62 protein-coding genes and 1 pseudogene (2 of these 63 running past the window's edge) are annotated in these 54,234 nt (G+C 72.5%); 33 read left to right on the top strand and 30 right to left on the bottom strand.

Annotated features, from left to right (window positions below; translation table 11 throughout):
- The 5 genes from ACFY1H_RS32700 to ACFY1H_RS32680 all read left to right on the top strand — a co-directional run.
- Positions 1-570 carry the 3' portion of a TetR family transcriptional regulator gene (locus ACFY1H_RS32700; protein ID WP_366582789.1) on the top strand. 18 nt of this gene lie to the left of the window's left edge, so only the last 570 of its 588 coding nucleotides appear in the window; the start codon falls outside the window, past its left edge; its stop codon occupies positions 568-570.
- A 160-nt stretch (positions 571-730) separates the two neighbouring features.
- A complete protein-coding gene (locus tag ACFY1H_RS32695) occupies positions 731-1,498 on the top strand; it encodes an SDR family oxidoreductase (protein WP_386952865.1) in 768 nt (255 codons plus the stop codon).
- Between the two features lie 84 nt (positions 1,499-1,582).
- Complete coding sequence (gene sigJ, locus ACFY1H_RS32690) at positions 1,583-2,473, top strand: RNA polymerase sigma factor SigJ (protein WP_386952862.1); 891 nt, start codon at positions 1,583-1,585, stop codon at positions 2,471-2,473.
- A 97-nt stretch (positions 2,474-2,570) separates the two neighbouring features.
- The gene (locus ACFY1H_RS32685; RefSeq protein WP_366582786.1) at positions 2,571-3,029 is read left to right on the top strand and encodes a carboxymuconolactone decarboxylase family protein; all 459 of its coding nucleotides are present in this window, start codon (positions 2,571-2,573) and stop codon (positions 3,027-3,029) included.
- A gap of 93 nt (positions 3,030-3,122) precedes the next feature.
- Entirely contained in the window at positions 3,123-3,737 is a 615-nt protein-coding gene (locus ACFY1H_RS32680) for an FMN-dependent NADH-azoreductase (RefSeq protein WP_386952858.1), read from the top strand.
- Positions 3,738-3,756: 19 nt separating this feature from the next.
- Here ACFY1H_RS32680 and ACFY1H_RS32675 read toward each other — a convergent pair whose 3' ends face one another.
- Both ACFY1H_RS32675 and ACFY1H_RS32670 read right to left on the bottom strand, forming a co-directional pair.
- Positions 3,757-4,380, bottom strand: coding sequence for a dihydrofolate reductase family protein (locus tag ACFY1H_RS32675; RefSeq protein WP_366582784.1), 624 nt, complete (start codon positions 4,378-4,380; stop codon positions 3,757-3,759).
- Positions 4,381-4,445: 65 nt separating this feature from the next.
- Positions 4,446-5,288, bottom strand: coding sequence for a helix-turn-helix domain-containing protein (locus ACFY1H_RS32670; RefSeq protein ID WP_386952855.1), 843 nt, complete (start codon positions 5,286-5,288; stop codon positions 4,446-4,448).
- Positions 5,289-5,565: 277 nt separating this feature from the next.
- Here ACFY1H_RS32670 and efeU point away from each other — a divergent pair, with 277 nt between their 5' ends.
- From efeU to ACFY1H_RS32640, 6 genes are all read left to right on the top strand, one after another.
- Positions 5,566-6,426: an iron uptake transporter permease EfeU gene (efeU, locus tag ACFY1H_RS32665; RefSeq protein WP_386952852.1), complete on the top strand. Its 861-nt coding sequence runs from the start codon at positions 5,566-5,568 to the stop codon at positions 6,424-6,426.
- A gap of 2 nt (positions 6,427-6,428) precedes the next feature.
- Positions 6,429-7,574 (top strand): iron uptake system protein EfeO, encoded by a 1,146-nt coding sequence (efeO, locus tag ACFY1H_RS32660; protein ID WP_386952849.1) that lies wholly within the window; start codon positions 6,429-6,431, stop codon positions 7,572-7,574.
- Positions 7,575-7,725: 151 nt separating this feature from the next.
- The gene (locus ACFY1H_RS32655) at positions 7,726-8,586 is read left to right on the top strand and encodes an isocitrate lyase/PEP mutase family protein (protein WP_366582780.1); all 861 of its coding nucleotides are present in this window, start codon (positions 7,726-7,728) and stop codon (positions 8,584-8,586) included.
- A 93-nt stretch (positions 8,587-8,679) separates the two neighbouring features.
- Positions 8,680-8,904 (top strand): helix-turn-helix domain-containing protein, encoded by a 225-nt coding sequence (locus tag ACFY1H_RS32650; RefSeq protein WP_364179631.1) that lies wholly within the window; start codon positions 8,680-8,682, stop codon positions 8,902-8,904.
- Positions 8,901-9,458, top strand: a complete 558-nt coding sequence (locus tag ACFY1H_RS32645; protein ID WP_386952844.1) for a Clp protease N-terminal domain-containing protein — start codon at positions 8,901-8,903, stop codon at positions 9,456-9,458. The genes ACFY1H_RS32650 and ACFY1H_RS32645 overlap by 4 nt, the downstream gene beginning before the upstream one ends.
- Before the next feature lie 274 nt (positions 9,459-9,732).
- The gene (locus ACFY1H_RS32640) at positions 9,733-10,011 is read left to right on the top strand and encodes a hypothetical protein (protein ID WP_366582778.1); all 279 of its coding nucleotides are present in this window, start codon (positions 9,733-9,735) and stop codon (positions 10,009-10,011) included.
- Between the two features lie 10 nt (positions 10,012-10,021).
- Here ACFY1H_RS32640 and ACFY1H_RS32635 read toward each other — a convergent pair whose 3' ends face one another.
- The 3 genes from ACFY1H_RS32635 to ACFY1H_RS32625 form a co-directional block, all read right to left on the bottom strand.
- Positions 10,022-10,450 carry a DUF1707 domain-containing protein gene (locus tag ACFY1H_RS32635; RefSeq protein WP_366582777.1) on the bottom strand — a complete coding sequence of 143 codons (429 nt, stop codon included), beginning with the start codon at positions 10,448-10,450 and terminating at the stop codon, positions 10,022-10,024.
- 67 nt (positions 10,451-10,517) lie between these two features.
- Positions 10,518-11,798, bottom strand: coding sequence for a sensor histidine kinase (locus ACFY1H_RS32630; RefSeq protein ID WP_386952840.1), 1,281 nt, complete (start codon positions 11,796-11,798; stop codon positions 10,518-10,520).
- A 4-nt stretch (positions 11,799-11,802) separates the two neighbouring features.
- Positions 11,803-12,495, bottom strand: a complete 693-nt coding sequence (locus tag ACFY1H_RS32625) for a response regulator transcription factor (protein ID WP_386952837.1) — start codon at positions 12,493-12,495, stop codon at positions 11,803-11,805.
- 191 nt (positions 12,496-12,686) lie between these two features.
- On the opposite strand from ACFY1H_RS32625, the gene ACFY1H_RS32620 reads away from it, so the two are divergent.
- Genes ACFY1H_RS32620 through ACFY1H_RS32610 form a run of 3 tightly spaced genes read left to right on the top strand, consistent with a single transcriptional unit; the run spans position 12,687 to position 15,273 of the window.
- Positions 12,687-13,874, top strand: coding sequence for a hypothetical protein (locus ACFY1H_RS32620; protein ID WP_386952834.1), 1,188 nt, complete (start codon positions 12,687-12,689; stop codon positions 13,872-13,874).
- Positions 13,875-13,901: 27 nt separating this feature from the next.
- Positions 13,902-14,261, top strand: coding sequence for a BlaI/MecI/CopY family transcriptional regulator (locus tag ACFY1H_RS32615; protein ID WP_366582773.1), 360 nt, complete (start codon positions 13,902-13,904; stop codon positions 14,259-14,261).
- A 4-nt stretch (positions 14,262-14,265) separates the two neighbouring features.
- A complete protein-coding gene (locus ACFY1H_RS32610; protein WP_386952831.1) occupies positions 14,266-15,273 on the top strand; it encodes a M56 family metallopeptidase in 1,008 nt (335 codons plus the stop codon).
- A 159-nt stretch (positions 15,274-15,432) separates the two neighbouring features.
- Here the strand turns inward: ACFY1H_RS32610 and ACFY1H_RS32605 are convergent.
- From ACFY1H_RS32605 to ACFY1H_RS32585, 5 genes and pseudogenes are all read right to left on the bottom strand, one after another.
- A pseudogene (locus ACFY1H_RS32605) lies at positions 15,433-15,876 on the bottom strand (polysaccharide deacetylase family protein); the annotation flags it as partial.
- Positions 15,876-16,031, bottom strand: coding sequence for a hypothetical protein (locus ACFY1H_RS32600; RefSeq protein ID WP_386952828.1), 156 nt, complete (start codon positions 16,029-16,031; stop codon positions 15,876-15,878). The gene ACFY1H_RS32600 and the pseudogene ACFY1H_RS32605, both read right to left, overlap by 1 nt.
- On the bottom strand, positions 16,028-16,180 hold the full coding sequence (locus tag ACFY1H_RS32595) for a hypothetical protein (protein WP_386952825.1): 153 nt from the start codon (positions 16,178-16,180) through the stop codon (positions 16,028-16,030). The genes ACFY1H_RS32600 and ACFY1H_RS32595 overlap by 4 nt, the downstream gene beginning before the upstream one ends.
- Entirely contained in the window at positions 16,180-17,229 is a 1,050-nt protein-coding gene (locus ACFY1H_RS32590) for a hypothetical protein (RefSeq protein WP_386952822.1), read from the bottom strand. The genes ACFY1H_RS32595 and ACFY1H_RS32590 overlap by 1 nt, the downstream gene beginning before the upstream one ends.
- A gap of 104 nt (positions 17,230-17,333) precedes the next feature.
- On the bottom strand, positions 17,334-18,986 hold the full coding sequence (locus ACFY1H_RS32585) for an alkaline phosphatase family protein (RefSeq protein ID WP_386953053.1): 1,653 nt from the start codon (positions 18,984-18,986) through the stop codon (positions 17,334-17,336).
- 256 nt (positions 18,987-19,242) lie between these two features.
- Between ACFY1H_RS32585 and ACFY1H_RS32580 the strand changes: the two genes are divergently transcribed.
- The 5 genes from ACFY1H_RS32580 to ACFY1H_RS32560 all read left to right on the top strand — a co-directional run bounded on the left by ACFY1H_RS32580 (position 19,243) and on the right by ACFY1H_RS32560 (position 23,875).
- Positions 19,243-20,028: a hypothetical protein gene (locus ACFY1H_RS32580; protein WP_386952819.1), complete on the top strand. Its 786-nt coding sequence runs from the start codon at positions 19,243-19,245 to the stop codon at positions 20,026-20,028.
- 4 nt (positions 20,029-20,032) lie between these two features.
- Entirely contained in the window at positions 20,033-21,154 is a 1,122-nt protein-coding gene (locus ACFY1H_RS32575) for a glycosyltransferase family 4 protein (RefSeq protein ID WP_386952816.1), read from the top strand.
- A 254-nt stretch (positions 21,155-21,408) separates the two neighbouring features.
- Complete coding sequence (locus ACFY1H_RS32570) at positions 21,409-22,689, top strand: MurT ligase domain-containing protein (protein ID WP_366582765.1); 1,281 nt, start codon at positions 21,409-21,411, stop codon at positions 22,687-22,689.
- Positions 22,682-23,425 carry a type 1 glutamine amidotransferase gene (locus ACFY1H_RS32565; RefSeq protein ID WP_386952812.1) on the top strand — a complete coding sequence of 248 codons (744 nt, stop codon included), beginning with the start codon at positions 22,682-22,684 and terminating at the stop codon, positions 23,423-23,425. Before ACFY1H_RS32570 ends, ACFY1H_RS32565 begins: the two co-directional genes overlap by 8 nt.
- An 84-nt stretch (positions 23,426-23,509) precedes the next feature.
- Positions 23,510-23,875, top strand: a complete 366-nt coding sequence (locus ACFY1H_RS32560; RefSeq protein ID WP_386952809.1) for a hypothetical protein — start codon at positions 23,510-23,512, stop codon at positions 23,873-23,875.
- Here ACFY1H_RS32560 and ACFY1H_RS32555 read toward each other — a convergent pair.
- The 8 genes from ACFY1H_RS32555 to ACFY1H_RS32520 all read right to left on the bottom strand — a co-directional run bounded on the left by ACFY1H_RS32555 (position 23,812) and on the right by ACFY1H_RS32520 (position 31,115).
- Positions 23,812-24,648, bottom strand: coding sequence for an undecaprenyl-diphosphate phosphatase (locus tag ACFY1H_RS32555; protein ID WP_386952806.1), 837 nt, complete (start codon positions 24,646-24,648; stop codon positions 23,812-23,814). The two genes, ACFY1H_RS32560 and ACFY1H_RS32555, sit on opposite strands and share 64 nt — an antisense overlap.
- A 70-nt stretch (positions 24,649-24,718) precedes the next feature.
- Entirely contained in the window at positions 24,719-25,345 is a 627-nt protein-coding gene (locus tag ACFY1H_RS32550; RefSeq protein WP_366582761.1) for a DedA family protein, read from the bottom strand.
- An 80-nt stretch (positions 25,346-25,425) separates the two neighbouring features.
- Entirely contained in the window at positions 25,426-26,043 is a 618-nt protein-coding gene (locus tag ACFY1H_RS32545) for a hypothetical protein (RefSeq protein ID WP_386952803.1), read from the bottom strand.
- Positions 26,044-26,166: 123 nt separating this feature from the next.
- Positions 26,167-28,185, bottom strand: a complete 2,019-nt coding sequence (locus tag ACFY1H_RS32540; RefSeq protein ID WP_386952800.1) for a glycosyltransferase — start codon at positions 28,183-28,185, stop codon at positions 26,167-26,169.
- Positions 28,182-28,340, bottom strand: a complete 159-nt coding sequence (locus ACFY1H_RS32535) for a hypothetical protein (RefSeq protein WP_386952797.1) — start codon at positions 28,338-28,340, stop codon at positions 28,182-28,184. Before ACFY1H_RS32535 ends, ACFY1H_RS32540 begins: the two co-directional genes overlap by 4 nt.
- A complete protein-coding gene (locus ACFY1H_RS32530; RefSeq protein ID WP_366582757.1) occupies positions 28,337-28,966 on the bottom strand; it encodes a DUF998 domain-containing protein in 630 nt (209 codons plus the stop codon). Before ACFY1H_RS32530 ends, ACFY1H_RS32535 begins: the two co-directional genes overlap by 4 nt.
- A 56-nt stretch (positions 28,967-29,022) precedes the next feature.
- On the bottom strand, positions 29,023-30,426 hold the full coding sequence (locus ACFY1H_RS32525; protein WP_386952794.1) for an ATP-binding protein: 1,404 nt from the start codon (positions 30,424-30,426) through the stop codon (positions 29,023-29,025).
- Positions 30,423-31,115 carry a response regulator transcription factor gene (locus ACFY1H_RS32520; RefSeq protein WP_366582755.1) on the bottom strand — a complete coding sequence of 231 codons (693 nt, stop codon included), beginning with the start codon at positions 31,113-31,115 and terminating at the stop codon, positions 30,423-30,425. The genes ACFY1H_RS32525 and ACFY1H_RS32520 overlap by 4 nt, the downstream gene beginning before the upstream one ends.
- A gap of 147 nt (positions 31,116-31,262) precedes the next feature.
- Here ACFY1H_RS32520 and ACFY1H_RS32515 point away from each other — a divergent pair, with 147 nt between their 5' ends.
- Both ACFY1H_RS32515 and ACFY1H_RS32510 read left to right on the top strand, forming a co-directional pair.
- Entirely contained in the window at positions 31,263-31,964 is a 702-nt protein-coding gene (locus ACFY1H_RS32515) for a phosphatase PAP2 family protein (RefSeq protein WP_386952791.1), read from the top strand.
- A 9-nt stretch (positions 31,965-31,973) separates the two neighbouring features.
- Positions 31,974-32,540 (top strand): Chromate resistance protein ChrB, encoded by a 567-nt coding sequence (locus ACFY1H_RS32510; RefSeq protein WP_366582753.1) that lies wholly within the window; start codon positions 31,974-31,976, stop codon positions 32,538-32,540.
- A 22-nt stretch (positions 32,541-32,562) separates the two neighbouring features.
- Here ACFY1H_RS32510 and ACFY1H_RS32505 read toward each other — a convergent pair whose 3' ends face one another.
- The 7 genes from ACFY1H_RS32505 to ACFY1H_RS32475 all read right to left on the bottom strand — a co-directional run bounded on the left by ACFY1H_RS32505 (position 32,563) and on the right by ACFY1H_RS32475 (position 38,851).
- Positions 32,563-32,775 (bottom strand): hypothetical protein, encoded by a 213-nt coding sequence (locus ACFY1H_RS32505; RefSeq protein WP_386952788.1) that lies wholly within the window; start codon positions 32,773-32,775, stop codon positions 32,563-32,565.
- Positions 32,772-33,527 (bottom strand): COG4280 domain-containing protein, encoded by a 756-nt coding sequence (locus tag ACFY1H_RS32500; RefSeq protein ID WP_386952785.1) that lies wholly within the window; start codon positions 33,525-33,527, stop codon positions 32,772-32,774. Before ACFY1H_RS32500 ends, ACFY1H_RS32505 begins: the two co-directional genes overlap by 4 nt.
- A 57-nt stretch (positions 33,528-33,584) precedes the next feature.
- Entirely contained in the window at positions 33,585-34,679 is a 1,095-nt protein-coding gene (locus ACFY1H_RS32495) for an ABC transporter ATP-binding protein (RefSeq protein ID WP_386952783.1), read from the bottom strand.
- Positions 34,676-36,013, bottom strand: a complete 1,338-nt coding sequence (locus ACFY1H_RS32490; RefSeq protein ID WP_386952780.1) for an ABC transporter permease — start codon at positions 36,011-36,013, stop codon at positions 34,676-34,678. Before ACFY1H_RS32490 ends, ACFY1H_RS32495 begins: the two co-directional genes overlap by 4 nt.
- Positions 35,962-36,489, bottom strand: a complete 528-nt coding sequence (locus ACFY1H_RS32485) for a hypothetical protein (protein WP_386952777.1) — start codon at positions 36,487-36,489, stop codon at positions 35,962-35,964. The genes ACFY1H_RS32490 and ACFY1H_RS32485 overlap by 52 nt, the downstream gene beginning before the upstream one ends.
- Before the next feature lie 11 nt (positions 36,490-36,500).
- Entirely contained in the window at positions 36,501-37,121 is a 621-nt protein-coding gene (locus ACFY1H_RS32480; protein ID WP_386952774.1) for an ABC transporter substrate-binding protein, read from the bottom strand.
- A gap of 665 nt (positions 37,122-37,786) precedes the next feature.
- Entirely contained in the window at positions 37,787-38,851 is a 1,065-nt protein-coding gene (locus ACFY1H_RS32475) for a putative sulfate exporter family transporter (protein WP_366582745.1), read from the bottom strand.
- A 140-nt stretch (positions 38,852-38,991) separates the two neighbouring features.
- Between ACFY1H_RS32475 and ACFY1H_RS32470 the strand changes: the two genes are divergently transcribed.
- The gene (locus ACFY1H_RS32470; RefSeq protein ID WP_366582744.1) at positions 38,992-39,747 is read left to right on the top strand and encodes a GntR family transcriptional regulator; all 756 of its coding nucleotides are present in this window, start codon (positions 38,992-38,994) and stop codon (positions 39,745-39,747) included.
- 253 nt (positions 39,748-40,000) lie between these two features.
- Entirely contained in the window at positions 40,001-40,825 is an 825-nt protein-coding gene (locus ACFY1H_RS32465) for an alpha/beta hydrolase (protein WP_366582743.1), read from the top strand.
- A gap of 10 nt (positions 40,826-40,835) precedes the next feature.
- On the opposite strand, the gene ACFY1H_RS32460 is transcribed toward ACFY1H_RS32465, so the two are convergent.
- A complete protein-coding gene (locus tag ACFY1H_RS32460) occupies positions 40,836-43,940 on the bottom strand; it encodes a discoidin domain-containing protein (protein WP_386952769.1) in 3,105 nt (1,034 codons plus the stop codon).
- A 120-nt stretch (positions 43,941-44,060) separates the two neighbouring features.
- Positions 44,061-44,627 (bottom strand): hypothetical protein, encoded by a 567-nt coding sequence (locus ACFY1H_RS32455; RefSeq protein WP_386952766.1) that lies wholly within the window; start codon positions 44,625-44,627, stop codon positions 44,061-44,063.
- 151 nt (positions 44,628-44,778) lie between these two features.
- Here ACFY1H_RS32455 and ACFY1H_RS32450 point away from each other — a divergent pair, with 151 nt between their 5' ends.
- The 7 genes from ACFY1H_RS32450 to ACFY1H_RS32420 all read left to right on the top strand — a co-directional run bounded on the left by ACFY1H_RS32450 (position 44,779) and on the right by ACFY1H_RS32420 (position 50,181).
- Positions 44,779-45,378 carry a TetR/AcrR family transcriptional regulator gene (locus ACFY1H_RS32450; RefSeq protein WP_366582740.1) on the top strand — a complete coding sequence of 200 codons (600 nt, stop codon included), beginning with the start codon at positions 44,779-44,781 and terminating at the stop codon, positions 45,376-45,378.
- 107 nt (positions 45,379-45,485) lie between these two features.
- Positions 45,486-46,412 (top strand): oxidoreductase, encoded by a 927-nt coding sequence (locus ACFY1H_RS32445; RefSeq protein ID WP_386952763.1) that lies wholly within the window; start codon positions 45,486-45,488, stop codon positions 46,410-46,412.
- Positions 46,413-46,511: 99 nt separating this feature from the next.
- Positions 46,512-47,822, top strand: a complete 1,311-nt coding sequence (locus ACFY1H_RS32440; RefSeq protein ID WP_386952762.1) for an alpha/beta hydrolase fold domain-containing protein — start codon at positions 46,512-46,514, stop codon at positions 47,820-47,822.
- A 4-nt stretch (positions 47,823-47,826) separates the two neighbouring features.
- Positions 47,827-48,387, top strand: coding sequence for a TetR family transcriptional regulator (locus tag ACFY1H_RS32435; RefSeq protein ID WP_386952759.1), 561 nt, complete (start codon positions 47,827-47,829; stop codon positions 48,385-48,387).
- Positions 48,388-48,544: 157 nt separating this feature from the next.
- Positions 48,545-48,991 (top strand): DUF6069 family protein, encoded by a 447-nt coding sequence (locus ACFY1H_RS32430; RefSeq protein ID WP_386952756.1) that lies wholly within the window; start codon positions 48,545-48,547, stop codon positions 48,989-48,991.
- 161 nt (positions 48,992-49,152) lie between these two features.
- Positions 49,153-49,578, top strand: a complete 426-nt coding sequence (locus ACFY1H_RS32425) for an SHOCT domain-containing protein (RefSeq protein ID WP_366582735.1) — start codon at positions 49,153-49,155, stop codon at positions 49,576-49,578.
- Between the two features lie 102 nt (positions 49,579-49,680).
- Positions 49,681-50,181: a hypothetical protein gene (locus tag ACFY1H_RS32420; protein ID WP_366582734.1), complete on the top strand. Its 501-nt coding sequence runs from the start codon at positions 49,681-49,683 to the stop codon at positions 50,179-50,181.
- Between the two features lie 57 nt (positions 50,182-50,238).
- On the opposite strand, the gene ACFY1H_RS32415 is transcribed toward ACFY1H_RS32420, so the two are convergent.
- Positions 50,239-50,856, bottom strand: coding sequence for a TetR/AcrR family transcriptional regulator (locus tag ACFY1H_RS32415; protein ID WP_386952752.1), 618 nt, complete (start codon positions 50,854-50,856; stop codon positions 50,239-50,241).
- Positions 50,857-50,974: 118 nt separating this feature from the next.
- Here ACFY1H_RS32415 and ACFY1H_RS32410 point away from each other — a divergent pair, with 118 nt between their 5' ends.
- Genes ACFY1H_RS32410 through ACFY1H_RS32400 form a run of 3 tightly spaced genes read left to right on the top strand, consistent with a single transcriptional unit; the run spans position 50,975 to position 53,169 of the window.
- On the top strand, positions 50,975-51,685 hold the full coding sequence (locus tag ACFY1H_RS32410; RefSeq protein WP_366582732.1) for an SDR family oxidoreductase: 711 nt from the start codon (positions 50,975-50,977) through the stop codon (positions 51,683-51,685).
- Positions 51,686-51,708: 23 nt separating this feature from the next.
- Positions 51,709-52,452, top strand: coding sequence for a hypothetical protein (locus ACFY1H_RS32405; RefSeq protein ID WP_366582731.1), 744 nt, complete (start codon positions 51,709-51,711; stop codon positions 52,450-52,452).
- Positions 52,453-53,169, top strand: a complete 717-nt coding sequence (locus ACFY1H_RS32400; RefSeq protein WP_386952749.1) for a hypothetical protein — start codon at positions 52,453-52,455, stop codon at positions 53,167-53,169.
- 16 nt (positions 53,170-53,185) lie between these two features.
- Here the strand turns inward: ACFY1H_RS32400 and ACFY1H_RS32395 are convergent, their stop codons facing one another.
- Both ACFY1H_RS32395 and ACFY1H_RS32390 read right to left on the bottom strand, forming a co-directional pair.
- Positions 53,186-53,848: a 3,4-dihydroxy-2-butanone-4-phosphate synthase gene (locus ACFY1H_RS32395; RefSeq protein WP_386952746.1), complete on the bottom strand. Its 663-nt coding sequence runs from the start codon at positions 53,846-53,848 to the stop codon at positions 53,186-53,188.
- Positions 53,849-53,889: 41 nt separating this feature from the next.
- On the bottom strand, positions 53,890-54,234 hold the 3' portion of the coding sequence (locus ACFY1H_RS32390) for a flavin reductase family protein (protein ID WP_386952744.1). Its footprint extends 177 nt past the window's final position; the window shows 345 of its 522 coding nt (coding positions 178-522); the start codon falls outside the window, past its right edge; the stop codon is at positions 53,890-53,892.

The following is a 54,234-nucleotide window of genomic DNA, read 5'->3' as shown; positions in this document are numbered from 1 at the left end:
ACCAAGCAGCGCATGGTCGGGGCCGCCCGCCAGCTCATCCGCGAACACGGCTACAGCGCCATGGCGCTGTCCGACGTGGTCGAGCGCAGCGCCTCCCCGCGCGGGTCGATCTACCACCACTTTCCCGAGGGCAAGGTGCAGATGGCCGCCGAAGCGGCCGAGGAGCACACCCGCGAGCAGGTCGACATGATCAACCGGCTCGCCGGGGAGGCCGCCACGGCCGAGGATCTGGTGCGGGCCTACGTCGACCTGGCCCGTGAGGGCATGCAGACCAGCGGTTATGGGCGTGGGTGCACCATCGCCCCGCTGGTGATCGAGATCGGCGATTCCTCCGAGGAACTGGGTGCCGCCAGCCGGCGCGCGTTCTTCCTCATGGTCGAGACCCTGGCGCTCCAGCTCGTCGTGCTCGGTGCCGACGCGGCCGGCGCCCGCGAGCTGGCCCACGCGACAGTGGCCGGTGTCGAGGGCGCGATGGTGACCTCCCGCGCGCTGCGCAGCACCGAACCGTTCGACGCGGTCCGCGACGTCGTGGCGAGCCGCGCGCAGGCGGTCACCAAGCCCCGCGACTGACCCGGCGGGTCGGCTGGATCACTCTGCCGGGTGGCTCAAATTATGTCGTCCGACATACATACGTGGTAGCGTCGCCGACGAGACCGACGCTGGGGTCGCGGCGAGGTGTCGTCCGCCGCCGTGACTCTCCCCAACCACTCTGCGAACTGGAGATCCAGACATGTCGTCCATCCTCATCACCGGCGCCTCCCAGGGAATCGGCCGCGCCATGGCGTTGGAGCTCGCCGGCCGTGGCCACCGCGTCATCGGCACCGCCCGCAACCCCGAGAACCTGGCCGATCTGCCCCTCGCGGAGCGGCTCCGGCTCGACGTCACCGACCAGGCCAGCGTCGACGCGGCGATCAAGGCCGCGGGCCGGATCGACGTCGTGGTCAACAACGCCGGCGAGACCATGCGCGCGCCGCTGGAGACCGTCCCGGTGTCCGAGGTCGCGCGGCTGTTCGACCTGAACGCACTCGGCGCGCTGCGCGTCGTCCAGGCCGCTCTGCCTGGTATGCGCGAACGCGGCTCCGGCCACCTGGTGTTCCTCTCCAGCATCCAGGGCCGGATGGTGCTGCCGATCATCGGCCCGTACGGGATGAGCAAGTGGGCGGTGGAAGCCATGGCCGAGGTGCTGGCCATCGAAACCGGCCACTTCGGCGTGAAAGTCAGCCTCGTCCAGCCCGGTGTGGTCGCCACCGACGGCGGCGCGAAAGCCAAGGTCTACCGCACCGACGACGACCCCTACGGTCCCCTGTTCGACGAGCTGCCCAAGACCCGCGGCGACGTCGTGACGCCCGAGGAGGTGGCCAAGGTCGTGGCCGACACCATCGAGCAGGAAAACCCGCCGCTGCGCGTGCCGGCCGGCGCGACCGCGACCACGGTCCTGGCCGCCCGCAAGACCGCGCCGGAAGACGAGGTTTTCTTCCCCTACGACATCAACTGGTGACCACCGGCGGCACGGGCTGTCCGGCGATCATCCGGATTCGGATGGGTACGCTGGCCCCACGTGCCGGAGGAGGTTGCGGTCTGCATGGGTGATGGGCATGCGCCCGGACTGTCCGAGCAGGAGGACAGGCTCGGCGCCGAGTGGGAGACGCATCGGCCTGCGGTCTTCGGCGTGGCCTACCGGCTGCTGGGAAGCGTCGCCGACGCCGAGGACGTGGCCCAGGACGTGTGGCTGAGGGCCGCCGGCTCCGATCTGCGCGAGGTCGAGGACCTGCGGGCCTGGCTGGTCACGGTCGCCGCGCGGCGGTCGTACGACATCCTCAAGAGCGCCCGGTCGCGCCGGGAGGCCTATGTCGGGCCGTGGCTGCCGGAGCCGCTGCTGACGGGACCGGACGCTTCGGAGCCGGTGCTCGTCGACGAGTCCGTCGGCGCGGCGATGATGCTCGTCATGGAGGAGCTGAGCCCGCCGGAGCGGGTGGCCTTCGTCCTGCACGACGTCTTCGCTTTCGAGTTCGGGCGGATCGCAGAGGTGCTGGACGTCTCCGTGCCGGCGGCCCGGCAGCTCGCCTCGCGGGCGCGGCGGCGGGTGGCCAAGGCGAAGCAGTCCCCTTCGCAGGCAACGAAAGCCGAGCGTGAACGGGTGCTGGCGACCTTCCGCGCCGCCTACGAATCCGGCGACCTGGCCGGCCTGGTCCGGCTCCTGCACCCCGACGCCGTCTACGTCACCGACGGCGGCGGCAAGGTCTCGGCCGCACGCAAGCTCATCCACGGCGGCGAGCGCATCGCCGAGGTGATGGTGCGCGTGGGTCACCAGTGGCGTCCGGACCGGATCGATCTCGTCGAGGTGGGCGGCGAGCTCGGTCTCGTGTTCCGCCGCGACGGCAGCGTGTACTCCGTCGACACGGTGCAGATCACGGACGGTCTGATCACGGCGTACCGCAGGGTCCTGAACCCGGACAAACTTTCGCGGGTCTGAGCTGTCACGTCCGGAGGGGCTGCCTCGTCTCCCTGCCGAGAACGCACGACGCGCCCGGAGGGCGCGGCTCGGACCACACGAAGGAATCGAAGCAACTGTGACGAACACCCAGCGCGTCAGCATCGACAAGCAGCACCCGGCCTCCTACAAGGCCCTCATCGCCCTTTCGACGGAGGCGGACGCCGGCGCCGTCGCGGCCGGGCTCGACCCGCTCCTGGTCGAGCTGGTGCGGATCCGCACCTCCCAGATCAACGGCTGCGCGTTCTGCCTGCGCATGCACACCCGTGACTCGCTCAAGAAGGGCGAGAACCCCGACCGGATCGCCGTGCTGCCCGCGTGGGAGGAGACCGGCTACTTCTCGGCGACGGACCGCGCCGCTCTGCGCCTGGCCGAGGCGATCACCCGCGTCGCGGACGGACACGTCAGCGACGAGGACTACGCGGCCGCCGCAGCCGAGCTCACCGAAGACCAGATCTCGGCGGTCTCCTGGCTGGTCACGGTGATGAACGCCTTCAACCGCGTCGCCATCACCAGCCGCTACCACGTCGCAGCCTGAGCTCGCCCCCACCAGCCTGCCGGGCGCCAGGCAGGCTGGTGGCCACGGCGGCTGCCGAAAAAACCGCTCGATCGCACCGAAAGTCACCAGTACATGCCCACGCTCCTGCACCTCGACAGCTCGATCTGGCCCGGCGACGCGTCCACCTCGCGTGCCGTGACGGCCGCCTTTCGCGGCGAGTGGGAGGCCCAGCACCCCGACGGAACGGTGATCCACCGCGACCTGGCCGCCGACCCGCTCCCCCACATCACCGACGACGGGTTCACCGCCGGGAACGAGGACCCGCTGCGGGCCACGCTGGCCCGTGAGCTCGAACAGGCCGACGTCGTCCTGATCGCCGCCCCGATGTACAACCTCACGGTTCCCAGCACGCTCAAGGCCTGGATCGACCAGGTGATGGTCCCCGGTCGCATCATCGGTGAGCGGCCCTCCGCCGCGGGCACGCCGGTGGTGGTCGTCTCCAGCCGCGGCAGCACCTACCGGCCCGGCACCCCTCGTGACGGCGGGGATTTCGTGGTCCCCTACCTGACCACGCTTTTCGCCACCTACTTCGGCATCACCGAGGTCGAGTTCATCATCGCCGAGCTCACCTCCGCCGTGAAACGGGCGTGGGGGCCGGAAGCTGTCCGCCGGTACGAAGCGTCCCTGGCCCGGGCGCACGAGGACGCCGTCACCAAGGCCAAGGAGCTGGCCGCCCGCTTCGCCTGAGCCGCACCGGGCACCGGACCTAGCGGCGCACCTTGTACCGGAGGTGCAGAACCCTGTCGCTGGGGATGACCACGTGGGGGTCGTCCAGGAGGTGCCGGCTGTCGATGCCGCCGAAGAAGCGTTTGCCCGACCCGAAAACCACCGGGACGACGTCCATCGCCACCTCGTCCACGAGGCCGGCCGCGAGAATCTGGCCGCCGACTTCGCCGGCGTTGACCGCGACGGTCCGGTCGCCGGCGAGCTCCTGGGCCTTGTCGATCGCGGCCGGCACGCCGTCGACGAAGTGGTAGGACGCCTCGGGGTGCCAGCCCTCGGGTTTGGGCCGGTGCGACACCACGACCACGTGCTCGCCCGCGGGCGGTTTGCCCTCCCAGCCGTTCACGAGGTCGAACAGGTGGCGGCCCATCACGATCACGCCGATCGTCGCCCACGTCGACCGGACGTAATCGGCCGAAGCGGTTGAAACCTTGAAGGCGTTTCCGGCTCCGGAATGGTCGAAGCCTGCCTCGTCTTCGCCTCCGCCGCGGTCGATGATCGGGTCGTCACCGCTGAAGTACCAGTCGTGGAGCGGACCGACGTCGTCCTTCTCGTCGGCGATGAAGCCGTCCACCGACGCCACGCTGTTCATGATCACCGTGCCCACATTCACTCCTCGGGTCGCCTCGCGCCGATCTTGCCGTCCGCCCGTGGCCGCGGGCTTGTAAAAATTCACTCGGCCGGCATCGGACCGTGGTCGGGCGGGAAGTCCCGCTCGGCGGGGATCCGCCGCCGCAGAGCCAGGTACTCCGTCGGGGTGTGGCCGGTGAAGTCCTTGAACTCCCGGCTGAGGTGCGCCTGGTCGAAATAGCCCGCCGTGTGCGCGAGACCCGGCCAGTCGACCGGCCCCCGCGCGTCGACCGACAGGATCAGCCGCGCGAAGCGGTAGATCCGCGCGACCCGCTTCGGGGTGAGGCCGACGTGCGCCTTGAACTGCGTGGCCAGGTGGTTGACGCTCACCCCGGCCGAACCGCTCAGCGCCCCGACCGGGATCGCCCCGCCGGCGGCCGCCAGGCGCCCGGCGGTGTGCTGAACCAGATCGAGCCCGCGCGGCGGGCCCTCGGCCAGCGCCGAGCGCAGCTCTTCCTCCAGCACGCGGAGCATCTCGGTGTCCGAAGTGAGGTCGCCGAGGTGGTAACGAAGCCGATCCACCGACCGCGGCCACACCGCGTCGGCCGGCACCCACCGGTCCCGCAGCTCGTTCGCCGCCACCCTGGCGAACGGCGAGATCCCCCACGGCTTGAAGTGCACCCCCACCAGCCGCACCAGGCCGGGGTACTCGACGAGGAACCGCCTGGTCCACACCCCCGCGAACAACCCGCCGAGGACCGGCACCACCGGCATCGAGGGGTCGGAATCCCGCAGCAGGAACGGCGCGCCCAGGTTGAGGAACAAGTGCGCCGACGGCATCGGCGGCACGATCATCCGACGGTGGCGCGGCACCCCGGTCAGGCAGTAGACGTCGTCGACGAACCGGTCCAGCGGCGGCGCGGGCACCCGGCGGACGTAGTGCATCGGTCCAGTGTGGCCGACCGAGCACCGCATCGCGAGGACCTGGCCGGGCTCCGGAGTTCGGGAGGCGCGCAGCCGAGGACGCGTCTTTGCCCGGGCTGATGCGCGCCCTTCGTCGCTCCACGATGGATCCTCCTCGGCCGATGGGAGCCTCGTGTTCTCGTCCGATTTGTCCCGATTAAAAAACTGGACAAATCGGCGGCCGCAGCCTGGATTTCAGGTGAGGCTTACCTAAAGACTGGCGGGGTCCGACCGTCGAGTGACCCCGAGGAGCCGCGCAGTGTTGTTCTCCAGCCTCTTGATCGGGATGCGCGAGGGGCTCGAGGCGGCGCTCGTCGTGAGCATCCTGGTGGCGTTCCTGGTCAAGACCGACCGGCGGGCGGCGCTGCGCTGGGTGTGGCCCGGCGTCGTGGCGGCGGTGGTGTTGTCCGTGGCCGTGGGCGCCGTGCTCACCTACACCACGGCGAACCTGACCTTCGAGCACCAGGAACTGGTCGGGGGTGTGCTGTCGATCGTGGCGGTCGCGTTCGTCACGGTGATGATCTTCTGGATGCGCACGGCCGCCCGGCACATCTCGGCCGAGCTGCGCGGGAAGATGGAGAACGCGCTGAAGCTGGGGCCCGCGGCGATCGTGCTCGTGTCGTTCCTGTCGGTGGGGCGGGAGGGCCTGGAGACGTCGGTCTTCTTCTACGCGTCGGTGCAGACCGCGCGCGGCGACACCGCCTTGCCGCTGCTGGGTTTCACGGCCGGGATCGTGATCGCGGTGGCGCTGGCCTGGCTGCTCTACCGCGGCGCGCTGCGGTTCGACCTGGGCAAGTTCTTCAAGGTCACCGGAGTTCTGCTGGTGTTCGTGGCCGCCGGGGTCCTGGGATACGGGCTGCACGACCTGCAGGAGGGCGCTTTCCTTCCCGGGCTGTCCACGCTGGCGTTCGACGCATCGGCCGTGGTGCCCGAGACCTCGTGGTACGGCGCGTTGCTCAAGGGCATCTTCAACTACTCCCAGCAGACCACGGTTCTGCAGGCGATCGCCTGGGTGGCCTACGTCGCGATCGTCCTGCCGCTGTTCCTGCGCCCCGCGCGCGACAAGTCCCGTACGACGGCGACCGCGCAGCCGGCCGCGGCCCGCGACCCGAAGGAGTGACGATGGTCAAGACCGGACGGACCGGCCCGGCAGTGAGCGCGGGCGCGACGCTGGCCGCGCTCGTCTCGGCGTGCGGCGGCGCACCGCCCTCCGCGGCGAACGGCACGCCGGCCGCGCCGATCACGGTCACCGCCTCGGACTCCGCGTGCCAGGTGTCGGCGACGAGCGCGCCGGCGGGGAACCTGACGTTCCAGATCGCCAACCACGGAACGAAAGTCACCGAGTTCTACCTCTACGGTGACGGCGATCGGATCATGGGCGAAGTGGAGAACATCGCGCCCGGGCTGACCCGGCGCCTGATCGTGGAGATCGCCGACGGCGGCACCTACCAGACGGCCTGCAAACCCGGGATGGCCGGCGCCGGCATCCGCGGCCCGTTCACCGTCACCGGCGGAGCGGCCAAGGGCACCGACGCCAACGCCCAGCTCGCCGAGGCCGCGCGCGGCTACGCCCGCTACGTCTCCGTCCAGACCGGCGCGTTCGCCGAAGAAACCCGCAAGTTCGCCACGGCGGTCAAGGCCCACGACGTCGCCGCCGCAAAGGCCCAGTACGCCCGGACCCGCGTCTACTACGAGCGGATCGAACCGGTCGCGGCCAAGTTCGGCGATCTCGACCCGGCCGTCGACGTGCGCGAGGCCGACCTCCAGCCGGGGCAGCGGTTCACGGGCTTCCACCGCCTGGAGAAGGACCTGTGGGTCACCGGGTTGCGGCCGGACTCCGCCGCGATCGCCGACCGGCTCGTCGCCGACGTCACGACCCTCGGCCAGAAAGCGTCCGCGCTGCGGCTGAGCGCGCTGGATCTGGCCAACGGGGCCAAGAGCCTGCTCGACGAAGTCGCGACGGGCAAGATCACCGGCGAGGAAGAAGCGTTCTCCCACACCGACCTGTCGGACTTCCAAGCCAATGTGGACGGTTCCAAGGGTGCGATCCAGGCCCTGCGCCCGGTCTTGACGCAGCGCAACCCCGCGCTGGTGGCAACACTCGACACGCGGTTCGCGGCCGTGCAGACCTTGCTGGACGCCCAGCGCACGGGGGACACGTTCAAGCTGTACACCGAGCTGACGCAGGAGCAGATCAAGAAGTTCGCGGCCGCGGTGGACGCGTTGTCCGAGCCGCTCAGCAAGGTCGCGGAGGTCGTCGCGCGGTAACCGCGGCTCACCCGCTCGGAGGGTACGCCGAACACCACCCGATCGAGGAAACCGTCTTGCCGCAAGCCTTCCGCACGATAGGGAGCCGTTAACCCGGCCCCGGCCACCATCGGTACCAAGATCATCCACATCCCATTCCAAGGAGATCAAGGTGCGTCACGGCGAAAGCCTTCGTTCGGCCATTCGCTCGGACTCGATCACCCCGCTCATCGGCGTCTTCGACATGTTCTCCGCGTCGGTCGCGGCGCAGCACTACGACGGACTGTTCGTCTCGGGATTCGGCTTCGCCGCGTCCCACTACGGGCTGCCCGACATCGGGTTCATCGCGTGGCCCGACATGGTCGCCTTCGTGCAGCGGCTGCGCCTGGCGCTGCCGCGCCACCACCTGCTCGTCGACATCGACGACGGGTACGTCGACCCCGAGGTCGCGGGCCACGTCGTGCAGCAGCTGGAGCAGCTCGGCGCGTCCGGCGTCATCCTCGAGGACCAGAAGCGGCCCCGCCGGTGCGGCCACGTCGACGGCAAGCAGGTCCTGCCTTTGGAGGAGTACCTCGAGAAGCTCGACCTCGTGCTGTCCGCCCGCCGGGATCTCGTTGTCGTCGCCCGCACGGACGCCACCGAGCACGACGAGATCCTCCGCCGCGCCGAAGCCCTGGCCCGGACCGACGCGGACGTGGTCCTCATCGACGGCGTCCGCTCCGCCGGGGCCATCACGGAGATCCGGACGGTGATCGGCGACAAACCGTTGCTGTTCAACCAGATCGCGGGCGGCAAGTCGCCGCGCCTGTCCCTGCCTGAGCTGTCGGCGCTCGGGGTCGACGTCGCGATCTACAGCACGCCTTGCCTGTTCGCCGCGCAGGAGGCCATGGACAACGCCCTCATCCGCCTGCGCCACGACGACGGGCGGCTCCCCGAGCTCGGCGCCGACGGGGTCGGGGTCGCGCAGTCGCTCGGTTTGCTGGAACGCAACATCAGCCGCCACCACGCGGCGCCGGCCCGAAGCGGCGCCTGATCCCGGGGGCCGGCCGTTCGTTCCGGCCGGCCCTTTTCGGGCGATCGTCAGCTTATGTTGACACCTCGGGTGTCGTCAGCTTATGTTGACGATATGAAGACACGAGCAGAGATCGCCGAGAGCGCGGCCAGTTCCGACCCCGACGTCGGGCTGCGGGCGGTGGCGGCGTTGCGGGCGCTGACCGAGGAACTCGAGACGCTGCAGGTGGATCGGGCGCGCTTGTCGGGGTGGTCGTGGCAGGACATCGCGGCCCGGCTCGGCGTGAGCAAGCAGACGGTGCACCGCAAGCACGGCCGCAGAATCCGGGGGCCGAAATGAGGAACCGGCAGTTCGCCGACGACGCCCGCGCCCTGGTCCGGACGGCCCAGGAACGCGCCCGCGCGCTCGGCCATCCCGGGATCGGCTCCGAGCACCTGCTGTTCGCGGTCGCGGACGCCCCGACCCGTGTGGGCGAGGTGGCCCGCGAGTACGGCCTGACCCCCGCCGGAGTGGCCACCCAGACCGACCGCCTCCTGGCCGGGCCGCGCCCCCCGTTCGCCAACGTGGACGCGGCCGCCCTCGCCGCGATCGGCATCGACCTGGACGCGGTCCGCGAAGCCGTCGAGGCCAACTTCGGCCCCTTCCCGGCACCTTCGCCGCGCACCCGACGCCACCCGAAGCTCCCCGGCCACCTCCCGATCACCGGCCGGGCCCGATCCTGCCTCCAGGCCGCCGTCACCGAGGCCGGACGCCGCGGCGTGTCCCCCGCCGGCGCGCACCACCTCGGCGCCGTCGTGGTCGGCACGCCTGAGGGCTTGGTGCCGCCGATCCTGGCAGCGTTGGGCATCTCCGCGCCGACGCTGCGGGCAGCGCTGCTCGAACGCACACCATGACCCGCCAGGGCTTTTCGTCGCGTCTCCCCGCCTGCGCCAACCACCTCGGCGCCGTCGTGGTCGGCACGCCTGGCGGCCTCGTGCCCACCGATCCTGGCGACCGTCGGCATCTCCGCGCCGACACTGCGGGCCGCGCTATTCGAACGCACACCATGAGCCGCCAAGGCTTGCCGCCGGGTCTCCCCGCCGGCGCGAGCCGCACCGGCGTTGCAGTGCTTGGCATGCCCGGCCGCCCCGCGCCCAAGCTGCGGGCAGCGCTGCTCGAACGCACGCCATGACCCGCCGGGGGTTGTGGTGGCTGCTTGCGGTAGCCGGGGCGGCGTGGGTGGGCAGCTGGCGCATCATCTACCTCGAAGTGACCCGCTGGCACCACCTGGACGCGCGTCTGCGGTTCACCCCGCCGCCGGGGCCGGTGGGTGGTCCGGTTGCCCACGCGGGGGTGCCGGTGATCATGGCGCGCGCGGTCGCCGGGGTTGCGCCGTTGGTGTGCGTCGCGGCCGTCGTGGTGCTGGTCGCCCGAGCGTCCACAAAGGACAAACAACCGGACCGCTGACCGGCCACGGTCAGTCGTGGCCGAAGCCGTGGTGGGGGCCGTCGTCGGTGATGCCGTGGGCGGCGAGGAGGAGCAGCGCCACGAAGGTGAGGACGGTGGCCGCGATGAGGAAGGCCCGGCGGCGGGAGCCGGCGGTGGCGCTGCGGCCGGTGAGGGTCGTGAAGTCGGCGGCCAGCTGGTGGGCGGCGAGCGTCAGCACGGGCCGCCAGCCGGAGGCGGGGGCGGGCGCGGCGGAACGTGGCAGGTCGGCGAGGACCGCGTCGAGCTCATGGCGGAAGCGGGCGGCGTAGATCGTCGCGGTGCGGTCCTCGACTTCGGCCAGGGACAGCCGGCCTTCGCCGACGGCCGCGTGCAGCGCCGTGGCGGCGGTTTCGCGCTCGGCGTCGGAACAGCGGATGCCCTCGGGCGCCCGCTCCGCGCGGGACTCGTCTGCGGTCATGGTTCCTCCCGGCCGAGCTGGGGTCCGAAACTCTCGCCGAAATTCTACACGAACGTAGTAGCTTCGGTCAGGGCTCGAGCGGCAGCAGCAGCGTGAAGACGGCGGGCTGCGGGCGAGTCACGCGCAGTCGCCCGCCTTCGGCTTCGGCCAGGCGGCGCGCGAGCGCGAGGCCGATCCCCGTCCCCCGGGCGCCCGGAGAGCGGCGGTGGAACACGTCGGTGCCCGGGGTGATCCCCTCGCCTTCGTCGGCGACGTCGACGGCGAGCACGTCGCCGGCGTCGCGGGCGGTGACCGTGACCGTGCCGGCGCCGTGGCGCAATGCGTTGTCCAGCAGCACAGTCATGATCTGCCGCAGCACCGGGCCGGACAGCTGCGCGCCCGCGACGACGGGCTCGACGGTGAGCACGAGCGCGCGCCCGTGGTCGGCCAGGGCAGGCGCCCACTCCAGCTCGATGGCGGCGAGCTCGTCGGCCGCGGCGGTGGCGGCGCGGACCGGCGGGGTGTCGCGGGCCAGGGCGAGCAGGTCGGTGACGGTCCGGTCGAGCCGCCCGGTGGTCGCGACGCCGGCCTCGACCACGTCACGCAGGTTCGCATGAGGGTTCTCCAGCGCGGCTTCCAGCTGCAGGCGAAGTCCGGCGAGCGGCGTGCGCAGCTGGTGGGAGGCGTCGGCGGAGAAAGCGCGTTCCCGGGCGAGCAGGTCGTCGAGCCGGACGGCGGTGGAGTCGAGGGACTCCCCGACGGAGTCGATCTCGGGAATGCCCGCCCGGTCCGCGCGGATGCTGAAGTCGCCGTCGCCCAGGTCCCGCGCGGTCGCCGACAGCTTCTCGAGCGGACGCGCCAGCCGGCGCGCCTGACGGCGGGCCACCAGGTAGGCCGACAGCAGCGCGACGACGGCCAGGCCCGCCATGCCGAGCCAGGTCAGGCCGGTGTGCCAGTAGACCTCGGTCCGCGCGGTGGCGGCGCGGACGAGCGCGACGACCGTTCCGTCGTCGTCGATGGGCACGACCACCACGAGGTCGTCGGCGGTGTCCGCGGGGACGACGCCGTCGGCGCCCGCCGCTTCCCCGGCCTCGGCGAGCGTGGCCGGGCCGGCGCCGGCGAGCAACGTGCCCTGGGGGCTGTACACCGCGACCGAGGTGGGGTCTTCGGTGCTCGGCGTCCGGTCCGGGGTGCGGTGACGCAGGATGTCGCCCGAGACGTCGAGCGCGTAGGAGTCGGCGGCGCGTTCCAGCTCGGCGCGCTCGGCCGTGACGAAGTACCGCGCCACGGCGACCGCCAGCGGGACCCCGAACAACCCGATCGCGACCAACGCGGCGAGCACCGTCGTCAGGACGATGCGGCGGCGCACGCGCTCACCCTTCCGGTTCCTCGAGCCGGTAGCCGTGCCGGCGCAGGGTGGCGATCTCGGGCATCGGGCCCGGCGCGCCGGCGTCGGCCAGCTTGCGCCGCAGCGTCGCGATGTGGACGTCGAGCGTTTTGGTGGAGCCGAACCAGTGCGCGTCCCAGACGTCGGCCATCAGCGTCTCCCGGCTCACGGCGTTGCCCGGTTCCTGCGCCAGCCGCAGCAGGAGCTCGAACTCCTTGGCGCGCAAGGCCAGCTCGCCACCGTCCACAGTGACCCGCCGCGCCGCCGGATCGATCTTCAGCCGGCCGAGGGTGATCTCGCCCAGGCTCCGGTCGGTCGAATGGCGCCGCAGGTGCGCCCGCAGGCGCGCGTGCAGCTCGCCGAGCGGCACCGGCTTCACGAGGTAGTCGTCCGCGCCCGCTTCGAGGCCCACCACCACGTCCATCTCGTCGGCGCGCGCGGTCAGCATCACGATCACGCACGCGGGCAACGCGCCGCGCAGCTCGCGGCAGACCTCGGTGCCGTCGAGATCGGGCAGGCCGAGGTCGAGCAGGACCAGGTCGCACGGCTGCTTCGCGGCGTCGTGCAGGGCGGTGCGGCCCTGCGTGTGCCACGCGACTTCGTGCCCGTGCTGGGTCAGGCTCGTGTGCAGGACCTCACCGATGGTGCGGTCGTCTTCGACGAGGAGAACTCGGGCCATGCCCCGACAATATCCGCATTCCCGGGTTCCGGTGCGCACCACGATCATTTTGCCTCCCGCTAACCTGGGCCGAATGTTTTGTTGTCGACGACCCCGGTGAAATCGGTTCGCGTTCAGCGGCGAAACCGTTTTTTCCTCTCCCTAACCCGCGGCTTTCCGGGCGTGCACCGGGCCCGGAATAACTTGCGGACATGTCCGCCGATCAGCTCTTTCCGCACCCGGTTCCGCCGCACCCCGGTCCGCCGCAGCAGGCGACCCGGCAGCCACCCGCGCCGCCGCGGCCGAAGCGCCGCCGGCGCCGGATCGTGCTGCTGGTGATCGCTGCCCTGCTGGCCTACCCGGCCGGCACCTACGGCTACGCGCTGACCTACCCCGGCGACGCGAGCGTGTCGGTCCGGACCGTGGATTGGCTGCGGGACATCGGTCTCGGCGGTGTGGTCAACGCCGTCGAGAACTGGTGGTTCACCCGCCACCCGCCCTCGAGCGCGCCGCCGTCGGCCGGGGACCTGCCCTCGCTGGGCGGACTGGCCGTCAACGGACCCGGGCCGCGCCCGCGGAACCTGCCCGTCGGCCCGTCCGCGGCGGCCGGTGCAGGCGAATGGCTCCCGGGCGCGCGCAGCGGCGGCGGCCAGGTCGCCGAATACACGACGTTCATCCAGCCCGATCCGGCCCACGCGAGTGTCGTCGCCGGAGTCGCGTGGCTGAACCAGTCGCTGGTGCGCACGCAATTGTTCTCCGGCACGAAAGACCCGGGCGGGCCGGGCCCGGCCGCGATTCCCGCCGAAATGCGCAGCTCGCTCGTGGCCGCGTTCAACTCCGGGTTCAAGCTGAAGGACTGCAACGGCGGCTACTACCTCGACGGGACCACCGTCGCACCCCTGCACAACGGCATGGCGTCCGTCGTGATCGACGACACCGGGCGCGTCTCCGTGGCCCAGTGGGGCCGCGACGCCACGATGAACCCGCACCTCACCGCCGTACGCCAGAACCTCGACCTCGTGATCGACCACGGCGCCCCGGTCCCCGGCCTCGACCTCAACCCGGCGGGCCACTGGGGCAGCGCGTCGAACCAGTTCCAGTACACCTGGCGCTCGGGCCTCGGCACCGACCGCGCCGGCAACCTCCTCTACGTCGGCGGCACCGGGCTCACCCTCCACACCCTCGCCGACGCCATGGTCCAGGCCGGCGTCCAGCAGGGCATGGAGCTCGACATCCACTCGCCGATGGTCACGTTCAACAGCTACCGGCCCGACGCGCCGGGCATCGGGCCGGACAAGCTCCTGCCCACCATGCCCGGCAACCTCACCCGCTACCTTCAGCCCGACCAGCGTGACTTCTTCGCCACCTCACTCCGGTCCCGGCCGCCGACGGCACCGTGAACTACGACACCAGTGTAGATTTGCCTCATGCGCAGGGGACCTGGTGAGCTCGAGGCCGAGGTGCTGGCCGTGCTCTGGCAGCACGGGGCGGCCTCCGCGGCGGACGTGCGGCAACGGCTCGGCGACGACTCGCTCGCCTACACCACCGTGGTGACGATCCTGTCCCGGCTCTACGAGAAGGACGTCGTCACGCGGGAGAAGCGGGGCCGCATGTTCGTCTACAGCCCGGCGGAAGACGCCCCTGGCCTCGCGGCACGGCGGATGCGCGCGGTGCTCGACGGGGAGGCCAACCGCGAGAGCGTGCTGGCCCGGTTCGTGTCGAACCTGTCGGCCGACGACGAGCAGGCGCTGCTGCAGCTGCTCCAGCACGACCGCGAAGGCGACTGAGACCGTGGGCACCGGCCTGCTCGTTCCGCTCGTCCTGCCGGCCGCGTCGTGGCCGGTGGGGCGCTGGCTCGCGCCGCGCTTGTCTCCCCGCGGTGCGACGCAGCTGCTGACGTTTCTCGCGCTGGTGTTCACCGCGGGCAGCACCGGCGCGTTGGCCGTGGGTGCGCTCGCGGGCCTGTCGCTGCTGCCGGTGGTCGCCGAGCTCGGCGACTTCTCCCCCGCGACGTTCACCGCCACCGTGCCGACACCGGTGGCCATCGCCTGCTGCACCCTGCTGATCGCCGCGGCGGTCTCGGCGGTGCGCGCGATCCACGGCCAGTGGCGGTGGTACCGGCGTGTGCACGCCGAGCTGGACGAGCATTCCCGCGAAGGCGGAGTGGTGGTCCTGCCGGGCGCGGAGCCCGTGGCCTTCGCCATCGCCGGGCGCGGCGGCCGCATCGCCGTGTCCGCCGGGATGCTCGCCGCGCTCGAACCCGGCGAACGGGCGGCTCTCCTGCAGCACGAGCGAGCACACCTTCGGCTGCGCCACCCGGGCTATGCCGCGGTCGGCGTTCTCGCGGCGGCGCTCAACCCCCTCGTGCGCCCGCTGACGACGGCCGTGCGGTTCGCGATGGAGCGCTGGGCCGACGAAGCCGCCGCGTCCGGGGTCGGTGACCGGCGCGTGGTCGCGACGGCGGTGGCCAAGGCCGCGCTGGCCGACCGGAGCCGCGGCTCGTACGCGCTCGCCGCCGGGGGCGGACCGGTGCCGCAGCGGGTGCGCGCGCTGCTCGACACCCCCACGTCACCGCCGCGCCGCCGCGGGGTGCTGACCGCGATCGCGGTCGCCGTGGTGCTCGGCTGCTGCGCCTGGTCCGCCGGGGCCGGGGCGCAGGCCGCGATCGCGTTGCACGCCGACATCGAAGCCGCCCAGCAGGCCTCGTGCGCGGCCCACCCCGTGCTCGTTCAGCGGTCCCACCGTGAGACCGCGTTCCGCACAGCGCGCCAGGATCACCGGGAGTGCGCCGAGCGCTGACCGCCACGAACCGACGGTGGAGGCGGCGACGTCCGAGTCGTGCAACAGGATCGTGCCACCCGGGCGAAGTCCCTTGTGGACTGTCGAGGCCACCGACGCCGGAGTCGCGCGGGCGGCCCAGTCGAACCCCCAAGCGGTCCACAGCACGGGCCGCAGGCCCAGCTTCCGCGCAGCGACCAAGGAGCCGGCCGAGAACACCCCGTAGGGCGCGCGCAGCCACCGCGGCTCGACGCCGGCGACGTCGGTGACCAGCTCGACCGTCCGCGCGAGGTCGTCGTGCAGAGCCGTCGGGAACCGGCGCAGGAAACAGCGGTGGTCCCAGCCGTGCACCGCGAGCTCGTGCCCGGCGGCGACGATCTCGCGCCCGAGCTCCGGGCACCGGGCGAGCTCGCGCCCGAGCACGAAAAACGTCGCCCGCGTGCCGGTTTTCGCCAGCAGGGCCAGGAAATGCGGGGTCGAGCGCGGATGCGGACCGTCGTCGAAGGTGAGCGCGACGTGGCCGGGGTCGCCCACCCCGGCGAACGCGTCGGTGCGCAGGCGCGGCAGGAACAACGCGGCCGGGGCGGCATGCGCCGCGAGCGCACCCGCCACCACCACGCGCATCACCCTGCCACCTCCACCGGCAGGACCGGCACGGCTTCACGGGCCAGTGCGGCACGCAAGGCGGGACCGAACGCGTCGTGACCCATAGACGGCAGCAACAACCCGGCCAGAACGGCATGTTCTGCAAGCGCACCCGCCACCACCACGCGGATCACCCGGCCACCTCCACCGGCAGGTCCGGCGCAGCTTCACAGACCAGCGCGGCACGCAAGGCCGGACCGAACGCGTCGGTGCGCAGGCGCGGCAGGAACAACGCGGCCGGGGCGGCATGCGCCGCGAGCGCACCCGCCACCACCACGCGCATCACCCGGCCACCTCGACCGGCAGGACCGGCACGGCTTCACGGGCCAGTGCGGCACGCAAGGCCGGGCCCAGCGCGTCCGGTGTCCGGACCCACGGCACGGTGCCCTCCTGGTCCAGTACGGCGGCGTTGGCGCGGCCGTGGCCGGGCAGGCAGCGGTAGGTCAGCACCGGCAGCCCGGTCGCGAGGGCTTCGGAAGTCGTGAGCCCGCCCGCGTTCTGGACCACGACGTCGCAGGCGCGCATCAGGTCCGCCATCGTGTCCACCCAGCCGAACACGTGCCGGAGCCCCGCGTTGCGCAGGCGTGCGCGCAACGCGTCGTTGCGGCCGCACACGACCACGGGCTCGGCCGAACCGTCGGCGCGCAGGTCGGCCACCGTCCGTTCGACCTCGCCGACGCCCCAGGACCCCGAGACGACCAGGGCCAGCGCGCGATCCGAGGGCAGGCCGTGCGCGAACCTCAGCCGCGTCCGCTCGGCCGCGCCGGCCACCGGCCGGAACGCGGGCGCGACCAGTGGCGGCGCGACCAGCACGCGCCCCGCGCCCCAGGCTCGGGCCTGCCGTGCCGCGGTCTCGTTGGGCGCCACGGTCAGGTCGGCCTGCGCGCTGACGCACAGGCGGTGCACCGACGGATCCGTCAGGTACGCCACCAGCCCCGGCGCGAGCCGCCCGCGCGCCCGCAGGTGCGCCGCCGCGTGGGTCGCGAGGGGGTAGGTCGACAGGACCAGCCGCGCGTCGTCGCCCACCACCTCGGCCAGCCCGGGGGACGCGAGGGCCGCGAGCCGCCGGGCGACTGCCGCGAGCGCCGGTGAGCCGAGCGCCCCGAGCAGCCAGTCCCAGCTGCGCGGGGCGACCTGCAACTGCCGGTGGTAGGCGCCGCACAGCGTCTGCCCGAGCCGGCCCGGCAGCAGGTCGAGGAAGTCGACGCGGTCGGCGCGCACCCCGCGCTCGGCCAGCCACCGGGCGAGCTCCCGAGCCGCACCGTCGTGCCCGGCGCCGACCCGCGCGGACACCAGCACCACGCGGTCGCCTTCGGAAATTTCTACAGGCATGTAGTAAATCTACATCCATGTAGTCGGTCGAATTCTCCGGGTGCGGCGGCGCCTGTTTCGTCCGGTGTGCGGCGCCCGCACTCGCGGTGCGGGCGCCGGCCCCACTACCGGTCGAGTTCGGGCAGCACGCGGGTGCCTTCCTCGCGCACCGCGGCGAGCGACCGCGGGTCGAGGTGCAGCAGCCGCAGGATCGTCGGGGCGATCTGCGTGGTCTCCACCGCGCCGCCGACGCTCTGCCCGCGCCCGGTGCCGCTGACGACCAGGGGGACGGACCGGTCGTCGGCGGCCGCCCCGCCGTGTTCGGCGATCTTCGACTGCCCGCCGGTGAACACCACTCCGGGCACGGTGATGCCGACGAGGTCGGGCACCCGCGCGTCGCCGGGGCGCACGCCGAAGTAGCGCGCGGCGTCCGCTCCCGCGTGGACGGTCGTCAGTCCGGAGTGGACGAACGGCTTCGGCGCGCCGGTGACCCCGTTGCCGATGCCCGATTGCGCGAGGAGGTAGTTCTTCGCGAACGTCGTGGCCGCGGCCGAGCGGTCGCTGAGCCACAGCAGCATCGCGTCGTCGTCGGTCGACTGGACGACGAGGTCGGCGGCGCCCGGGTGGGCCGCGCGCCAGGCCGCGTTGAGACCGTCGAGCAGGGCGCCGTCGTCGATGCGGGTCAGCGCGTTCGAGTCGATCGGCGACTGGCCGTGCTTGGCGGACAGCACGATGGTGGTGCTCTGGTCGAGGTGGCGGCGCTGGAGCTCCGCGGTGAACGCGCCCAGCTGCCGGTCCACGAAGTCCAGCGCCGAGCGCACGACCGGGCCGGGTGCGCCGCCGGCGGTGTACCCGCCGGCCTGGCCGCCGGAGACGGGCAGCTTCTGCGCGGTCGACACCGACTGGAAGTTCAGCCCGAACACCGCCGGCGTGCCGACCTTCGTGGTGCCGCTGTGGTCGTAGCCGTCGATCTCGTTGAGCACCGCGCGGGCCTTGTACGAGTCGTACTGCTGGGTCGCGGCGTTGTCCGTGGTCCAGTCGCCGCCGGCCGGTCCGCTGGGCACCTGGCTGTTGATCTCCGGGGTGAACAGGTCCTGCACGCCGGTGCCGGACGGGCCGTTCAGCATCTCGTAGGCGGGGTGCTTGTCCGACCACGCGGTGCGCAACCCGGCCTGGCGAGCCACCTCGAAGACCGTGTTCACCTGCAGGTACTGGTGCGGGTAAACGGGTTTGCACGTGCGGGGGTCGACCGGCAGCTTCGCCGGGTCGATGAGCGTGCGCGGGTTCCCGGTCATCTTCAGCACACTGGCGGGCAGCCCGGCGAGCCCCTGCCCGGCGTCGACGGAGTTCTTGTCGAGGTCCAGATCCTCGGTGTAGTCCACGCCGGTGCCCGGCTTCACGCCGGCGCAGTTCGTGGTGCCCGCGGGCAGCAGCGCGTGGTTGTACGTGGCGTCGTAGTACACGCCCGTCGTCGCGGGGTTGCCGCCGGTGACCTGGGCGACGAGGCCGGGGAAAGAATCCGAGGGCACGGGCGTGTTCGCGTGCGTGTACTGCGTGCCGTGCGCCACCAGGCTCGCGAGCGCCGAGTGCGGGTGGGTCGCGGTGTACCAGGCGAGGTCCGACTGGTGCATGCCGTCGACCGAGACGAGCAGCACGTGCCGCTGCTCGGGCTGCGCCGTCGCGGCCGGGGCGACGGTCGCGAACAATCCCGCGGCGGCGAGAAGGGCGAACAAGGGTGTGCGGGTTCTCGACACGGATTTCCTCCTGTTGTCCGGCATCCGCCGGCTGCGGCGCCCGGGGTATTCCAGGCCCCCGAAGAGGACTCCGGGGAACACGTGAAAGAACAACGCGTGAACTGACTTTCCCGTCACAGCAAGGAAAACCGGCGACAAGATACCGCCTCGAAGGTTAGCCGAAGGTTTACCCGCGGCAATTTTTCCGCAAGCGCAAAACCGGCAAAATGAGCATCGAGAACACCGGCGGAACAATCATTCCGACGTCCCGGAGCACGCCGGCACCTGGGAGGATTTCCCCATGACGACAGCGGAACTGAGCGGCGGCGGCCCGCGCACCGGCCGCCGCACCGCGAGCAAGGTCCCGGAGGTCACCGCGCTGTTCTGGGTGATCAAGGTGCTCACGACGGGCGTCGGCGAGACGACGAGCGATTTCTTCGCGCACAACGTGGATCCCGTGATCGCGGTGGGCGTGGCGGGGCTGGTGCTCGCCGGTTCCCTCGTCGCGCAGTTCCTTTCCCGCACCTACCGCCCGTGGCTGTACTGGACGACCGTGGTGCTGGTCAGCGTGTTCGGCACCATGGCCGCCGACGCCGCCCACGTCGGCTTCGGGGTGCCGTACGCGGTGTCGACGGCGGTGTTCGCGATCGTGCTCGCCGCGGTTTTCCTGCTGTGGCACCGGCTCGAGCGCACCTTGTCCATTCACGACATCACCACCCCGCGGCGCGAGGTGTTCTACTGGCTCGCCGTCGGCACGACCTTCGCGCTCGGCACCGCGCTCGGCGACCTCACCGCCACGACGCTGCACCTGGGCTACCTCGGCTCCGGGGTGGTGTTCGCGGTCGTCATCGCCGTCCCGCCGCTGGCCCGGCGCTTCGCCGGTCTCGGCTCCGTCGCGACGTTCTGGGCCGCGTACGTGGTGACCCGGCCGCTGGGGGCCTCGTTCGCCGACTGGCTCGGCGTCGGACCCGACCGCGGCGGCGTGGGGCTGGGCACCGGTCCGGTGAGTGTCACCTTGCTGCTGGTGATCGCGGCACTGGTCGCGTTCCTGGGCGTGACGCAGGCGTCCGGCCGGCGGGCCCGGTAAGGCCATGCGCATCGCGTTCGTCACCGAGACGTGGCTGCCCTCGACCGACGGGATCGTCACCCGGCTCGTCGCCACCGTGCGCGAACTGCACGCGCGCGGCCACGAAGTCCTGGTGATCGCCCCGGAAGCCGGCGGCCCGAGCACGCTGGCGGGCGCGCGGGTGCGCACGGTCCGGGCGGCCGGCGCGAAGTTCCTCTACGGCGGCAAACGCTGGGGGCTGCCGCTCCCCCGGGTCGGCCGGTACCTGCGCGAATTCGACCCCGACGTGGTGCACCTGGTCAACCCGGCGTTCCTGGGCATCGCGGGGCTGCTCGCCGCGCGGAGGCAGAACCGCCGCACCGTGGCGTCGTACCACACCGACATCGCCCGCTACGCACGTCACTACCGCCTCGGCGCCGCCGTGCCGCTGATCTGGACGATCTTGCGCGCCCTGCACCGGCGCGCGCACCTCAACCTCGCGACGTCGAGCGCGTCGGTCGACGAACTGGCGCGCCACGGCATCCACCGCGTCCGCCTGTGGCCGCGCGGCGTGGACCTCGAGCGCTTCCGCCCCGCACCGCGCCGGCGCACCGACGGGCGTCCGGTCGCGCTGTACGTCGGCCGGCTCGCCTCGGAGAAGGGCCTGCACCGGCTCGCTCCCCTGGCCGCGCCGGCCGGTGGCTTCCGCCTCGTGCTGGTCGGCGACGGCCCGGCCCGCGCCCACCTCGAACGCACCCTGCCGCCGGGCACGGTCTTCACCGGCATGCTCCACGGCGAAGCCCTCGCCGAGGCCTACCGCACGGCCGACCTGTTCTCCTTCCCGTCCACAACGGACACCCTCGGGCTCGTGCTGCTGGAAGCGCTCGCCTGCGGCCTGCCCGTCCTCGCCGCGGAAAGCCCGGCGGCGCGCTCGACGCTCGCCGGCACCACGGCCGCCGAGTTCTTCCCCGTCGACCGGCCCGCCGACCTGCCCGCCCACGCCCGCGCCCTGCTGAGCGGCGACCACCGCGCCGAGGCACGCCGCCACGCCGCCGCGTCCGGGTGGGACAGCGCCACGGAACGACTCCTGGCGCTGTACGCCGAAACCCTCGGCTCGGCCGCCCGCTGCCGGGCCGGCGCCGCTCGCCGCGCGCACCGGGCCGGCTGACGGCGCAGCCCACGGTTTCCCGGCCGGCCGCCGGTCCTGAAGCAAACCGTGCGCCAACGAGATCTTGCCCGCCGCTGACCTTGTCCACTGTGGAGCGACGAGACAGCGTTCGGTTTACCCTGCTCGAACCGGCTCCTGAACCGCACTGGCCTAACGTCGGTGACTGCGGGCTTCGCCACGTCCTCAGCGTCCTCACAGGAGGTCCCGACGAGGGTGACCGCGAACCCCGGTAGGCACGCGAAGGAGATCCAGTGGTGAGCCCCAGTCCGCCGACAGTCCTCGACGCGCGAGCCCCGATCGCGCCGGGTCCGCGGCACCTGCCGGCGCGGACCCGGCTGGCCGTCGCGGCGGCCCGGTTCGCCGCGGCGGTTTCCCGCCGGCTGGGGCTGGGCGCCGGTGGCGTGATCGGCGGGCGGATCGCGCTCCGGCTGGACCCCGGTGTGCTGCGGCAGCTGAGCCGCGATCGCACCGTGGTGCTCGTGACGGGCACCAACGGCAAGACCACGACGGCGCTGATGCTCAGCCGGGTCCTGGAGACGCTCGGCGAAGTCGCGGGCAACGGCGACGGCGCGAACATGCCCGACGGAGTCGTCGCGGCCCTGGTCGCGAAACCGGACGCGCCCGTGGCGGTGCTGGAGGTCGACGAGACCTACCTGTCCGGCGTCGCGGCGCAGGTGCGGCCTTCGTGCCTGGTGCTGCTCAACCTCAGCCGCGACCAGCTGGACCGGGTGGGCGAGGTGCGGACGATCGAGCGGGAGTTCCGGGCGATCTCCGCCGCGCTGCCGGACACGACGGTGGTCGCCAACTGCGACGACCCGCTCGTCACCTCCGCCGCCCTCGCCTCGGCGCGGCCGCTGTGGATCAGCGCGGGACAGGGCTGGCACGCCGACGCCGTGGCGTGCGCCCGGTGCGGGCAGGCCATCCACCGCGACGAGGCCGGCTGGCACTGCGTGTGCGGCCTGACCCGCCCGGATCCACTGTGGACCCTGCGGGACGACACGGTGGAAACCGCGGGCGGCACCACGGTCACGCTCGACCTGCGGCTGCCGGGCCGTGCGAACGCCGCCAACGCCGCCGTCGCGGTCGCCGCGGCCGAGCGCCTCGGGGTGTCGCCTCACGTCGCCGTCGCCCAGTTGCGCGCGATCGGCGAGGTCTCGGGACGCTACCGGCGCGCCGTCGTCTCCGGGCGCTCGGTGCGGGTCCTGCTGGCGAAGAACCCCGCCGGCTGGCGGGAAACACTGCCGCTGCTCCCTCCGCGCTCGCCGGTGGTGGTCGCGGTCAACAGCGGAGAGGCCGACGGACGCGACACGTCGTGGCTGTGGGACGTGCCGTTCGAGCAGCTGCGCGGGCGCCACGTGGTCGCCTCCGGTGAGCGCGCGACCGACGTGGCCGTCCGCCTCACCTACGCCGAAGTGCGGCACACGCTGTGCCGGGAGCCGCAGGCGGCCATCACGTCGCTGCCGCCGGGTCCCGTCGAGCTCGTCGCGAACTACACCGCCTTCCGCGACGCACAACAACACCTCGGCCATGCCTGACCCGGCGCGGACGCCGCGCGACTCGGCGCTGCGCATCGGCCTGGTGCTGCCCGACATCCTCGGCACCTACAGCGACGCCGGCAACGCGCAGGTCCTGCGGCGCCGGACCCAGTGGCGCGGTATCGCGGCCACCGTCACGGAGATCCGCCACGGCGAACCCGTGCCGTCGTCGCTCGACCTTTACCTGCTGGGCGGCGGCGAAGACGACGCCCAGGCCCTCGCGGTCAACCACCTCCGCGCCCACCCCGGCCTGCAGCACGCGGTCGCGCGCGGCGCGGTGGTGTTCGGCGTCTGCGCCGGGTTCCAGATCCTCGGCACGGAGTTCACCACCTCCGACGGCGTGACGCACACCGGGTTGGGGCTCCTCGACGCGGGCACGGCCCCGGGCAAGCGGCGCGCGGTGGGTGAGGTCGTCGTCGACGTCGCGGCCGAGCTCGGCACCGAACCGCTCACCGGCTTCGAGAACCACCTCGGCCGCACGCGAATCGGCCCCGGCAGCCGCACCCTGGGATCCGTGCGCGCGGGCACCGGCAACGGCGACGGCACCGAGGGCGCCCTCACGGGCCGGGTGCTGGGGACCTACCTGCACGGCCCGGCCCTGGCCCGCAACCCCGCCCTCGCGGACCTGCTGCTGGGCTGGTCGCTCGGCGCGCCGCCCGCGGCGCTGCCGCTGCCGGAGATCGGGGCCCTGCGCCAGGAACGGCTGCGCGCCGCGAAACGCGGCCCGCGTAGGTAAGCGAACGGCAAAGCGTTTTGCCGGACGTTTGCCGGCTCCGTGGCACACTGCCGCGGTTCCGTCGGCGACACCGGAGAGCTGCCCATGCCCGAACCTCACCTGCTGCACGCCGCCCGGCTCGCGGATCTGGCCGACCGGCTCGCCGCGCAGCTCGGAGCTTCGATGCTGGCGGAGGACGCGCCCGAGCCCGACCCGTTGACGCTGGCCGCGTGGCACGCGATGAACGCCCTGCAGCGCGTGGCCGGGCTGCTGCCCGACGGGGATCTTCGCGACGCGCCGATCCTGCGTGAGCGGAGCCTGCACGATCTGCTCGCCCGGGGCCAGGGCATCGTCGCCGCCGCGACGGAAGCCCTGGCCGCGGAAGGCTTCGCGCGACCCGGTGCCGGTCAGGCGGACAGCAGGCCCGACCCCAGCGCGGCCAGCAACGCCACGCCCACGACGACCCGGTAGATCACGAACGCCGTGAACGTGTGCGCCGCGACGAACTTCAGCAGCCACGCGATCGCGGCGTAGGCCACGACGAACGACACGACCGTCCCGACCACGAGCGGCAGCACGTCGACGCCGCCGCCGAGCGCGTCCTTCAGCTCGTAGAGGCCGGCACCGGTCAGGGCCGGGATCGACAGGAACAACGACAACCGCGTGGCGGCGACCCGGTCGAGGCCCCGCAGGAGGCCGGTCGAGATCGTCGCGCCGGAGCGGGAGAACCCGGGGAACAGCAGGGCGAGGATCTGCGACGAGCCGACCAGCATCGCGTCGGTGAACGTGGTGTCGGCCTCGGCCCGTTTGCCCGTCCCGAACCGGTCCGCGGCCCACATGATCGCGCTGCCGGCGATGAGCGAGATCGCGACGACCCACAACGACGCGAGCGGACCCTTCACCAGCGACTGGAACAGCAGGCCGGCGATGACGATCGGGATCGTGGCGAGGATGACCCACCAGGCGAACTTGTAGTCGTGTTCCTGGCGCGCCCGCGCGTTGACGAGCCCGCGCCCCCACGCCGCGGCGAACCGCACGATGTCGCGGAAGAAGTACACCAGCACCGCGGCGATGGCGCCGACCTGGATCACCGCGGTGAACCCGACCACGGACTGGTCGTCGACCGGGATGCCGAGCAGCCCCTCGGCGATCTTCAGGTGCCCGGTGGAGGACACCGGCAGGAATTCGGTCAGGCCTTCGACGATCCCGAGGATCACGGACTGGCCGAGGTCGATCGCGCTCACCGAGTTTTTCCTTTGCTGACGGTGCTGACGGCGCTGACGGCGCTGCTGAGGGACTTGAGGGGCGGGAACATCAGGAGCCGGCTCCCCGGCGCTGCTTGCGGCTGCGGAGCAGTTCGAGTGCGAGCGGGATCAGCGAGACCACGACCACGAGCGCGATGATGGGGAGCAGGTACTGGTCGATCCCCGGAATGCTCGCCCCGAGAAGATACCCGGCGACCGTGACGCCGACCGACCACAGCAGCCCGCCGAGGACCTGCCACAGGGTGAACGTCCGCGCGGGCACGTCGAGGATGCCCGCGAGCGGGTTCAGCACCGTGCGCACGACCGGGATGAAGCGGGCGAGGACGATCGCCTTCGCGTGGCCGTAGCGGGTGAAGAGCTCTTCGGCTCTGGTCATCCCGCGGTGCAGGTGCGCGTTGTTCGTGCGCGCCAGGAGCGCCCGGCCCCCGCGGCGGCCCAGCACGAACCCGGTCTGCGCGCCGAGCAGTGCACCGGCGACCGCGGCCACCAGCACGAGCGGCAGGGACAGGTGGACGGCGGCCGTGGCGCTGGTGGTGCAGAACAGCCCGGCGGTGAACAGCAGCGAGTCACCGGGCAGGAAAAACCCGATCAGCAGGCCGGTTTCGGCGAACAGGACGAGGAACACCCCCGCCGTGCCGAGGCTCGAGAGCCACGACGTCGCGCTCAACGGGTTCATGCGGGAGACCGCCTTCCGCGGTAGTCCAGATCTTCGACAGGCATGTAGTATTTCTACACCATTGTCGTTTTACGAAGAGATCAGGCGTCCGTCCCGACGCCGGTGAGCCGGCGCCATTCGCGGTCCCAGCCCCGGGCGCGGAGCCGGTCGAGCCACCACCGCGTCGTCACGTACACCAACGCGACCGCCACGACCGCGCAGAACTCGACCGCGACGCCGTACATCAGCGCGACGAACAGCAAGTCGGCGGTGGTCCGCGGCGCCGCTCGCTGCAGGCCCTGGCGGTCGACCCAGATCTTCACCGTCTGAGGTCCGGTGGGGCCGAGCTCGACCGTCAGATCTCCACTGCGAGCCGCCCCGTCCGGTGCGGTCCACATGCCACGGACACGGCGCGTGCCGGGCGAAGCCTCGCTGCCGGCCGTCTGCAGGACGGGTGGGCCTGGGAACACCCTCGCCGTGACCTGGTAACGCACGCCGGCGCGCGCATCCGCCGCCTGATCCGCGGCGAAGACCGACGAAGCGAGCCCGAAGCAGATCGGGACCGACCCGAAGAGCGCCGCGCTCAGCACCAGGATCAGCACGGCCTCGATCCGGTCCCAGATCCGCACCGAGGGCCGCCGCCGCACAGCCGGGCGCACCAGGCGGAGGAAGCGGGCCACCGGGGCGAGGGCCGAACGGGCCGAATCGGGAACTCCCATGATCCGAGAGTGCCCGCGCCCGCACCCGGTGTCCGCCGAATTGGCCGCGATTTTGCTGTGCCCTGGCCGAATCCGGCGATGGGTCTCGGCGAAGTCCCGGCCGGGCCCGTCGCCCCGGCGCGCTCACGCCACGGACGGCTCGCGCCGCTCGGTTTCCGTCGGCTGCGCCGCACCGCAGGCCTGGCGGTACACGGAGACGAAGCTCTCGAGCGTGCCGGCGAGATCGTGGCGCGCCACCAGTGCTCGGCTCGCCGCGCCCATCGACGCGCGGGCGCCGGGATCGCCGGCCAGCTCGTCGAGGCGGATGGCGAGGGCGTCGACGTCGCCCGGTGGGTAGAGGTGGCCGTTGACGCCGGGGCGCACGAGGTGCGGCAGCGCCATCGCGTCGGCCGCGACCACCGGCAAGCCGGCCGCCATCGCTTCCATGGTGGCGATGCTCTGCAGTTCGGCGGTGCCGGGCATGCAGAAGATCTGACAGCAGGCGTAGATGCGGACGAGGTCGGCGTCCGGGACGAAGCCGTGGAAGCAGACGCGGTCGGCCACACCGAGCTCGGCAGCGAGGCTCGTGAGCGCGGCCCGGCACGAGCCGTCGCCGACGATCTCGGCGCGAAGCCGCGGCAGGCGGGCGACGGCGCGGATGAGCTCGTCGACGTTTTTCTCCGCGTCGAGGCGGCCGACGAACAGGACCGCGACGTCACCCGTGGCCGGTGTGGCGCGCTCGGCGTAGTGGGCGAGGTCGATCCCGCACGAGATGACCCCGACGGGACGTTCGAGCCCGTTGCGGGCCAGCAGTTCGGCGGCCCGGGGCGTCGGTGTCGTGACGGTCCCGACGGCGCGGTACACGCGCACCAGGTCGCGCCAGCCGACGCGGATCAGCGCGCGCCGGACCGGCTGCGGCAGCCGGACGTAGCCGAGGAGGTTCTCGGGCATGAAGTGGTTCGTCGCCACCGTCGGGATGCCCCGGCGGTGCGCGGCGGCCAGCAGGGCGCGTCCGACGGAGAAGTGGGACTGGACGTGGACGACGTCGGGCCGCACCCGGTCCAGCACGTCTTCCGCGGCCCGGCGCGCGCCGCCGGGGGTGCTGATCCGGAACGTCGGGTGGAACGGCGTCCCGAAGGCGCGCGCGTCGTGGACGGTGAGGCGGCCGTGGTCCGCGTCGTCACGGCGGGGCCGGGGTCGCAGCACGTGGACGTCGTGTCCCAGGCCGGCCAGGCCGTGGGCGAGCCGGGCGGTGAAGTGGGCGGCGCCGTTGATGTCGGGCGGGAACGTGTCGGCGCCGAGCAGGATCCGGAGTCCGGAGGTGGGCATCGGGGTTTCCTTGTCGTGTTCGGTGGGACTGCTGAGGGAGCCGGCCAGCACGAGCACGCCGAGCACGGCGACCAGCGCCAGGACCAGGCGGGCGGCGGCGAGTGCCGGCACGAGGTGGGGTGCTTCGCCGTAGAGCAGCTGGTCGGCGACGACGGCGGTGAGGGGGTCGAGCACCGTCGTGGCGGCGACCACGACAGCGGTGGGCCCGGCGGCGTGGGCCTGCTGGAGCAGCCAGCCGCCACCGGCGATCAGCGCCCCGCCTGCGAGCGCGAACCCGGCCGCCGCCGGCAGGTGGGGCAGGCTGAGCGCGGCCGCCCGCAGCACCGCGGCACCGAGGCCGAACAACACGGCCGCGGCGGCGGCGCGCCCGAGGCACCGCGCGCGGCCCCGGCAGGCGAGCCCCGCCACGGCCACCGCCGGCCCGGCCAGCACGGCGAGCACCACGGCACTCGTGGTGATGTCCGCGTGCGGGACCGGTGCGGACGCCGAGGTGAGCACGAACCCGGCGACCGCGACGCACACGACCGCCGCGGCGACGCGGATCCGGCGCGCGGTCACCGCGCCTCGCCCGGCGAGCACGGTCAGCACGAGGCTCAGCACGCCGAGCGGCTGCACGACGGCCAGCGGCGCGAGCGACAACGCGGTCAAGTGCAGGGCGGTGCCGGTGACACCGAGGAGGACCCCCGCCCGCCACGTGCGCGACCGCGCCAGCCGCGTGAGCTCGACCCGGCCCGTGACGCTGCTCCGGGTCTGGACGGCCTTGTGTTGCAGGGCAACGGATCCCGCGAAGAAGCACGCGCCGAGCAGAGCGAAGCCGACGGCGAGGAGGGTCATCGTGCCGCCCTCCGCACCACCAGCGCACTGGTCACCAACGCGCCGACTTTCGCGGCGACCGCGGCTCGTTCGAGCAAACCTTGGGGCAACTCGGCGACGAACTGCGCAAGCCCGAACGCCACCGCGGTGGCGAAGCCGACGGCGAGGAGGGTCATCGGGCCACCGCCCGCACCACGAGCGCGATGGTCACCAAGGTGCCGAGCTCCGCGACGAGCGCCGCGCGTTCCAGCAGCCCCTCAGGCAGCTCGGACACGAACTGCGCAAGCCCGAACGCCGCCGCCGTGGTGAAGGCGAGCCGGCCGCACGAGCGGACTCGCCGCGCGTGGCGGGCCCATCGGGGGTCGGCGCGCAGGAGCCGCGCGAGTGCGCGGCAGGCCAGGGGGAGGCACGCGAACAGCACGGCGCCGCCGAAGCGGTGGATTTCGCCGTGCAGCGTGACGACGGTGGTGCTGGGGTTTTCCCGGAACAGCACCACGAGGAACAGCCCGGCCACCCACAGTCCGAAGAGGACGGACACGGCGCTGTTCCGGGGCAGTCCCGCCAGCTGGGCCGCCACGACGAGGGCGAGCCCGCCGGCGAGCACGAGCAGCACGGCGATCGTGAACAGGGCCCGGCCCGAGCGGTGCAGCGCGTAGTCGCTCACCGGGTCGCGGAACGGGTCGACGCGGTGGGCGAACCCGATGGTCAGCCCGCCCACCAGGGCCAGCGCCGCCGTCCACAGCCCGATCGCGGTCCACGCGATCGGGCTGACCCGAGCGGGCCGGGGCGAAGTGGTCGTCACCCCGCCCACGATCGTGAGCCCGGATGAGGAAACGATGAAGATCGAGCCCGGTTTGGTTAAGAACCCCGCACGGGCAGGGCCAGCTCGAAGCGAGCCCCGCCGCGCTCACCGTTCGACGCGCGCACCCGGCCGTGGTGCTGCGCGACGACCTGGTGCACGATCGCCAGCCCGAGCCCCGATCCCGGTTGTGCCCGAGCGGACGCGGCCCGGTAGAAGCGTTCGAACACGTGCGGCAGGTCGGTGTCGGGGATGCCCGGGCCCTCGTCGGTCACCACGAGGTGCGCCTCGCCCGGCCCTGCGGCGAGGGTGACGGTCACGGTGCCGCCGCGCGGGCTCCACTTGGCGGCGTTGCCCAGGATGTTCAGCACCGCGCGTTCGAGCGCGGCCGGCCGGCCCCGGACCACGACGGACTCGGCGGCTTCGGTGGACAGGTCGAACCGGATCCCGGGCGCCCGCGGCCGCGCCCGGTCCACCGCGGTGCGCACGACGTCGGCGAGCTCCACGTCTTCCACGTCTTCGGGTGAGTGGTCCCCCGTCGCCAGCTCGACCAGCTCACCGACCAGGTCGGTGAGCTCGGCGGACTGCGTGTCGAGGTCGGTCAGCAGGCGGGCGTGGTCGTCCGAGGGCAGCCCGGACCGGGTCTGCGCGTGGATGAGCAGCTCGATGTTGTTGCGCAGGCTGGCCAGCGGCGTGCGCAACTCGTGGCCCGCGTCCTCGACCAGGCGGCGCTGTTCGTCGCGCGAGGTGGCCAGCGCGGCGAGCATCTCGTTGAACGACTCGGCCAGCTTCGCCAGCTCGCCCCGGCCCTTCACGGTGATCTCGGCCGCCAGCGCCTGGGTGCGCGCGACCTCGCCGGCTGCCGCGGTCAGCGTGTCGACCGGGCGCAACGCCGTTTTCGCGACCGCGCGGCCGATGAGCGCGGCGACCAGGACCCCGGCGAGACCGACCAGCAGTTCCCACAGCCCGAGGTCGGCCAGGGTGTGCTCGACCCCCTCCGAATCTCGGGCGACCTGCACCGCGCCGCCGGCCGGACGCGCGGCGATCCAGACGCGGTAGCGGTCCGACCCGATCCGGTCGACCTCGGAGCCGACCGAGATCGCCCCGGCCGCGACTTGCCGTGCCTGAGCGCCGACCGGAAAGGCGCTCACTTCGCCGGCGTCCCCGGTGGGCGCGCCGGCGGCGTCGACGAACTGGACGGTGAGGCCGACGCCGTGTCCCGGGTCCGTGCTCCGGCCGTCGCGGTCGGCCGAGCGCAAGGTGGCCAGCGCGTCGGCCGGCGACGCGGATTTAGCGGCCACCTGGGCGTAGGCCTGCAGCTGCGCGTCGAACTGCCGGTAGAGGCTCGCCTGCGTCACCAGCCACGAGGTGAGCGACACGGCGACCACGGCCACGGCGACCGCCGCCACCACGAGCACGGTCAGCCGGGCCCGCAGCGTCAGCTCCGGGAGCCGCCGTTTCACAACGGGTCCTCGCGCAGCACGTAACCGACGCCGCGCACGGTGTGCAGCAGCCGTGGCTCTCCCCCGGCTTCGAGCTTGCGGCGCAGGGAGCCGACGTACACGTCGAGGCCGTTGGACGCCGCGCCGAAGTCGTAGCCCCAGACCTGTTCGAACATCACCGCGCGGGTCAGCACGTGGCGCGGGTTGCGCAGGAAGGTCTCCAGCAACGAGAACTCGGTGCGGGTGAGGCGAAGCGGGCGCGATCCGCGGGTGACCTCCCGTGTCGAAGAGTCGAGCAGCAGGTCGGCGAACGACAGCGGTGGCGGCAGCTCGGTCGTGGCGGAGGCGTAATCCGTGCGGCGCAGCAGGGCGCGAACCCGGGCGAGCAGCTCCTGCAACGCGAACGGCTTGACCAGGTAGTCGTCGGCACCGGCGTCGAGGCCGGCCACACGGTCGTCGATGCCGGTGCGGGCCGTGAGCATCAGGATCGGGACGTGGTTTCCTTCCGCCCGCAGCAGCCGGCAACTGTCTATGCCGCCGAGGACCGGCATGGTCACGTCGAGGATCACGCCGTCGGGCCGCTGCGACCTGACCAGCTCCAGCCCGCGCGCCCCGTCCGAAGCGACCGACACCGTGTACCCCTCGAACCGCAGGGTGCGCGACAGCGAGTCCCGCAGCGCGGCTTCGTCATCGACGATCACGACGTGCACTCGCGCCTCCGGTCTCTTCCACCGCAAGCTACCGGCGCGTGGCTGAGCGGACCGTCAGCGTCCGGTTAGCGGCCGGTTAAATCGGCTTGCGAAGCCGTTGACCTCGCGCGAACCTCCCGTTGGTCGTCGGGGACCTAGAGTCGAGCCGTGCAGCCGACCGCGGAACCGGAGGCCGGCGGCCGGGTGCTGGCCCCGGCCGTCGCCGAGGTCGCGACGCTGGTTTTCCTGCTGCTGACGGTCTCGGCGTTGGGAATCCTGCCGTGGACGAAGGGATTCGACCTCGGCGTGCACTCGTGGGTCGTCGCGCACCGCTCCGCCGCGGTGGTCTCGTTCGCCGCGGCCCTGACGAGCACCGCGTCCTCGGCGTTCGCCGTGCCGGCGGTGTTCGTCGCCGCGCTCGCGCTGACGCGAGGCTCACTCGGTCCGCGGCTGACGCGCGCCGCCCTGGTCACCGGGGTCGTCGGGTTGGGCGTGTTGTGCCGGTTCGGGCTCTCCGCGCTGATCGCGCGGCCGCGCCCGCCCGAGACCGACTGGGCGGTCGCCGCGGCGGGCCAGTCGTTCCCCTCGGGCCACACCTCGGACGCGATCCTGGCCGCGGGCGTGCTCGCGTGGCTCGCGGCGCAACGGCTGCGCGACCGGCCGGTCCTGCGCGCCGCGTTGTGGGTCATCGCGGGCACCTACGTGGTGGCGATCGCGTGGACGCGGGTGTACCTCGGCGTCCACTGGCCCACCGACGTGATCGGCAGCATCGCCTTCGGAACCGCGTGGCTGTGCGGCGCTCTCGTCGCCCGCCGGACCCTGCTGCCCGGCGGCCGTTCCGGCGCGGAGCCGACGTCCGCGCCCGACTAGGCTGAGGTCGTGTCGGACAACCTCGACCCCACCGCCGCTCACGAGAAACCGGGCTGGCTCGTCCTGATCTACCGGGTGCCCTCGGAGCCGACCCGGCTGCGGGCGGCCGTGTGGCGCCGGCTCAAGGGACTCGGGGCGATCTACCTGCAGAACTCGGCCGCGGCGTTGCCCGACAGCCCCGAAAACGGCCGGGCCCTGCGCAAGCTGCGCCACGAGATCCTCGACATGACCGGCACCGCGGTGCTGCTCTCGTGTGACGTGCTGGCCGGCGAGCAGGAGGTGCTCGCCGCGTTCCAGGCCGCGCGCGACGACGAGTACGAAGAGATCGTCGACAAGTGCCAGGACTTCCACCAGCAGCTGGACAAGGAGTACACGGCGAACCACTTCACCTACGCGGAGCTGGAGGAGAACGAGGAAGACCTCACCAAGCTGCGCAACTGGTTCGCCAAGATCGCCGTGCGCGACGTGTTCGGCGCCCCCGGCCGGGCCGCGGCCGAAGAAGCGCTGCAAACGTGCGTGGACGCGCTGGAGAAGTACGCCAGCCGCGTCTACGACGAAGAAGCCGAGAGCCGCTGACCGGGCCGGCGGCTCCCGTCCTTCAGCTCGCTCGCCGCTTCGCGCGGACGACCCGCCAGACGCTGACCGGCAGGACGAGCACCACCGCCACCGGCAGGATCCACCACGCCGGGATCCCCGCCGCGGCCGCGAAGTAGGTCACGACCAGCGCCACGACCACGGCGAGCGCCGCCCGCCAGTCGTCACCGACGATGAAGTCGTACCAGAACGCGCCGAACCTCTTGAGCCACCTCATCGAGCCCCCTCCAGTCCCGCCGCGACGGCGGTCCGGCGCCGCAGGACGGCCACGAGGCCGAGTGCGAACACCGCGATCGCCGGCACCAGCACGAGCAGCGCCGCGTCGGAACCCGGCCAGGACGCGCCCGCGCCCTCGCTGCCCCAGTAGACGCCGAACGCCGTGAGCATCACGCCGACCACGAACTTCATCGAGTTCTCCGGCACCTTCGCCAGCGGCGCGCGGACCGCGAACCCCGTGACCACCACGACCACCACGGCGGCCGCGGCGGCGATCGCCGCGAGCAGCACGTTGCCCTGGTTGCTGCCGAAGGTGATCGCGATGAACGCGACCTCGAGCCCTTCCAGGAACGTGCCCTTGAACGACAGCGTGAACGCGTACCAGTCGCGGACCCCGGGCCGGCGTTCACCGCCGACGGCCTTCGCCGCGGCCAGCTCCCGGCCGTAGATCTCGTCCTCGTCGTGCAGGGCTTTCAGCCCGCCGGCGCGCAACACGGCCTTGCGCAGCCACTGCAGGCCGAACACGAGGAGCAGGCCGCCGACGACCAGCCGCAGGCCGGTGAGCGGCACGTAGGTCAGCGCCGGCCCGAGTGCCGCGACGATCACCGCGAGCACGACCAGCGCCGCCACCACCCCCTGCCCGGCCGAACGCCAGTCGCGGGCCGTGCCGGCCGACAGCACGATGGTCAGGGCTTCGACCGCCTCCACCGAACAGGCGAGAAAAACCGCGACGAACAGCGCACCGCCGCTCATCGCCACCTCCTTACCCGGGCTCACGCCCGCTACTCCAGCTGCTGATTCTAACAGCCGTTAGACCTGTTCCATAACATCTGCGATGCACCCGTCCGAAGTGAGGACGACGCGGACTTCGGAGCCGCGCGGCCACGGACGTTCGTCGAACACGGCGGTGAGCTCGCCGCCCGCGGTCGCGACGACGTGGTCGTAACCGCGGCCCCGGTAGGCCACGTCGACCACCGAGCCGTCGAGGGAGCCGTCCTCCCCCACCTCCCGGTGGGCGACGATGCGCGTCGCCGCCGGCCGGATCAGCAGTCGCGTGCCGTCGCCGGGGCGCAGGTCGCCGACGGCGCGGGCGCGCAGGCGGCGCTCACCCGTGTCGAGCACGACGTACTCACCGTCCACCCGGGCGACCGTGGCCGCCAGATCGGCGGCGAGCCCGGTGAACCGGGCGACGAAGCGGTTCGCCGGGCGCAGGTACACCGTCTCCGGGCGGGCGTACTGCACGAGCCGGCCGTGGTCGAGGACACCGATCTGGTCGGCGAGCGCGAACGCCTCGGACTGGTCGTGCGTGATGTACACGACGGTCGCGCCGCTTTCCCTGGCCAGGGTGGCGATCTCGACCCGCACTCGCTCCCGCAGGTCGGCGTCCAGATTGGACAGTGGCTCGTCGAACAGCAGCAACGACGGGCGGCCGACCAGCGCCCGGCCCAGCGCGACGCGCTGCTGCTCGCCGCCGGACAGTTCGCTGGGAAACCGCGTCGCGTAGTCGCCCAGGCCGACGCGCTCCAGCATGGCCGTGGCCCGCTTCTCCGCCTCGGGCCGAGCGATCTTCTTGCGCCGCAACGGGTACGCGACGTTGTCCGCGACGGTCAGGTGCGGCCACAGCGCGTAGTCCTGGAACACCATCGCCAGCTCGCGCCGTTCCGGCGGCACGTGCAGCGTGTCGCCGGCGACCAGGCGGTCGCCGAGCAGGATCCGGCCGCCGTGGACGCGCTCGATGCCCGCCACCGAACGCAGCAACGTGGATTTGCCGGAGCCCGACGGGCCGAGCAGGACCACGAACTGCCCGGCTTCGGCGACGAGGGACACCTCGTCGAGCGCGGTCTGGGTGCCGTAGCGCTTGACCAGGTCCCGGAGCTCGAGCCTGGTGGCCGTCGTGGTGTTCACCGGTGCTCCCAACGTCGCCACCCGGCCGGCGTCAGCAGCCGGAACAGGCCCAGCGCCACCCCGATCACCAGGAGGATTCCCAGACAGGCCACCACGAGCGTCGCCGTGCCGCCGGCGAAGTCGTAGCCGTTGACCAAGGTGGTCACCGCCACCGACAGCGGTTGCTGCCCCGGCGGGTAGAGCATCGCCGCGAGCGGCAGCTCCAGCAGCCGGTCGGCGAAGGCCAGCAGCCACGCCCACAGCAGGCTGCCGGACAACAGCGGCAGCACCGTGGACTGCCACGCCCGCGCCGGACCCGCGCCGTGCACCCGGGCGGCGACCAGCAGCGAGTCCTGCAGCTGCGCGAACGATCCCGTCAGCAGGCGCGAGGTGGCGGGCAGCGCGCCGGCGAGCAGCCCGATCACCAGCAGCGTGAGGGTGCCGTAGAGCTGAATGCCCAGCGAGGTCACCAGCGGCAGGTTGTAGGTGAAGATGTAACCCGCGCCGAGCACGATCGCGGGCAGCCCGAGCGCCGCGAGCAGCAGCAGGTCCAGCGACGCGGCCGTCCTCCCCCGCGCAGCGGAGCCGCGGCGGGAGAGCAGCCGGGCGATCAGCATCCCACCGGCCAGCGCGAGCGTCGCGGTGATCACGGCGAGCCGCACCGACAGCAGTACCGGCGCCAGCAGATCCGCGCGTTCGAACACCTGCCGGTACGCGTCGAAGGTGAGGCTGTGCGCGGTCAGGGTGCCGAAGTTGCCCAGCAGCGAGGCGAAGACCGTGCCCAGCAGCGGAACGCCCAGCGCCAGCAGGAAGAACGCGGCCAGTCCCGCGAACGCGGCGGGCTTGCGCCAGCCGTGCAGCGCGACGACTCGCACCGGACGGGTCCGGCCCGACAGCACGGCGTAGGACTTGCCGCGCGTTGCCGCACGCTGCGCGAGCATGGCCAGCGCGACCAGCACCATCAGCAGCCAGCCGATCGCCGCGGCCGTCGGGTAGTCCGACGGGAACGTGGTGACCGCGTCCGCGAGCGCGAACGTCGCGATCGGGAAATGCGCGCCGGCGGCCAGCGTCGAGGCCACGCCGTAGTCGCTGATCGCCTCGGCGAACACGATCGCCAGCGCCGACCACAGCCCGGGCGCGAGCAGCCCGATCATGATCTTCGCCCGCGACCACGGACCGGCGCCGTGCACGCGGGCGGCGTCTTCGAAATCGCGGCCGAGGCCCCGCACGACACCCGACACGGCGAGGAACGCGAACGGCACGCCCCGGCTGCCCAGCACCCAGATGACACCGGCCGGTCCCATCACGAGGTCGCGAAGCCACGGAACGTCGCTGCCGAACAGCCCTGCCAGCACACCATCCTTTTCGACCAGTCGCGTCCAGCCGAGTGCCTCCAAATAGGACGGAGCCAGCAGCAGCGCCCAGATACCCAGCCGCACACCGGCGCGGCGAAGACCTTGGCGCGGCCGAACAGCAGCGCCAGCACCGTCCCGAACGCCGTCGCGACCAGAGCCGACGCGACGCCGGTGACGGCGGTGTTCAGCAGGGCCTGCAGGTTGTTGCCGCGCAACGCCGTCGCGAACGGGGCCAGGGTGAACCAGGCGTCGCCCTGGCCGAACAGGCGGGGCGTGAGCGCGACGAGCAGGAACCCGAGCACGGGCACGAGCAGGACGGCGAAGACGGCGACGGATCCGCCGAGCCCGGCCAGCCGCGGCAGCGCTCGCCGAGCTCGGTGCAGTGCGCAGACCCCGGGGCTGCCGAGGTGCGGCCGGACGTCCGGCGGCGCGGCCGTTTCGCGGCGGCGCGGGGCCACGGTCGTGTCGAGGTTCATCACGGATTCCGTCAGTGCACGATGTTCTGCGTGAACCAGCTGTCGATCTCGCTCTCCTTCGGGCCCCACGCGTAGGGATCCACCGTCTGGTAGGAGATCGTGTCCAACGCGGGCAGCGCCGGCAGCGGGTCGACCCCGGTGATCGGCGGCCAGTACAACGAGTCGCCGGTGGCGTCGCCGGCGAGCATGGCCCGCTGCCCGGCCGGGCTGACGACGAACTGGAGGAACTTCTTCGCCTCGTCCTGCACCGCGGCCGGCGCCTTCGCCGCGATCGCCAGGTTGCTCGGCAGCAGGCTCACTTTGTTCAGGTACGCGATCTTCAGCGCCGGGTTCTTTTTCACCGACGAGTACGCCGACGAGCTCTGCGCGAGGTCGAGCTGGATCGACCCGGTCGCCAGCGCGTGCGACGCCGCGGGGTTGTCGTCGAACACCTGCAGGCCGTTGGTCTTGAGCTGCGAGAAGAACGCCTTGCCCTGGTCCTCACCGCCGAGCTGGCTCATGGTGCCCGCGACGAACGGATAGGTCGGGCCCGAGATGGCCGGGTTCGGCATGCCGACCTTGCCGCGCCACTGCGCGGACGTCAGCTCCTGCCACGTCTTCGGCGGCGCCGGCGTGCGCGAAGGGTCGTACACCAGCGCACCGGCCAACGTCAGGCCAGTGGGCACGTAACTGGCGTCCTTCGGGATCACCGATCGGCGCGGGCGCGGTCCACGGCGCGGTCACCGTGACGCCCTTGAGCAGCATGCCCTGGGTGTCGAGACCGGCGAAATGCGCGTCACCGTCGGCCCACAGCACCCCCCACTGCGGGTTGGACCTCTCGGCGGCGACCTTGGCCAGCAACGGCCCCGTGCTGTCGGACACCAGCTTGACCTGCACGCCCGTCGCCTTGCTGAAGGCGTCGAGCACGCCCTGCGTGTACCCCTGGGCGGAGTAGACGACCAGCGGCGGCGCCGACGCCGCCCCGCCCGCCGAACCGCTCGGCGAGCTCCCGCAGGCCGATGACACCGCCGCCACCGCGGCCACCGCCGCTGCGACGACGGCTCGGCGCCGGATGCGTGTTCCCATGCCAGTCCCCTTACGTGGAGGCGGTAGCTAACAACCGTTACATCACGCTAGTGACGAAGGTTGCCACGCCAGGGTGACGAAGGTTGCCGGTCAGGGAACACGGAGTAATCACTGTGGAGAAAAGTCGTTGTCTGGCAACGGTCTAACCCGCGGTTTGCCTGCCGCTAATCCACGGCGGCCGGCAACGGCACGAAGCCGGCCGGCCGCGGGGACCTTTCAGGAAGAATGACTGTCAGAGCGAGCCGGTCACCGCTTGCAGGCCCAGGCTCGTGGCGGCGACGGCGATCCACAGCACGCCGCCGAGCAGGAGCGGGCGGGGGCCGGCGCGGCGCATGTCCGCCAGGCGCAGGGAAAGGCCGATGCCCGCCAGCGCGGTGGTGATGAGGAACGTGCCCAGTGTGGACAGTGCGGGGTGCCAGGACGCGGGCACGACACCGAGGCTGTCGAGGGCGGCGGCGGCGACGAAGCCCACCAGGAACAGCGGGACGATGCGCCGCCACGGCATGGCGCGGATGCTGAAGCCGGCGTCGCCGGGGTTCTGGCGCGCTTCGCGGCGGGCGGTGAGGAACGCGAGCACGATCACGATGGGGATGAGCGTGAGCGTCCGGGTCAGCTTCACGACGATGCCGTACGACCCGGCGTCGCCGCCGTAGGCGAAGGAGGCCGCGACGACCGAGGAGGTGTCGTTGATGGCCGTGCCGGCCCACAGGCCGAAGCTGTGCGAGCTCATGCCGAGCAGGTGACCCAGCGGCGGGAACAGCAGCACGGCGGCGATGTTGAAGGTGAAGATCGTGCCGATGGCGTAGGCGACGTCCGTCTGCTTCGGCTTGATGACGGCGGTGGTGGCCGCGATCGCGGACGCGCCGCAGATGCCCGTGCCCACGCCGATGAGGGTGCGTGTGTCGCGCTCGATGCCGAGCCGGCGGCCCAGCAGCCAGGCCCCGCCGAGGGCGACGGTGAGCGTGCCGAGCATGACGGGCAGCGACTGCACGCCGACGCGGACCACTTCCTGCAGCGACAGCCCGGTGCCGAGCACGACGATCGACAGCTGGAGCACCGGCTTCGAGGCCACGCCGTAGCCCGGCGCCCACCGTTGCGCCCGCAGGCCCGGCACGAGGGCCGCGGCCAAGGCGCCGAGCAGGATGCCGAACACCGGCCCGCCGACGATCGGGACCAGCGAACCCAGCCCCGTCGCAACCCCGGCGACGACCAGCGCCACCAGCAGCCCCGGAGCGGCCTCGGCGACGCGGTCACGCGCCGGGTGCCGCTCGACGGGGCGGTCCTGGGTGGCGGTCACCGGGCACCCGCTCGTTCGTGTGTCCGCATCGACACTCCCCTCCCGAGTCTGCCCGCGTCCAAATGTACGTACATTCAAACTAGATTATGTCCGCACATTTGGCTACCGGTAGTGTCGGGCGAGACAGTCCGGAGGAGGCCATGGCCCCACGCACGCTGAGCCGCGCCGGCTCCGAACCGCTCTGGCGCCAGCTCCAGCGCGAGCTGCTGACCAGGCTCGACGCCGGCGAGTTCACCGAACAGTTCCCGGGCGAGCTCGCGCTGGCCGAGGAGTACGGTGTCAGCCGCCACACCGTGCGCCAGGCCCTGCGCCAGCTGCGTGCCGACGGCGTGGTCGTCGCCGAGCGCGGCCGTCAGCCGCGGGTCGCCCCGCCGGCCGAGATCGCCCAGCCGCTGGGCGCGCTCTACAGCCTGTTCACGTCCGTCGAGGCCGCAGGCCTGGCGCAGCACAGCATCGTCCGCACGTTCGACGTCCGCGCCGACGCGCTGGTCGCCGAGCGCCTCGACCTCGAAGCCTCGACGCCGCTGGTCTACCTGGAGCGCCTCCGCCTGGCTGGCGACGAGCCGCTGGCGATGGACCGCGTGTGGCTCCCCGCCGACGTCGCGAAACCGTTGCTGCAGGCCGACTTCACGCACACCAGCCTCTACGGCGAGCTCGCCCGGCGCACCGGGATCCGCCTCGACCACGGTCGCGAAGAGGTGCACGCCGTGATCCCCACCGCCGCCGAACGCGCCCAGCTCGCCTGCGCCCACGACGTCGCGGCCTTCGCGATCAACCGCCTGAGCCACTCGCAGGGGCGCCCGATGGAGTGGCGCCACACCCTCGTCCGCGGCGACCGCTACGCGCTGACGGCCGAGTTCTCCGCGGCCGGGTACCGGCTCGTCAGCCAGTCCTGAGGCGCTCCGCGGCCACGTGTCGCACCGGGTCGCAGATCAGTGCGGATTCGGCCCCCTCCTTGAAAAGCACATGCGCAGCGCCATCTCCGGCCGACGGCCGCGGCGGGCACCTCACCCGCGTGATCCAGGAAGCTGGACCCGTGGGCGCGCAAGCGTAGTCTGCGAGGCGCAGATCCGACGCGCTGCGCTCAGTGTCCACACGCAACAGATTCACGAGGTATCCGGGAACGTCGCGAGAAACGGAGACAACACCATGCCGATGATCACCACCGACGACGGTGTCGAGATCTTCTACAAGGACTGGGGCACCGGCCAGCCCATCGTGTTCAGCCACGGCTGGCCCCTGTCGGCGGACGACTGGGACACCCAGATGTTGTTCTTCCTGCAGCAGGGTTATCGCGTCATCGCGCACGACCGGCGCGGTCACGGTCGTTCGGCGCAGGTCGCCGAGGGACACGACCTCGACCACTACGCCGACGATCTCGCGGCCGTCACCGCGCACCTCGATCTCCACGACGCCATCCACGTCGGGCACTCCACGGGCGGCGGCGAGGTCGTGCGCTACCTGGGCCGCCACGGCGAGTCCCGCGTCGCCAAGGCCGCGATCCTGTCCGCCATCCCGCCGCTGATGCTGAAGACCGAGTCGAACCCGGGCGGCCTGCCCAAGAGCGTCTTCGACGACCTGCAGGCGCAGCTGTTCGCGAACCGTTCGGTGTTCTACCGCGCGGTGGCCTCGGGCCCCTTCTACGGCTTCAACCGCCCCGGCGTCGAACCCGACGAGGCGATCATCCAGAACTGGTGGCGCCAGGGCATGATGGGCAGCGCGCTGGCCCACTACGACGGCATCGTCGCGTTCTCCCAGACCGACCAGACCGACGACCTGAAGAAGATCACCGTCCCCGTCTACGTCGGCCACGGCGACGACGACCAGATCGTCCCCTACGCCGACGCCGCCTTGCTGTCGTCGAAGATCCTGCAGAACTCCACACTGAAGATCTATCCGGGTTACCCGCACGGCATGCCGACCGTCCACGCCGAGACGATCAACGCGGATCTCCTGGAGTTCTTCCGGTCCTGACCGGGCCGGGTCACCGCACGGTGATCCTCGTCAGGCTCGCCGTCGGGTTTCCGGTGACCTGAACGGCGACGTAGCGCGCCGCTCCGCTGAGCGCGACCGTCGTCGTACGGCGCGCGGACGGGGTCGGGGCGGCGGTGTAGGTGCGGCCGTCGGTGCTCGTCTCGACGGTGAACGTGGGGAGGCGGCCGCCGGTCCAGGTGAGCTCCGCGGTGGTGAGGGGGCAGGGCGCGCCGAGGTCGAGGACGAGGCGGCCGTTCGGGCCCGGGCGCCAGGAGGTGCGCGGGTCGTCGTCGACGGCGTCGGTGGGGGTGCTCATGCCCGGGGGAAGGGGTTCGGCCGGGAAGGTGGTTGCGCCCAAAGCCAGGTCCGGCAAGGGGTACGGGCGGGTCCGGCGGGCGGTGACCGTCACCGCGTGCCGGGCGGGGAGGACCACCGGCCGCCAGGGTTCGCCCGCCGGCTGCACCGAGACGGCCACGGTGCGGTCGGCGGTCAGCCGCAGGGTGGCGGCGTCGACGACGGTGGCGCGCACGCCGGCGGGCAGGGTGCGGCCCACGCCACGCACGGTGAAGCGCGCCGGTTCGATGCGGGCTTCGCCGGGCGACGCGGAGACCGACCACGAAGTGCCGGTCGCGGTGACGACCTGCGAGCCCTGGTAGAGCGCGGCGGTTCCGTCCGTGGCGGGCAGAGTGAGGGTGCCCGACGTCGTCGCGGCGGAGAGGTTGAACAGCACGAGGTGCCCGTCGAGCACGGATCCGCGCAGTGCCGCGGAACTGGCCGTCGGCCGTGGTTCGCGCGCGGCGGCGGCCAAATTGCGCGGGTCCGGATGGCATTCGACGTGCACGGGCGCGGAATCACCGTCGGACAGCACGATCCGGTCGCCGGTGACGGTGGCCGGGTGCGGTGAGCCGGACACGACGAACCCGGCGCGGCCGTCGACGTCGAGCCAGCCGCCGGTCGTGGTGACGGCGGGCAGCGGGTAGGTGCCGGCCGCGGTCCACGTGGTGGCGTCGGCCGAGGTCTCCACGCGGTAGCGGCGCCCGGCGGCGGCCTCCCACGCCACGCGAACGCGGTCGAACCGTTGGGGCGCCCCGAAATCGAGCGCGAGCCAGCTGTCGGCGCGCGGGCGGTCGGCGACGGAGACGGCCCACCGCGTGGCCGCGTCACCGTCGTTCGCGAACTTCGCCTCCTTGCCCGGCGTCGCCGAGGAAGCCGAAGCCGTGGCCGCGCGGGCGAGGTCCGGGCCCGCCGCACCGTCGCGGACTTCGAAGGCCCACGCCGAATACCCGTACGTCGGATCCGGCTGCACGCCGAGGATCCGCACGTACCGGGCCGTCACCGCGGGGAAGGTCACGTCGTCGGTGCGCCCACCGCCGGACGGCGGCGCCGGCGCGACGGGGACGGTCACCGCGCCTTCGGCGCTGCGGTAGGTCCGCTCGCCGGTCAGCCCCGGCACGCCGGGCATGGCGAGGTTGTACACCGACACCACGCCCTCGCCCGCGCCCAGACCGGTGCTGGAGTACACCGCCGCGCCCGTCGGCAACGTCGCGAAACCGGCGTACCCGGTGTCGAACTTCCACACCGCGGCGCTCGCGTCGAAGCCGTCGCGGACCTTCGTCCACGTCGTGGCGTGCCGTTCCCGCACGGCCAGCGCGGTGGACGGAAGCAACATCGGCGTGGCGCCGCTGACGGCGAACAGCCAGTCGTCGTGGTGCGGCTGCCACGCGAACTTCGTGAACCCGGGCTTGCTCACCGCCGCGGCCCACGCGGCCGGACTGCGGTGCGCGAGCAGGCCGGGCCCGTCGCCGAAGTCCGCGACGCCGACGGCGTGGGCGTCGAACTCCGCCTGGCTCACCGGACGCACCGGGCCACCGTGGTCGGCGCGCCATTCGTGCAACAGGTAGCTGATCGCGATCTCCGCCCGCGCCTCCGGCTCGTACTTGGGCTCGCCCGAGAACTTCGTGACGCGATCGGCGGGCGCGTAGGCCTGGTACGGCTCCAGCCGTGCGGCCAGCTGCGCCTCGGCGCGCGCGGCGTAGCGGTCGCCGAGCACCTGCGCGCGGAACGCGAGCGGGATGACGTCGCGGCCGTAGAGGTGCTCGCGGTCGGCGACCATCGGCATGAGGGGTTCGCCCGCGTCGCTGGCCATCAGCAGCATCGTGTGCCACAGCAGCTCGCCGTTGGGCTGCGCGGTGAGCACCTCCGGCAGCGGCTGCCCGGCCAGCAGGAAGTGCATCGAGTTGCGGCCGGAGGTGCGCCACAGCTCTTCCTGGTAATGCGGGCCGAAGGAGCCGTGGTTCTCCACGAGGAAGGTGTCGTAGAGGTTCTCCGCCGTGTTGGCCGAGATCGGCACGCCGTCGACGACCCGGGGGTTGGCCAGGTCCGCGGCGGGCAGCGCGGTCTCGTTGCGGCTCCACCGCCCGAACCACTCGCGCCACTGCGCGGCGCGGGGATCCTTCGCGGCCCAGGCCATCCCCGGGGCGAGGGCCTGGGCGTACACGCCCATCTCCTCCAGCTTGGTGTCGCCGACGTGCCCGCCCGAGAGGCCGTGGGGCGTCCAGTCGCCGGACAGCGGGTCGTCGCCCGTGCCGAGCGCCGCGGTGTAGGCGGCCTGCCCGGTCGCGATCTCGTCGAGGTTCGCGCGGGTGGCGGCGTCGAGGTCGGCCCACAGCAGGCGGCCGGCCAGCTGGAAGTAGGACTGGAACGTGGTGTCGAAGAACAGCCGGCGGCCCCACTCGGTGCCGCCGGTGAGGAGGTTGCTCGCCGCGAAGTGCCGGATCGTGTCGACGGTGTGCCGGTGCAGCACCTCACGTTCGACGCCGGTGACCGCGGCGTCGTACCCGTCGCGCGTGAGCAGGACGGCGTTGCCCAGCACCACGGCGAACGTGAAGTCCTTCGCCGGGTAGATGCCGGCCGCCGCGTCGAACTGCTGCTCGGCCCAGCGGGTGTGGCGAAGCAGCACCCGCAGGTAGGTCGCGGCGACGTCGTCCGGCGCTCCCCCGCCGCGGGCCGGCGCGGGGGTGGCGGCCCGCGCCGCCGGGGTCACCAGGCCCGCGCTCACCAGCGCGAGCCCGCCCGCGCCGAGTCCCTGAAGCACCGCGCGCCGCCTGAGCGCCATGTCCGCCCCCCTTGTTGACAACCTTGTCATCGCGTCGGCGCCGATTCTGCTTCCCCACACGGCGACGGGGCAACGCCGGCGGGGAAACCCGTCCGGTTCAGGACAACCGGGCTCGCACTCTCAGCCGGCTTCGGGTCCGTGCGCGGCACGGCCCAGCCGCAGAGCGGACACGAGGAAGAAGATGCCGCCCAACGTCGCGTAACCGGCCAGGGTCGTGAAGGACGCACTGTCCTTTGTGGCCTGGAGGACGAACGAAGCGCCGGCCAGGACGGAGATCCCGCCGCTGAGGATGACCGGCCACTGGCCGCCCAGGGTGCGGCGCAGGAGGCCGACGACCAGCTGCACGAGCCCGGCCGCGATCGCCCACGCGCCCCACACGCCGAGGACCGCGGGGATGCCCGACGAGGCCGCGACGGCCAGGCCCACGGCGGCGAGCAAGCTGATCACCACGTTCACATACAGGCCCGCGACCGGCTTGCCCTTCTTCGCCGAGCGGGCGTCGACGACGGCCGCGGCCACGTCGAACAGCGGGTAGAGCACGAGCAGCGTCGTGCTGACCGGACCGAGGCTCGACCCGGTCACGAACAGCAGCACGGCCCAGACCACGGCGAACGCGAACCGGATGAAGTACAGGCGCCGCAAGGGTTTCGCGATACCCCCGGGGGCCGCAACGGTGGTGGTGCTCATGGAGTGCTCCTTCGGACTGGGGTCGCGATCGGCCGGGTAGACAGATCGTTCTATCTCTCGGTGAGTGACTATGGCAGCCGCCGAGCCAAGCCGTCAAGACCGACCGTTCTATCTGCTAGTGTGGAAGCAACGAGGAGAGGTGGACGGCGAAGTGTCCGAAGCGCGAGCCCGACTGCTGGCTTCGGCGAGCCGGCTGTTCTATTCGGAGGGCCTCCACTCGGTCGGCATCGACCGGGTCATCGCCGACGCCGGTGTCACGCGCGCCACGCTCTACCGGCACTTCCCGAGCAAGGACGACCTGCTGGTCGCGTACCTGACGGCGGCCGACCAGGCGATCCGCGCCGGCATCGAGACCGCCCGCACCGGCAAGGCCTCGGGGGCCGACGCCGTCCGCGCGGTCGCCGAGTCGATCGCCGACGGCATCCGCACGCCCGGGTTCCGCGGCTGCGCCTTCCTCAACGCCGTCGCGGAGTACCCCGATCCCGCGCACCCCGTGCACCAGGCCGTGCTCACCCACCGGCAGTGGTTCCTGGAGGTCGTCACCGAACTGCTCGCCCAGGCCGGCGAGACCGCGCCCGAGCCGGCCGCGAGGCACTTCGTCATGCTGCGGGACGGCGCCATGGCCGCCGGCTGCCTCAGCGATCCGGCGCCGGTCTGCGAAACCTTCCGCCTCGGCGTCGAAGGAATCCTGAAGTACCGGGACACTCCGGTCGTGCCTCCCGAGAAGGCGGGCCAGGCTTCGCAAGCCTGACCACCGGCCCCGTGGTGAAGACCGCCACTACTGAATGAATTTTCATTGACGTCCTGACGCACCCGTGTCATCGTCTTATTAAATGAACATTCATTAGTGGAGGAACCGTGACCACCACCCTCGCCCCGGCCCACTGGACGCCCGACCGGATCGGCGACCTGCGAGACCGCGTCGCGCTCGTGACCGGCGGCAACAGCGGCATCGGCCTCGAAACCGCCCGCGTGCTGACCCGTCACGGCGCCCGCGTCCTCCTGGCCGGCCGCAGCCGGGCGAAGCTCGACGACGCCGTCGCCACGCTGCGCGCCGACCAGCCCACCGCGCGGCTGGAAACCGTCGTGCTGGACCTGGGCTCCCTGGCCTCCGTCGCCGAGACGTCCGCGCGGCTCGCGGCCACCGAGACGATCGATCTGCTCTTCAACAACGCCGGCGTCATGAACGTGCCGGACCGGCGCACGACCGCGGACGGGTTCGAGCTGACCGTCGGCACCAACCACCTCGGGCACTTCGCCCTCACCGCCGGACTGCTGCCCGCGCTGCGCCGCGCCGAAGCCGCGCGGGTGGTCACCGTCAGCGCGATCGCCGCGACCTGGCGCTCCGGCCGGCTCGACGACCTGATGAGCGAGCAGCGCTACGGCGCGATGCGCGCGTACGCGAAGTCCAAGCGCGCCAACGTGGTTTTCACCCAGGAGCTGTCCCGGCGGCTGGCCGGTACTGCCCTGCGCGCGGTGTCGGTGCACCCCGGCTCGGCCGTGACCAACCTGCAGCGCCACTCGGAAAGCGCGGTCTCGCGGGCGATGATCGCGGTGCTGCGCAGCTTGGTCATGGGTTCCCCGGAAGGCGCGGCGTGGCCGTCGCTGTACGCCGCGACCAGCCCCGAAGTGATCGGCGGCGCCTTCTACGGCCCCGCCGGCCGCGACCAGACCTCCGGCACCCCGAAGCCGGTCAAGCTCCCCCGCGGCGCCGACGACCCGGCCGAAGGCGCCCGCCTGTGGGCCGAAAGCGAACGCCTCACCGGCGTCACCTTCTCCCTCTGACCTCCCGAAAGGACCTCATCCCATGACCGGCTCGACCTTCGACCTCCGCCGGCAGGACGTCGACCCCGCGCTCCTCGAAGCCCAGCGCGAGGTGACGCCGTGCTCGCGAAGATGCCGCACCCGGACGTCCGGACCCCCGAAGGGCTCGCCGCCCTGCGCGCCGGCACTGCCCACAACCCCGGCGCGACGGACCTGCGCCCCACCGAACGCCACGTCGACGGACCCACCGGCCCGATCCGGCTGCGCGTGTTCACGCCGCCCGAGCCACGCGCGATCCTCTACCGCATTCACGGCGGCGGCTGGGCCGCCGGAGCACCGGAGGACGACGACGTCGTCAACGACCGCCTCGCCCGCGCGACCGGTTCGATCGTCGTCAGCCCGGAGTACCGGCTGGCGCCCGAGGCCACCGTGCCCGAGCAGATCGAGGAGACGGTCGCCGTCGCCCGCCGGCTCGCCCGGCACGCGGCCGCGGAGTTCGGCACCGGCCGGCTGCTGATCGGCGGCATCTCCGCCGGTGCGCACCTCGCCGCCGCGACGCTGCTGGCGTTGCGCGACGCCGGTGATCCCGCGTTCGGCGCGTTCGCCGGCGCCTACCTCGACTGCGGCATCTACGACCTGGGCCTGTCCCCCAGCGCCGCGGCGGCCACCGAAAACAGCCTCGTGCTCACCCGGTCCTGGATCGACGGCCTGCCCGACCTCGCCCTGCCCGGCCACACGCCGGAGCAACGGCGCGCCCCGCGGCTGTCCCCGGCCCTGGCCGACCTCACCCGCTTCCCGCCCACCCTGCTGACGGTCGGCGACCTCGACCCGCTGCGCGACGACGCCATCCTGCTCGCCGCCCGCCTACGGCTCGCGGGCCGCGACGCGCGGCTGGAGATCTGGCCCGAAGCCCCGCACGCGTTCACCAACATGGCCACCCCGCTCGGCGACGTCGCCCTCGACAGCGCCATCGCATGGCTCAACGATCTCCTCGACCCGCCGCGCACCGCGCCCGACCCTGCGGCGGTCGTGCACCGGTTCGTCACCGAGGTCATCAACGGCGGCGACCTCGACGTCGTCGGCGAGCTCTGGCACGACGACCTCGCGTGGCACGCCGGCAGCGCCGGCGACCTCCACGGCCTCGAGGCCTACCGGGCCGCCCTGCGCGCCGCGGTCGGCGGTGCCTTCACCGGCATGCACCTGACCGTGCACGACACCCTCGTCGACGGCGACACGGTCGTGCTCCGGTTCACCGACAGCGGCACCCACACCGGGCCGTTCCTCGGTGTCGCGGCCACCGGCCGGCCCGCCGCGTGGTCCGGCATCGGCATCTACACCGTGCGGGCGGGCAAGATCGCCGAGGCGTGGTTCGGCGAGGACATGCTCGGCCTGCTGCGGCAGCTCGAGCCGAATGAACACTCATTAGGATGACGGCATGGCCCGGACCCGAGACCCCGAGAGCAAGCGGCGGCAGCTGCTGGACGGCGCGCTCGCCGAGTTCGCCGAGCACGGCATCGGCGGCGCCCGCGTCGAGCGCATCGCCGCCCGCGCCGGGGTCAGCGCCGGGCTCGTGTATTCCTTCTACGACGGCAAAGAAGGGCTGTACGAAGCGGTCTACGACGCCATCGTCGAGCAGGTCGTCTCCGGGATCCCCATCGACGCGGACGACCTGCCCGGATACGCGGGACAGCTCTACGACGCGGGCCTTCGGCACCCGGACGTGATGCGCTTCGTCACCTGGTACCAGCTCGAGCGCGGCGGCGTCCGGCCCGTCGTCGCGAAGTCCATGGCCGACAAGACCGCGGCGATCGAGGACGCGCAGGGCCGCGGCACCGTGACCGGCCGGCGGCCGGCCGGCGAGCTGCTCGCCCTGGTGCTGACCATCGCGAACATGTGGCAGAACCAGGGCGAGGACGTCCGCGGCCTCGTCCCGGAGGCCGAGCGCCGCCGCGTCGTCACCGACACCGTCCGGCAGCTGGTGGATCCGGCGCGCTGACTGCGTTCCGTCCACTGTGGATGTTCTTCGGGGGCCGTGCGTCGCCCTGACGGCACCCGGCATCACCTCACCCGAATCGGAGGAGCACGGCGGCCTCCGGATGTGTTTCGGTGGCCCCAGTCGCCCGGGGGCGGGGCGCGAGACCGCGGAGGGGCCCATGACCGGAGACACGCGGCCCCGGGTCGCCGCGGGCAGGCTGTGGGCCGGCGGCGGGGCGACGGCACTGGTCGCGGCCCTGGCGGCCATCGTGGTGGTGCTCGTCGCGCGCGGCCTGTTCGACGTGCCCGTGCTGGCCCCGGAGGGCGAGGGCGCGTGGGGCGGGGTCGGCACGGTCGCCTACGCGGTGGGCGCCGCGCTCGTCGCCCTCGCGGCGACAGGACTGCTCCACCTGCTCCTGATCAGCACGCCCCGCGCGAAGTCGTTCTTCGTCTCGATCATGCTGCTCGTCACCGCGATCGCCGTCGTCATCCCCCTGGGCCTCGACGCGGAGCGCGGCGCGCGGTTCGCGACGGCCGCCGGGAACCTGCTGATCGGTCTCGTGATCACGAGCACGCTGTCCGGCGTCGCCGGCGCGGCGGTTCGCGCGGGCCGGCCGGTGCGGTGAGCTCCGCGGCGCCGGAATTCACCTCCGCCGGGTGATGCCGTGCGGGGCGGTCGCTGGGAACGCTGCCACAGGGGGACACGGCCGGGAGCCGCTCGACCCTGGCTACCGGTCCGTTGTGGACGGACCTCCCGGTCGTGCGGGTGTCGAGCATCGGAGGCGTGATGGCACTGGCTCAATCGGACTACCCGTTCCTGGACGTGATCTGGACCATGCTGGTGTTCTTCGGCTGGGTGGTCTGGTTCTGGCTGCTCATCGTGATCTTCGGCGACCTCTTCCACCGCTCGGACGTCTCCGGCTGGGGCAAGGCCGGCTGGACCGTCCTCGTCCTGGTGCTGCCGTTCGTCGGCGTGCTGATCTACCTCATCGCGCAGGGCAAGCACATGGGCGAGCGCCGGCGTTCCGAGGCGGCGGACAACCAGAAGCAGTTCGACGACTACGTCCGCTCGGTCGCCGCCAACGGCGACAAGGGAGACAAGGGCGACAAGGGCGCCGCCGGCCAGATCGCCGAGGCGAAGAAGCTCCTCGACACCGGCGCCATCAACGCGGAGGAGTACGAATCCCTGAAGGCCAAGGCCCTCGCTCGGTGAGCGCGGGCCGGCCAGGCCCCGCCGGCAGGCCGAGACCGGCGGGGCCGCCCCTCCCCCACGCGGCGACCGGGCAGCACCGGTTCGCGACGGACGGAGGCAGGCGTGGCCGAGCAAGTGCGTGACCGAACCGCCGGACGGCGCCGCGCGGCCGGCATCTACGGCGTGATCGTCACCGCCGCCATCCTCACCGCCGTGGGCGGACAGCTTTCGACTCTGCCACTGGCGGTCACGGTCGTGGTCACGCTGCTGGTCTACTGGACGGCCGAGGAATACGCGGAACTACTGGGCGAGGAAGTCGAGGACGGCAAACTGCCGAGCCGGGCGCGGATCGCCACCGAGCTGCGCGCCACGTGGCCGATGGTGACGGCGTCGTTCGGCCCGATCGCCGCACTGCTGCTGGCCCGGCTCGCCGGCGCCTCGCCCGCCGCCGCGGCCAACACCGGCCTCGCGGTGGCCGTGGTGGTCCTGACCTATCACGCGTGGTCCGCGGCGCGCGTGGCCCGGCTGCGCGGCGCGGCACTGATCGGGACGACCTGCGCGGCAGGGCTGCTCGGCGTCGTCATGATCCTGTTGAAGAACCTGATCCTGGTCCACCTGCATTGACGCCACGGGACGGCCGCTGCCCGGCTGCGCGAACCGGAGACCGTCCTTTGCGGACGGTCAGTCCGTGACGCCCGCCGCGTCGAGGAGGGTGCGGGCGGTGGCGACGGCGAGGCCGCGCAGGTCGTCGGCGCCGACGCCGGCGCGGCTGCTGGCCCCGTCGTAGAGGACGGCGAGCTGGCGGGTGAGGAAGCCGGGGTCGGTGGCGTTGCCGCGTTCGGCTTCGGCGCGGAAGAAGCCTTCCAGGTGCTCGGTTTTGAGGCGGGCGGCCGTGATGCTCGCGGGGTGGTCGGGGTCTTTCAGCTCGAGCTGCGTGGCGAGGTAGGCGCAGCCGCGGTAGTCGGGTGACGTCGCGAAGGCTTCCAGCTGCTCGAAGACGTGCAGCAGCCGCGCGCGCGGGCTGGAGCTGAAACCGGGCGGGGGCAACAGGAAGGCGGCGTCGTCGCCGATGCGGCGCTGCAGTGCGGCTTCGAGGAGGGTGTCCTTGCTGTCGAACAGCTCGTACATCGACTTCTTGGAGATCCCCGCGCGCCGGCACAGCGCGTTGGCGCCGACGGCGACCCCGTCGCGGTAGAAGAGCTCGATCGCGGCACGCAGGAGCCGCTCGCGCTGGGACTCGCGGACGGCGTTGTCCGGCGCTCCGGCCTTCGCGTCGGGTGCGGCGGTTTCGGTGCTCATGGCGTCCAGGCTACCTCGCCGGGGTTGACACGAGAAACCGAGCGGTTTACGTTGACGTCGCCTGCAGAAACCAATCGGTTTCTGATCTTCGCGCCTCCGACCAGGAAGAAGCCCCACCATGACTGTCAACGGATCCGTCGCCTTCGTGACCGGCGGCAACCGCGGCCTCGGCGCCCAGTTCGTCCGCGCACTCCTCGACGCCGGCGCGAGCAAGGTGTACGCGGCGGCCCGCGACCCGCGCACCGTCACGAACACCGGTGCCGTCCCGGTCGCGCTCGACATCACCGACCACGCCTCGGTGGTCGCCGCCGCCGAGCAAGCGCAGGACGTGACGTTGCTGATCAACAACGCCGGGATCCTGACGTCGACCGGCGTCCTGGACGGCGACCTCGACGCCTACCGCCTCGAGTACGAGACCCACGTGCTCGGCACCCTCGACGTGACCCGCGCCTTCGCGCCGGCCCTGGCCCGCAACGGCGGAGGGGCGATCCTCAACGTGCTGTCCGTGCTGTCGTGGGCGTCGCTCCCCCACTGGGCGGCTTACTGCGCCGCCAAGGCCGCCGAGTGGTCGGTCACCAACTCCCTGCGCGTGGAGCTGGCCGGGCAGGGCACCCAGGTGAGCAGCCTGCACGTCGGTTACCTGGACACGGACCTGATCGCCGACCTCACCGACGTCGAGAAGGCCGACCCCGCCGAGGTCGCCCGGATCGCGCTCGACGGCGTCGCCCAGGGGCAGCTGGAAGTGGTCGCCGACGAGTTCACCCGCCAGATCAAGGCCGGCCTCGCCCAGGGCATCGAGGCCCTCTACCCGCAGGTCGCCCGGGCCTGACCCCTCGTCACGAAGGAAAAACCGTGAACGACCTGCTCGAGTTCGTCGTGGACGGACACGGCGGCCTCGACCGCTGGCACGCCGCCACGACCCTGTCGGCCACCGTCCGCCTTTCCGGCCCGTTCTGGCCGTTCAAGCAACGGCCCGACGTCGTGGGCACCACGCACGTCACCGCGAACGTCCACCGCCAGCGCGTCACGCTCGCGCCCTTCGGCCCGGGCACGGCCGTGGACTTCGACGCCGACGCGGACCGGGTCCTCGTCACGCGCGGCGAGGAGGAAACGCGGCTCGACTCGCCGCGCCGGGCCATGGCGGACCTCCCCCGGGAACACCCGTGGTCGGTGGCCGAGGCCGGCTACTTCATCGCCTACGCGAGCTGGACCTACCTGCTCGAACCGTTCCTGCTCACCCTGCCCGGTGTCACGACCCGCGAAATCGAGCCGTGGCACGAAGACGGCGAGACCTGGCGCCGGCTGGAGGCGGCTTTCCCCTCCCGGCTGGCGACCCACTCTCCGGTCCAGACCTACTACTTCGACGCCGGCACCGGGCTCCAGCGCCGCGTGGACTACTCGCCCGAGGTCACGGGCAAGCCCCTCACCGCCCACTACACGAGCGAACACCGCGACTTCGGCGGGCTGCCCGTCCCGACCCGCCGCCGCGTCCTGCGCCGCGACACCGACGGCGTGGCCGACCACCACTCCACCGTCATCCTCCTCGACGTCGCCGATCTGCGACTGGAAACCGCTGATGTGGAAGGAAAAACGTGAATGTCCACCCTCGCGATTCTCCTGTGGACACTCGTGCTCATCGGCACGATCGGCATCCGGGCCTTGACCGGCGTCAGCCTGTACCGGGCGGGGCGGGCGGCCGGGCTGGACCGCCCGACGTCGGGGAAGGTGGCCGGCTGGACGACGGTGGTGCTGCTCAGCTGGCTGGCCGCGTGCGTGCTGCTCGCGTACTACGGCGCGTTCGCGTCCGGCCCGCTGGCACCGGTCCTCGTCGTCGCGCTGCTGGTGGCGGTGCTGGCGGGCACCCGGATTCCGATCGTGGCGAAGGTGCTGGCGGCGCCCGGCACGGCCGCCCGGCTGGCGTGGCCGCAGACCGTCCGCGTGATCGGCGTCCTGTTCCTGATCCTGATGTTCACCGGCAACCTGTCGCCACTGGCCGCGCTGCCACCCGGCCTCGGTGATCTGGCGATCGGCCTGGCCGCGCCGTGGGTGGCGCGTGCACTGGCGCGCGGCACCGGCCACCGGTGGGCGTTCTGGTTCAACGTGCTGGGCATCGCCGACCTCACCTTCGCGTTGGCACTGCGCCTGGTGAGCGGGTTCGTCCTCGGTGAGCCGGCCGGGGCGTCAGGGGCGCTGCCGCTGGCGCTGATCCCGACGGTGGCCGTGCCCCTCGCCGTGGCGCTGCACGTCGTGTCGCTGCGGCGGCTCGCTGCCGAGCCGCGCCGCACCGAGATGGTCGGCGCCGCAACCACTTGACGGCGCCGACGGCTGCTCACCCCGCGTGCCCGCACTCGGGGCACGCGGGGTGAGCAGCCGATCTGGGGGCCAGGACGTCGGCCGCCGCCACGACGAGCAGGCCGTGGTCGGCGGCGAACGAAGCCAGTTCCTCCGGGCCCGCCAGGTCGCCCGACTCGCGTTGCGAAACGATGCCGCTGAGCACCGCGGCTTCGTGCTTGCCCGCGAGCCGCACCAGGTCGAGGGCGGCCTCGCCGCGGCCGGCGCGGTGGGGGGTGTTTTCGCGGGCCGTGCGGATGGGCACGACGTGGCCGGGCCGGGTGAAGTCGGCCGGAGTGGCGGCGGGATCGGCCAGCAGCCGGATGGTGCGGGCCCGGTCGGCCGCGGAGATGCCGGTCGTCCCGCCGGTGCGGGCGTCGACCGTGACGGCGAAGGCTTCCCCTCCGCACGCCGGCGCCCCGGGGTACATCAACGGGAGCCCGAGGCGGTCGCAGTCCTCGTCCGGCAGGGCGACGCAGACGAACCCGTCGGTGTACCGGACGGACAAGGACACCAGGTGCGGTGTCGCGTCCTGCGCGGCGAACACGAGGTCGCCGTGCGTGCCGGTCACCACCACCGGCTGCCCGGCCGCGATCGCGGCGGCGGCCTGCTCGACGCTCACCGCGCCGGACCGGCGGTCTGCTGAAAGCTGCTGTGCCATCGTCGTTCTTCCTTCGTGGGGTCCGGCGGGACCCGGGTCGCTCAGCCGGCGGCGGGCGCCGGGGCGATGCGGTGGAAACCACCGCGGTAGAACAGCAGCGGCTCGGCGCCGTCCTGCGCGTCCGGCGAGCTCATCTCCAGGACCCGGCCGACGACGAGGTGGTGGTCGCCCGCGTCGTGCTCGGCGTCGATCTCGCAGTCGAGCCACACGAGGCTTTCGGAGAGGACAGGGTTCCCGGCCGCGGTTTCGGTGTGCGCGACCCCGCTCCACCGGTCGACGCCCTTGCGCGCGAACGCGGAAGCGACCTCCCGGTGGCCGTGGCCCAGCACGGACACGGCGAACCGGCCGAGGTCCCGGATGAGCGGATAGGTGCTCGAAGTCCGGGC

Source organism: Amycolatopsis sp. NPDC001319 (assembly GCF_042896185.1).
Lineage (GTDB): Bacteria > Actinomycetota > Actinomycetes > Mycobacteriales > Pseudonocardiaceae > Amycolatopsis.
The sequence above is the reverse complement of the archived record's forward strand: the minus strand, read 5'-3'. Positions and strand labels throughout refer to the sequence as shown.

Bases quoted from the DNA above. Each gene is read 5' to 3' on its own strand.
- ACFY1H_RS32410 (WP_366582732.1), top strand. From the start codon at position 50,975: ATGACTGTCAACGGATCCGTCGCCTTCGTGACCGGCGGCAACCGCGGC.
- ACFY1H_RS32535 (WP_386952797.1), bottom strand. From the start codon at position 28,340: ATGACCCTCCTCGCCGTCGGCTTCGCCACCGCGGTGGCGTTCGGGCTT.
- ACFY1H_RS32640 (WP_366582778.1), top strand. From the start codon at position 9,733: ATGACCCGCCGGGGGTTGTGGTGGCTGCTTGCGGTAGCCGGGGCGGCG.
- ACFY1H_RS32470 (WP_366582744.1), top strand. From the start codon at position 38,992: ATGGCCCCACGCACGCTGAGCCGCGCCGGCTCCGAACCGCTCTGGCGC.
- ACFY1H_RS32540 (WP_386952800.1), bottom strand. From the start codon at position 28,185: ATGACCCTCCTCGCCGTCGGCTTCGCTCTGCTCGGCGCGTGCTTCTTC.
- ACFY1H_RS32435 (WP_386952759.1), top strand. From the start codon at position 47,827: ATGGCCCGGACCCGAGACCCCGAGAGCAAGCGGCGGCAGCTGCTGGAC.
- ACFY1H_RS32625 (WP_386952837.1), bottom strand. From the start codon at position 12,495: ATGGCCCGAGTTCTCCTCGTCGAAGACGACCGCACCATCGGTGAGGTC.
- ACFY1H_RS32395 (WP_386952746.1), bottom strand. From the start codon at position 53,848: ATGGCACAGCAGCTTTCAGCAGACCGCCGGTCCGGCGCGGTGAGCGTC.
- ACFY1H_RS32415 (WP_386952752.1), bottom strand. From the start codon at position 50,856: ATGAGCACCGAAACCGCCGCACCCGACGCGAAGGCCGGAGCGCCGGAC.
- ACFY1H_RS32455 (WP_386952766.1), bottom strand. From the start codon at position 44,627: ATGAGCACCACCACCGTTGCGGCCCCCGGGGGTATCGCGAAACCCTTG.
- efeO (WP_386952849.1), top strand. From the start codon at position 6,429: ATGGTCAAGACCGGACGGACCGGCCCGGCAGTGAGCGCGGGCGCGACG.
- ACFY1H_RS32560 (WP_386952809.1), top strand. From the start codon at position 23,510: ATGCCCGAACCTCACCTGCTGCACGCCGCCCGGCTCGCGGATCTGGCC.
- ACFY1H_RS32500 (WP_386952785.1), bottom strand. From the start codon at position 33,527: ATGAGCGGCGGTGCGCTGTTCGTCGCGGTTTTTCTCGCCTGTTCGGTG.
- ACFY1H_RS32645 (WP_386952844.1), top strand. From the start codon at position 8,901: ATGAGGAACCGGCAGTTCGCCGACGACGCCCGCGCCCTGGTCCGGACG.
- ACFY1H_RS32615 (WP_366582773.1), top strand. From the start codon at position 13,902: ATGCGCAGGGGACCTGGTGAGCTCGAGGCCGAGGTGCTGGCCGTGCTC.
- ACFY1H_RS32695 (WP_386952865.1), top strand. From the start codon at position 731: ATGTCGTCCATCCTCATCACCGGCGCCTCCCAGGGAATCGGCCGCGCC.
- ACFY1H_RS32680 (WP_386952858.1), top strand. From the start codon at position 3,123: ATGCCCACGCTCCTGCACCTCGACAGCTCGATCTGGCCCGGCGACGCG.
- ACFY1H_RS32650 (WP_364179631.1), top strand. From the start codon at position 8,680: ATGAAGACACGAGCAGAGATCGCCGAGAGCGCGGCCAGTTCCGACCCC.
- ACFY1H_RS32505 (WP_386952788.1), bottom strand. From the start codon at position 32,775: ATGAGGTGGCTCAAGAGGTTCGGCGCGTTCTGGTACGACTTCATCGTC.
- ACFY1H_RS32400 (WP_386952749.1), top strand. From the start codon at position 52,453: ATGTCCACCCTCGCGATTCTCCTGTGGACACTCGTGCTCATCGGCACG.
- ACFY1H_RS32485 (WP_386952777.1), bottom strand. From the start codon at position 36,489: ATGAACCTCGACACGACCGTGGCCCCGCGCCGCCGCGAAACGGCCGCG.
- ACFY1H_RS32565 (WP_386952812.1), top strand. From the start codon at position 22,682: ATGCCTGACCCGGCGCGGACGCCGCGCGACTCGGCGCTGCGCATCGGC.
- ACFY1H_RS32460 (WP_386952769.1), bottom strand. From the start codon at position 43,940: ATGGCGCTCAGGCGGCGCGCGGTGCTTCAGGGACTCGGCGCGGGCGGG.
- ACFY1H_RS32670 (WP_386952855.1), bottom strand. From the start codon at position 5,288: ATGCACTACGTCCGCCGGGTGCCCGCGCCGCCGCTGGACCGGTTCGTC.
- ACFY1H_RS32595 (WP_386952825.1), bottom strand. From the start codon at position 16,180: ATGCGCGTGGTGGTGGCGGGTGCGCTCGCGGCGCATGCCGCCCCGGCC.
- ACFY1H_RS32580 (WP_386952819.1), top strand. From the start codon at position 19,243: ATGACGACAGCGGAACTGAGCGGCGGCGGCCCGCGCACCGGCCGCCGC.
- ACFY1H_RS32635 (WP_366582777.1), bottom strand. From the start codon at position 10,450: ATGACCGCAGACGAGTCCCGCGCGGAGCGGGCGCCCGAGGGCATCCGC.
- ACFY1H_RS32575 (WP_386952816.1), top strand. From the start codon at position 20,033: ATGCGCATCGCGTTCGTCACCGAGACGTGGCTGCCCTCGACCGACGGG.
- ACFY1H_RS32430 (WP_386952756.1), top strand. From the start codon at position 48,545: ATGACCGGAGACACGCGGCCCCGGGTCGCCGCGGGCAGGCTGTGGGCC.
- ACFY1H_RS32585 (WP_386953053.1), bottom strand. From the start codon at position 18,986: ATGCCGGACAACAGGAGGAAATCCGTGTCGAGAACCCGCACACCCTTG.
- sigJ (WP_386952862.1), top strand. From the start codon at position 1,583: ATGGGTGATGGGCATGCGCCCGGACTGTCCGAGCAGGAGGACAGGCTC.
- ACFY1H_RS32545 (WP_386952803.1), bottom strand. From the start codon at position 26,043: ATGGGAGTTCCCGATTCGGCCCGTTCGGCCCTCGCCCCGGTGGCCCGC.
- ACFY1H_RS32425 (WP_366582735.1), top strand. From the start codon at position 49,153: ATGGCACTGGCTCAATCGGACTACCCGTTCCTGGACGTGATCTGGACC.
- ACFY1H_RS32590 (WP_386952822.1), bottom strand. From the start codon at position 17,229: ATGCCTGTAGAAATTTCCGAAGGCGACCGCGTGGTGCTGGTGTCCGCG.
- ACFY1H_RS32620 (WP_386952834.1), top strand. From the start codon at position 12,687: ATGTCCGCCGATCAGCTCTTTCCGCACCCGGTTCCGCCGCACCCCGGT.
- ACFY1H_RS32465 (WP_366582743.1), top strand. From the start codon at position 40,001: ATGCCGATGATCACCACCGACGACGGTGTCGAGATCTTCTACAAGGAC.
- ACFY1H_RS32550 (WP_366582761.1), bottom strand. From the start codon at position 25,345: ATGAACCCGTTGAGCGCGACGTCGTGGCTCTCGAGCCTCGGCACGGCG.